Origin of the sequence: Acinetobacter thutiue (genome assembly GCF_030385805.1) — a bacterium.
In the GTDB taxonomy this organism is placed as follows: domain Bacteria; phylum Pseudomonadota; class Gammaproteobacteria; order Pseudomonadales; family Moraxellaceae; genus Acinetobacter; species Acinetobacter corruptisaponis.
Window position 1 is genome coordinate 57672 of record NZ_JAUDZE010000009.1, and the last position, 57671, is coordinate 115342.

Consider the following 57671-nt stretch of genomic DNA (forward strand, 5'->3'; position numbering starts at 1 on the left):
TCAGTTGATACTGTGCACAGTCAAACAGGTCCTGAGGCGAGAAAATTCCCTCCAGCAGTAAAATTGGACCTGTCCAGCCCAAGGCTCGTAAACGCTTTGCCTCATCAATATCGAGCAAGGCAAAACCATCTGCTGTCCTGAATGATTCATAAACGCGTTCAATACCATGCCCGTAGGCATTGGCTTTCACCACAGCAAAAACCTTGCTCTCTGGCACAGACTGCCTGATCACCTCAAGGTTTTGGCCCAGTGCCTGGGTATGGATCACCGCGGTAATTGGACGTGGCATACTAAACTTCCTTGTATGGGGCCATTAAGCCGCGTGTGAATAACGCTGGATTGACAGGCCATCGGTACTGATGTCTGGACGATGATTAAGTACCAGATCGCTCACCAGTTTTCCTGAACCGCATGCCATGGTCCAGCCTAGAGTGCCGTGGCCCGTATTCAGGAACAGATTTTTGTATTTGGTTGCACCAATGATCGGTGTGCTGTCTGGTGTCATTGGACGCAAACCTGTCCAGAATGATGCCTGCTTCAAGTCTCCACCTGGGAACAGGTCCTGGGTGACCATTTCCAACGTCGCCCGACGGTCATCATTCAAGCCCAGATTAAAACCACTTAACTCCGCCATGCCACCAACACGGATCCGCTGGTCAAAACGGGTAATCGCAATCTTGTAGGTCTCATCCAGCACAGTGGACTGTGGGGCAAATTTTGGCTCAATAATTGGAATCGTTAATGAATAGCCTTTAACAGGATAAACAGGCAAATTTAATTCCAGCGGTTTAAGAAAATCACGTGAGTAGCTGCCAAATGCCAGCACAAAATGGTCTGCGGTCAGGATAGCGCCATTGACCATCACCCCTTTGACCTCATCCCCCTCAACGATCAGTTTCTCGACATTTTGATCAAACTTAAACTCAACACCCAGGTCCTGGGCAACTTTTGCCAAAGCATTGGTAAATAGATAACAGTCACCTGTTTCATCATTGGGCAAATGTAAACCACCCACCAGTTTATCGGTGTGGGCCAGTGCAGGTTCAACACTGCCAAGCTCTTCGGCATTGAGTAAATTAAAATCCACACCACATTCTTTCAATACCTGAATGTCGCGCTGTACCGCCTCAAGTTGCGCATCACTACGAAAAACCTGTAGCGTCCCTTTAGAACGGTTTTCATAGTGAATACCCGTTTGTGCCCTTAAATCACGTAGACAGTCACGGCTATACTCCGCAACACGCATCATGCGTTCCTTGTTCACCGCATAGCTGTGTGGATTACAGTTTTTTAGCATCTGTGCCATCCACTGCAACTGCCACATACTGCCATCAACATTGATTGCCAATGGTGCATGATGCTGGAACATCCACTTGACTGCCTTAAATGGGATACCAGGTGCTGCCCATGGAGTTGAATATCCAGGGGAGATTTGGCCCGCATTGCCAAAACTGGTCTCCCTGGCAGGACCTGACTGACGGTCAAGCACTGTCACCTGCGCACCTTGTTGTGCAAGATAATAGGCACTTGCCACACCAATGACGCCACTTCCTAAAACGATTACGCGCATAATGCTTCCCTCGCGCCCACACTAGTTTATTTAACTAGTATATTTTTGCATCAATAGTTTTTTTCACTATTTTTATGACTATAATCCAGGTAATTTCATATTTTCATCACGAAAAAATCAAAATAAAAGGGAATACTCTATGCGTAAACTGGACCGTATTGATCGCCTGATTTTAGACATCCTGCAACGTGAAGGGCGCATCGCGATCAGTGAACTTGCCTCACGTGTTAACCTGTCAACCACTCCCTGTTCAGAACGGGTCAAGCGCCTGGAGCGTGAGCGTATCATCATGGGCTATTATGCCCGACTCAATCCTGCCCACGTTGACCGCAACCTGCTGGTGTTTCTGGAGATCAAGCTTTCCGCCAAATCGGGTGATGTTTTTGATCAGGTGGCACGAGATTTAGTGGATATTCCAGAAGTGCTGGAGTGTCACCTGATCTCAGGCGAGTTTGACTATCTGGTCAAGGCACGCCTTAAAGAAATGAGTGCCTATCGTCGACTGCTTGGAGATTTATTAAAAAAACTCCCTGCTTCAGCTTCATCACATAGCTATGTGGTGATGGAGGAAGTCAAGGAGTCCTTATATTTAGATATGGGAATATAGAGGTTATTTCATCCAGAAGTGCTTGCCGTAATATGCACCATTGAGCTGGGTAGCCTGAATCAGGCTTTCCCGAAACAAATGAAAGTAATCTTCATCTGGCGTGGGAGGTGCCTGCCAAAACTGGTCCAAATCCATCTGGGCCGTAAGTCGAGGTAAATCATATAATGACTGCCCCAAAGTTTTGACTGGGATATGGTGGTAAAGCGCCTGAATACCTGTCGTGCTGTTAATCGTAACCAATCCCAAACTGTGCTTCAGCAAAGTTGGTAAATGCACATCACAAAAATAATGCACACGGTCTTCAATGCCATGCTTTTTTGCCAGCCGCTGAATGAAACGACCATAATGTCGATAACCTCGGTCCATTGGGTGATGTTTAAAAACCAAGTGATGCTCAGGATGTGCATTAACGGCAAAAGAATCAATCACTTCAGTAATACAGTCTCGGATATCCTGATAGTGGCTATGTATGCGAACCTGGGAATCATTATGCACCTGAAGAGTAAAAACAAAATAATTGCGATCTTGTTTAACGATTAGGCTCTCAAAAGATGGAGGTTCGATAAGGGAATTTTTGATTTTACGTATGGCTGAAATTAGCCAGTAATAACATTCCATCACTGGCCCATAACCACGATGATGTAAATAAAAAGGGTATAACCAGAAAAATAGGGTCCAGAATAAATAGTACTGGAAACCACTCCATACCATAAGAGAATATTGATTGTCACTATTCGTTAACTTATTCTTTGGTTTATCGACTACGGACTGACTTAAAAAATCCTGCAAAAAACTGGAATAATTATTGACCCCATTCTTCTCAAAAGTAATGTAATCAGGGCGAATATAGCCTTCTTCAAATACATAAAACTTTTTATTGAGTGACTGGGAAACCAATTTGGCCTGTTTATGATAAAAACGGCAATCACCAAAGCAAACGATTGCATCAATTTGATTTTCTTTAATTTTATCAGTCAACCACTGATCAAACTGGTCCGACTTGGCCCGATAGTGCCAAATATTTGGCCGAGCAGCATAGTAACGCCAATCACCAGCATTAAAATTAACTTTAAAACATTCAACGTCTTTAGAGATTAACCAATCAGCTAAATCAGCAAAAAAAGGACCAACTGGACCTTGTAGCAGCAAAACTCGATGAGCTGCTAATAATTCATCTAAAAATTTAGACAATGCATCTACCTTAAAACTGTATTTTTTAACTGGCGTAACCTTGTAAATAGCCATGACCCCCGATATGTAGGTTGCATAGACCTCACCTGTTGTAGATGAAGCATATGTTGTAATACATGCTCTGGTGTCACCAATGGAATTTGCATTTTTCGCGTATGCGGCAAATTATAGGTTGGATACTCAATCAAGGTGGTATACGCCAACTCCTCTAACATTAACTTACGGTTCCGCCTTGGACAATGATGACGGTCAACGGTCAATCCCCACCCTGCATAAAAAGGAATTCCATAACAGTATACTTTAAGTCCCCTCAAAAGTGCTTCAAATCCCGATAAAGAGGTTATTGTGTGAATTTCATCAATATATTCAAACAGTGTTATAATGGAAAGCTTGGCTTCAATATGATCAATATGTGCATTCATCACGTCCTGACTAACTTTACCCTTACGTAATCCTGTCTCCACATCTGGATGAGGCTTATAAATAATATAAGCATCTGGATTTTTTGCCCTTACCTCTTTAATCAGGGTTTCATTGGTTTTAATATCAATCCCACCAAATTGTACAGATAAATCATCTTCGACCTGTCCAATAACCAATAATACTTTTTTATTCAAAGCAATTTGTGGAAGTTTTGTAGGTACAACTTCACCAACATTATATTTCGTCAACTTCTGTTGCACAATTTCTTGTATCAGCCATTGAATACGTTTTGTCTGCTCCACGGTCAATTGTACCTGGTTCAGCAAAACCTCTAATCGTGAGGGTGCTGTTACATCGTAATAAATTCCTAAGTCATCAAAAACCAATGAAAAAGGGCGAATTAACTTAGCACCCAGACCCAAAGAACGCAAAAAACCATCCTCAACTGTCCATACATGTTGATAACCAGATTGTTTTAATGTTTTTGCTTTTCCTCCCCAAGCAACCACATACTGATTTTTTTTAGGTTTTCGCCACTGCATAAATCTTAAGTTAATCGATGGAAATCCAAGATAATCAGCAATAAATTGACGTTTCCAACGACTAAACCCATAAACCACAATATTCTGGTGCATCAATCGTTGTTGAAATTGTAAATTTGGTGCAAGAATATCCAGTATTTCTTCCAACTCACATAATTGATAGGACACAGGAGAAACATACCTTGCATATTTTAAATAAGCACATGCAAACAAATGTTCCAAGGAACGTGGCTCAACTCTACGATTAAGAACAGCATCAGGAAGTGTTATGTGATCCTGGGTTAATCCCCAGCCTGCATACCAAGGGATACCAAAGCAGTGAACAAGCTTGCCACACAATAGTGCTTCAAAGCCAAGTTGTGAACTGACTACATAGACCTCTGCCATCATCTGACATAATTCGATTGGATTATAATTTTCTGAAATAAAGCGAATTCTATGATTATTATTCAATGATGAGGGAAAATGTCCTTTTGCTTTCCTAGCAATCACATCAGGATGCGTTTTAATCCAAATCGTAGCATCAGGATGATGTGAACAGGCATGTTCCAGCATCTGCTGAAAGGAGTCTTCCGATGCCAAAGCATACTGAATCGATTGGTCCCCAAAAGTTTGGTCTACAATCAGAATATTTTTCCGTGTATTAAATAAAGTAATATTCAAAGGAATAAAGTATTGATTATATTTAGTCACTTTAAGTTCAAGAATCTTTTCAATTAAATGTCTTGCCCGAATATTCTGCTGTACCTGCTCTGATTGATTAATTAGCTTTTCCAGATCAGAACACATAGAAGCGTCAAAGTAGATTCCAGCCTGATCCATCACCAATGATAGAGGCGGTACATTCAGTTTTCCTAAACCCAGTGATCGAATAAATCCATCCTCTAGGCAGATACATGAGGCATTATATTTTTTAGCTAAATTTTGGGCTCGAAAAAAGCTGGGTTTTCTTCCCCACCCTGCAAAGTGTTGACACTTATTTACAAGATAAGGAATAAATACAGATACTTTTTCTCCAACAAATTGTTCTATCGAAAAAATTTCTTTTATTTTTCTTGAACATACTATCATATAGAAAATAACTCTCTGAATATGACCATCTCATACTGGAAGTACATGGCAATTCGCATTGAACAAGGTTGATGTGTACTGAAATTACAGGATACTTCCACTTGAGAGATTCTAGCAGCCAAATTGAGAATTCTCTGCCATTTGATTTGGGGTCTTAAAATTCAATTCTTTCCGAATTATTCACTGATTATAAAATAGCTTAGTATATTTTGTAATATCTGGTTTAACTTCCTCTCTAGTTTTATAGCTACGATGATAAATCAATTCATTCTTTAATGTGTCCCCAAAGCTCACAATCGGTGCATTATCGCAACAGTCACCTTTTTTGTCTATTGAAACTTGATAACCATTTTTGCTAGCATATTTTGATATTCATGATTGCAATACTGACCAACTCTATCCGAGTAAACGATTAAATTTTATTGCAAATAAGCTGTGCTATCATCCAACCACTTGTTTGTTCTTTAGAGCAGGCAAATACAGCCATCTTTCCACAGTCCATACATATGTAAATGTAACTTATCAAAAATCAGAAAGCTACCACGAACAGCTTGAGTATCCTGTTTAAAAAATAATTGGTTGATTATTTCTAAACTGTATTTATATAGAATACTGTATAACCTCAATTAATTATCAATTTGGGCACCACTTTTTTCCCTAGTTATACCTGAAAAGACTAAAGGTTTACTTTTTATAAAAGTATTACCTATAATTTTATTATATTTCGGTTGACCATAATTATCATTCAATATATTAGATAGATTCGGGTACTTACTTTTCCAGATAGCACTATTATAGGGCACAATTTTTAATCCTTTCTTTAGTTGCCAGTTCTCATCAAGAGTTTTATCTTTTTGCCAAGTCACACCACGTGCATCATAAGAAATTGCTATATTATTATTATTAAATATATTATAAATGATTTTATTATCTCTTCCCCCTCCTAATAGTACTCCTTTCTGAACATTTATAAATTTATTATTTTTAATTGTAATACCACTTGCCTGATCATCCAGATATACCCCTATAACACTACCATCCTTTCGAAAAGGTTGAATATTTTCAATAGTATTATTCTCAATAATAGTACCTCTGGCTGTGTAATCCCTTCCTGTATAGATCGCCCCTACATCCGAAGTTTCTAGTGCCACTTTAGAGATCTTGTTACCTGAAATTATGTGATCATTACCTGTAAAAATGATAGCTGCATGAGCACCTTGCGTAATTGTATTTCCCTTAGCAATTTGCCCCACACCATTTAAAGAAATAGCTGGCCTATATGTAGGCACCAACCGATCATAATTATTAAACACTGTATTTTTTACAAAATTATTTGCTGGTTCTAAATTATTTCTATTACCACCATTGATTAATATCCCTCCCTCTCCAGTATATTCAATATGAGAATATATAACACCTGAATTTTTCCCTCCATTAATCACTATACCTCTATTGCCAGTATATTGAATATCAATATTATCAAAGACAATTGAGCTACTATTATTAACAACAATCGCATCCCCTCTTGTTCTATTAAAAATAATATCTTTTACCTGAATATTACTTGATGATTTTATTTTTAATAAGGTATCTACTATACTCCATTCTGCTTGATTAACCCTATCATCAGGTAGCCAAAAATATAGTTTCTTATCTGATATATCTACATACCATTCGCCAGGAGAGTCTAGAAAAGAGATTGAATTCTTTAATAAAACTCTTTGACCATCTTTAGTACCATATTGTATATTTCCATTTTTTATAGAAAATTCTCCATTTCCCAGATAATTAATCTGATAACTTTGATTAGCCCAATCCCAGAACCAATATCCCTGAGCTTGTAAATTAGCTGCTTCTATTTCTTTAAAATCAAAGTTCTTTAGCTTAAATATATTTTTATTTTGGGTATAAAAAGAGTCTATAGTTGAAAATCCATAATTAGGCCATTGTGCTAGTTTTTGAGGTTTACTTTGCCAAAATAATTCACCTTGTATAGGTAAGATTGGCTTAGAAAAACCACTTTCTTTTATTGAAAGGACACTAGAAATATTTGCCATTCTTATATTATGTCTAATATTTACGGGTATCGTTTTTAGTTCAGGACTATCGAAACTTGGTGAACTGAAATTTAACAACTCAGACCCAGTAAAAACTGTAGAATTATTTCCATATTTTTTACCCTGTAGAATAAGCCTAACTCCATTATTCCAATTTATAAAATAAGTTTTAGTTAGCCTATATTCTGTTGGGTTAAATAAAATAGTAATTTCTTTAATTTTATTTTGTTTTATATTTTTTTTAAAAAAATCACTATTTATAATTTCAAAACCATGCTCTATTGTTGCTTTACAACTTACCAATATATCAACTGTACAACTAGGCAAATTAGAATTAACATCAACTTTATTATTACTAAATTGAAAATATACCAAATTGGAACCAGAACTCTCTGAAAATCCGCTAGAAGAAAAAAGTAAGGCTAAAACTATTACTGCAATTTTACTAAAAATAATCTTCATAATGTCTGCATCAAAAGTAAAGTTGTACTGATAGTATAGATTAGCCAACAAATTTTAAATGTCTAATAGATTTACCCTTTATTACTTAATTAAATGATTTGGCAATATCCTAAAAAGCATGCTGTTCGTTCTTCTCTACTAAATATGCCTATTCTAATAAATTATCCTATGACACCTTAATTCAATCATAATTAAGGTGTTTTTCCATTTAATAATAGATTTTTTACAAAAACCCACTTTCACAAGAGGGCTATTGTAGATGATTATATACGACCATACTTATCTTCAAATCTCACAATATCATCTTCACCCAAGTATGCACCAGACTGCACTTCAATCAGTTCAAGTGGAATTTTACCAGGGTTTTCCAAAGCATGTACTTCACCACTTGGAATATAAGTTGATTGGTTTTCTGTAAGCAAGAAAGTCTTTTCACCATTAGTAATACGGGCCGTGCCACTCACAACAATCCAATGTTCAGCGCGATGGTAATGCATCTGTACAGATAATTTTGCACCAGGTTTAACAGTGATACGTTTAACTTGATAACGCTCACCCTGATCTATACTGTCATACATTCCCCAAGGACGCAGTACTTCCCGATGATTAAAATGTTCTGTACGATGATTATTCTTAAGATGTTCGACTACTTTTTTCACATCCTGAACATGGTCTTTATTCACAACCAATACTGCATCTTTGGTTTCCACCACAATCAGGTTTTCTGCTCCTACCACAGAAACAAGACGACTATTGGCATGAACCAAAATATTCTGACTATTTTCAACTAACACATCACCATGTACAACGTTACCCTGTCGATCTTGCTCACTCACATCCCATAATGCAGACCAAGAACCTATATCACTCCATTGGGCATTTAAAGGTACAACCACCGCATCCTGTGTTTTTTCCATTACTGCATAATCAACAGAATCTGATGGGCACTGTAAAAATTCTTCTGTTATAACACGAACAAACACATCATCCATGGATAAGTTTTGTGTTGCTTTGCTGCATGCCTGTAAAATTGTAGGTGAGAACTTTTCTAATTCTTGTAAATAGCGTGATGCTTTAAACATAAACATTCCACTATTCCACAAATATTTTTGACTTTCTAAATACTGTTGTGCAGTTTCGAAATTAGGTTTCTCCACAAAACGTGAAACAATAAATCCACTTTCAATGGCTTGACCCTGTTCGATGTAACCATATCCCGTCTCTGCATGAGTAGGAACAATCCCAAAAGTAACCAGTTTACCTTGTTCCGCCAAAGGAATAGCAGCCTGAATACTTTGATGGAAAATTTCCGTGTCTTTAATTAAATGATCTGCCGAGAGGACCAATAAAATAGGGTCATTATTGTCCTGTGCTGCAATTAACGCGGCCAGCGCAATTGCAGGTGCAGTATTTTTTCCTTCAGGTTCTAACACAATATTAGAATTTTTATACCCAATTTGTCTTAACTGCTCCGCAGCTAAAAAACGATGGTCTTCGCTACAAATCACCATTGGCTCTTGAATTGAACTTCCCTGTAAACGGGTAATGGTCAATTGCAACATGGTTTTTTGATCATTGAGTAATGGCAAAAACTGTTTTGGGTATTGAGTACGAGATAATGGCCATAATCGTGTACCAGAGCCACCAGCCATAATAATTGGTAAAATTGTCATTATTATCTGCCCTCTATGGATCTAAAATAATCTTGAGTATATTGATGAACATTGCAGTCTAATAATAATTGATCTTTATCCCACCATTGAAAACTTTGGTGCTGTTCCATAGGCAAGTGTGTATGATCAATATCATCTATCTGAAGTTGATAGGCTAATACAACATAATGTGTTGACGGGTTATCAACACCTGCACCAAAGACACTATCTGTATAAAAATGTTGATAAACACCAAACCATTGAGCTTGGTGTCGTTGATAACAAAACCCTAGTTCTGTCTGTGTCAGCCGTTTAAAAGCTTCATCCAAAGATTCATTTTTTTGTATTCGCCCACCTGGTACAAACCAATAGCCTTGAGCAGGACGATTCTGACGTTGCCCCAACAAAACCTTTCCATTACGATCACGCACAATCAAATCAATCGAAATTAAAGGTGTAGATGCAACAACTTGCTTAAATGTATCTTCAGACAACCACATATTAACTTAACCGAGCTTCACTTTGATGATCTAAAAACCATTGATAGGCATCTTTTAAGCCATCTTCCAATGAAATAGATGCCGTCCAACCTAAAGATGCCAACCGACTGACATCCATCAATTTTCTTGGTGTACCATCTGGTTTTGTTGCATCAAAAGTCAAATGGCCTGTAAAACCTGTCACTTTTGCAACAGTTTCAGCCAATTCCCGAATGGTACAATCTATGCCTGTACCCACGTTAATATGACTTAACATCGGTTGTGTATTGGCTTTAAATGTTTCATCCCCTAATTGCATCACATGAATACTTGCTGCTGCCATATCATCAACATGCAAAAACTCGCGCATTGGCGTACCGCTGCCCCAAATCACCACTTCTGGTTGCTCTGTTTGTACAGCCTCATGGAAACGACGAATCAAGGCTGGAATCACATGACTATTTTCGGGATGAAAATTATCATTTGGGCCATAAAGATTGGTTGGCATGACACTACGATAATCCCGACCAAACTGGCGATTATAACTTTCGCACAACTTAATCCCTGCAATTTTCGCAATGGCATAAGGTTCATTGGTTGCTTCCAAGACCCCTGTTAACAGTGCAGATTCTTTCATTGGTTGATCTGCAAATTTTGGATAAATACAAGATGATCCCAGAAACAATAGCTTTTGGACACCATTTTGATGTGCCGCATGAATAATATTGGCTTCCATCATCAGATTTTGATAAATAAAATCTGCAGGATAAGTATTATTGGCATGAATCCCCCCGACCTTTGCCGCAGCCAAATAGACTTGTGCGATATCATGTCGAGTAAAAAACTCATTGACTGCTTGCTGATTGGTTAGGTCCAATTCGGCATGGGTTGCAGTGATAATATTTTGATAACCTTGACCTTGCAATTTACGTACAATCGCTGAACCCACCATACCCCGATGCCCAGCCACATAAATTACTTGCTCTAAATCTTGTATCATCAATCAATGCTCCAATGAAACAGGTACATCATGTCCATGTGCTTTAAGTAAAGCAAATCGCTGTGCTTCTTTTAGATCTTCAGAGACCATTTCTGCACACATTTCCTGTACAGTAATTTCAGGCACCCAACCTAACTTTTCTTTTGCTTTTGTTGGGTCACCTAATAAAGTTTCTACTTCAGCAGGACGGAAATAACGTGGGTCAATCGCAACAATAACATCACCTACTTTGACCGCAGGAGCTTTGTCACCTTCAATTTTAACCACAGTACCTTTCTCATCTACACCTTGACCTTGGAATTCAAGGGTAATCCCCAACTCTTGTGCAGACCATTCGATAAACTGACGAACACTATATTGCACACCCGTAGCAATTACAAAATCTTCTGGATGATCTTGTTGCAACATCATCCATTGCATACGCACATAGTCTTTAGCATGTCCCCAATCACGTAAAGAATCAATATTTCCCATATATAGACATTGATCCAAGCCTTGAGCAATATTTGCCAAACCACGTGTAATTTTGCGTGTTACGAAAGTTTCACCACGACGAGGAGATTCATGGTTAAACAAAATACCATTACAGGCATAAATACCATAGGCTTCACGATAGTTCACAGCAATCCAGTACGCATAGAGTTTTGCGACTGCATAAGGGCTACGTGGATAAAAAGGTGTGGTTTCTTTTTGCGGAATTTCTTGTACCAAGCCATAAAGCTCTGATGTTGATGCTTGATAAAACCTAGTTTTTTTCTCTAAACCGAGAAAACGAATCGCCTCAAGTAAACGTAAGGTACCAATAGCATCGACATCTGCTGTATATTCTGGAGCTTCGAAACTCACCGCAACATGACTTTGCGCACCTAAATTATAGACTTCGTCAGGCTGTACTTCTGACAAAATACGAGTCAAGTTTGAAGAGTCTGTCAAATCACCATAATGAAGCTTAAAACGAGCGTTCTCAATGTGTTGATCTTGGTAGATATGATCAACACGCTGTGTATTAAACAATGAAGCACGACGTTTAATACCATGTACTTCATACCCTTTTTCAAGTAAAAACTCTGCCAGATAAGAACCATCCTGACCTGTAATACCTGTAATTAATGCTTTTTTCATAAAACGTTCCTATAATGTCTACAAACTAGAAAAATACTTTACTATTCCAGAGAACATTTTTACATTCTTCAACACAATGCTGAGGACTAATAAAAAATTCAGGGCTCCAATTATACTGCACTATAATGAATTAAAAACATCAAGATATTATCTTAAATCTAATTAAAAAGCACTTAGGCAGTTAATTTAAAAAACTGCATTTAAATTCAAATTAAAACTTTAGGATTATCAAAAATTAAATTAAGCTCATTTAAACTACCTATAATTTCCGAATTAGAACCATTTTCATATTGAATAATTCTAGCAAGATAATCATATCTATTATACCTAAAATACGAGCTTAAATCATACTCAAGCCTTAAAACATTAGCTACCTTATTAGTAATCGGTTTATAATGCCCCCACTCCTTACTAATTTTAATATTATTCATATTAATATCTTGATTTTTTAGTTTTACTCTTGGAAAATTAAAACGAATAATTTCTATAATTTGATAACAAATAAAATTAAAAAAAGGAATTGTCAAATGATAAGAATCCCTAAACAAAGGAATTTTTTGATAAAATTTTAGAAAAAAATCTACAAACTTTATATCCCCAGTGTTTTCAAGATCTCTAAATTTTTCCAAAGCATGATCAAAATTATTTTGTATAATCACATCATGTAAATTTTCTCCTTTAAGATATTTAGGAATTTCTAATACCTTATCAATCTTAGGGTAGAACATAACAGCTGCGCTCTTAAATTTCTCTAAACTTCGAACATCCCCTACTTCCCAAAAACCATCAAATCGAATAAATGGAATTCTAATCATCAAGCATTCTGGTTTTAATATTTTTTTAATATTTTCTACTTTAAATTTTTCATAGTTATGTACAGGTTGAATAATAAGGATATCACACTCTCTAAAAAAACACTCTATTGCATCATAGTTATTTAAATTTTCATAGCTTACAACATGATTAATTTCAAATAATCCTACCACATCAGAAGTTTCGATAGTCTTTTGGTATATTGAACCATGGCAATTTGCAAAAATAAATACTTTCAACTTTTCCATATAATTTCTTCCCGTATATACCATATAATTGACAATAAAATATTTTTCATACTTACCATCCAATTAGCCCACTTATATAATGTTTAACTCATTATACCAATTACCAGTTAATGATATAAAAAGCATCCTATTCATTAAGTTTTTAAAATAAAAACTATCTTACCTCATCATATAAAAATATAAACTTTTACTTATACTTTCGAATTAATTCAGCCATAGGTGTTTTTTCAAAACAGAAATAACCAATGCCACCTAATCTAGGTCCCTCATTTTTATCACCTTTCTGCAATTTTATGTTAGGTATTTCTGTATCTAATAAAACACTCAAGGTGCCATGTCCTAGTCTTGACAATCTTCTTACCAATAATCTGTCATAATAGCAATATTCATCATAAAAACTTAAATATTGTTTACCTGTTCCATCATATACCCATAGTCCACTCGTACGAGGACCAGCTAATCCTGCAACACGAACAAGGGGATGGCCAACATCATAATCTAATCTAACAACTCCATCTTTAGATTCTATTTGTACTATTTCACACGATAAACCTGATCGCTGGAAATTTTGCTTATTTTTTCCACTTATTAATTTCTCTGCTGGAATAGAGTATAAATTACTTACCAGATTTAGCCGTTTAAAATCCAGATTCTGAGTAAAAATACGATCGTTCATATGCTCCAATAAAAACTTATAAACTTTATCAACATAAAAATCAGTACCTTTTTCTGTTGGATGTACAACATCTTTAAAGAAAAGAGCATGATCCTGTTTCTTTATTAATTTTGCAATATTAATTACAGGAAATCCCATCTGTTTTCCCAATCTATCAATCGCTTTCAATGAAAAATCTTTCACAGCATCTACATCTTCTTTCCACAAATTAATAAATAAAGGTAAAGCACCATGTAATAAGGTTTTAGCTGCAAGGGCAAAGAAAGTAAAGGTAATATCCTTTTTATCTTTCACAAAATCTCGAAAAGCGCTGGTAGAAACATCCAAAACAATAAAATCATATTCTTTGATTACAATCGAATTATATAAATAGACTAAATCAATAGGGTGAATTCCACCTAAACCAATTACATCAACTTCAGCGATTTGCTCACTTTCAAGCCTTGACTTAATGAAAGTAGCATAGCCTTTTTTATCTGCTGTGACACTAAAACCAAGTATTAATATTTTTTTCATTTGAAATCCCATCCCTATTACAATAGTAAAATCATCTATAAACATTTAAACTTTCAAAATAAGATTTCGACAAACTCAACCCATTCTTTATCAAACTGACTAGAAAGAGAATTTTCACAGAGATCTAATCTTGTGCAGATATTGACAAAATTGCATCATTAAATTTATCAGAGAATTCCATACGTGAATAAATAAATTCATCATACCTTTCAAAATGCTTTGCAAGTAGTTGCTGTGTTTCCAGATAGATTTCACCCAATTCACGTGTTGGTTGAACCGATAATATCTTATCTATTGCCTGTTGTTCGTTTAACCCGCTCACGTTTATTAAAGCAGAATCTTTATTAATAATCTTAAACAAAGAATGCTGCTGATCAGCCCAATAGATAGGCACGCCTAAAGTTGCATAACTATCAAATATCTTCTCAGAAATATAATTCTTTTGAACAGTATTTTCTATTGCTGAAACAATAAAGGAATTATAAGTTAAAAGTGCTAACTTATCTAAATGCCAATCTACTAATTGTTGTCTAGCACTATCTTCTTTTTGCCATCCTTTACCAACACATAAACATTCAGCAGTTTTTTTATCTTTAATATTTTTTGCAATATTTGTTCTGTATACAGACAGCCCATATACATTAATATCAGGATGGCTAATACTATATTTTTTAACCAACTGACGATTTTCAGCAAAAAATGCATATTTATATCCTGCATCTTTCCAAATATTTAATACATTTTCTACTTTTAAATCTGCATTTCTTTTGAAAGCCTGAAGATAACGTAAATAATAATCATCACTTGTTGTAATAAAGTAAGGAAATTTATTAAATGAATATATATCGCTTGTAACATGATTTATAACAGTGCATTTAAAAGCAAAATTTTCTACCAAACGTTCAACAATCTTTACCTTAAAATTACCACTATTAGTCGTATCCCATAAAGGTTCTTCTGAAAAGACAACTAAACGTACATGTTTTCTTTTTGCAAGTACCTTTTTCAAGACGTCAACATTCTCATCAATATTGATAATATAGCCAAATAAAATAATATCCGCCTCAAAAGGATCTGTTACATACTCAAAAGATTTTTTTAAAATTGATCTATAAACTTCATAAGCAAAAGGAATTCGATGTGCATGTCTCCCCATAAGATGGATTTTCATTAGTGTTTGCTCCATGACTCAAAAAAGCCTTTAAGTGTTAATGCCTTTTCAAATAACTCGACCTGTAAAGGTGAAGCATTCTGTAATGATCTTTTAATCAATTCTTTATCTTTCTTCATACGAACTACAAATTTTTCTGTATCTAGTAGAATTTCATTTGTTAACAAGGTAATTTCTAAAGATGTTGAATTGCCAAATTTGAGTTGACTCTCATTCAATAATGCAGATTGTGTATATGTCAGTAATAACTGAACAATATCATAAACAAAATAAGGTGCACCATATAAATCCCATATTTGCTGCATTGCATGTCTCATTTCTTTCAATTTCGCAGCATTTGCATGAATCTCTTTAAGCATAGCTGGTAGATTTAATATACTTTCTTTATCTTCCTTACAAAATACTACTGCTTGTTGCCATAATGCCTGATTACCTGGCAACTGTAAGGTATCAGCAAGGATAACAGGAATAGCACCTAAGCCAATGGACTCCCACAAACGGATTGAGTTCGGCCCTGTTCCAGATGGGCATAAAGAAAAAACACTCTGCTCTAACACTTGTTTAAACTTATTGCTAGAAGCATCATCCACCAGGCCTTCTTTATTTTTAGCTTTACTTTGAATTTGATAATCATATACAATTTTATTGTAATGCCAAGTATCATTACCTATAACCAATCCTGTTTTATTTTTTGACAGTTCATCAATAATAATATTACGTGTATTTGTTAGATAATACTGATTTGCTTTTGCACCCATAAATGAATAAACATATTTTTTCTTTTCATTCTTTATTTTAACAGCATCAAAAGCCTGAACAGGATATAAAGGGAATGGATGTACTTTGATATGAGGATGATCTGGCAAATATTGCATCCCTTTTACAGCATGTGACCAAAATATATCTGTAACACCCATTTCCTTAAAAATACTCTGGAATTTCAACATATGAATATGCTGACAAGTAGTAATAATTCTTTTCTTACCATTTAATCTTGATTTAAATGAGGTAAGCTTATTTTTTAAATAATGCGTCCTCTCTAGATTTTTTTTATTATGTAGTAAATTATCAAATAATGTCGCCCAAGGAAAAGCAAAGTAAATAACGGAATCTATACCCGAACTACCTTTTGTCCATTTTTTCAACATTTCATAAGCATGCTGCTCAGTGATTGCAGGAAATTGCCATTCATTATCGTAAGATAAAATAAAAGGTGGATCTTTTTCAATCTGATTTTTTTGTTCCTCGTTCATCAGTTTCTTATTATTTTCTTTTTGTAGAATTGTGTCATTCATCTTAATTTTTTCAACATTTCCAGTAGGGCTTAATGACCATACATCAAATACTAATTTCGCCTTATCCGTTAATGTTTCTGAAGCATATACCCACGCAGTTCCACCCAAAATCCTTTTATCGACATGAGCACTATAAGACCTAATTTGCGTTTCATGTAAATGATACGTTTTGACAAATTTACACGGGTTAAAAACATCAAACCCATGAACAGAAAACAAATAAGCAATTTTATTATCACAACGAGGTACACCCAAAGAAATATCTAGATCCTTTTTCAGGATTTTAGTAATCTCAGCAGAACTATCAATACACCAAACATCTTGTGACCAATGAGGATTTGGATGTAATGTATTTGTCTCACCAATCACTTCATAACGACTAATGGCTACAAAACTTTTTGTGTTTTGATCAAATATAAAGTTTAGATTACTAACACTCTCATCAAAATAAATATCTGAATTTGCTAAAACTGATATTCCATCTTTGACATATTTTTCAGTATATTCAATCCAATCCCTATAGGTTGGACGTTTATCAATATACAGTACCTCTATCTTAGGATTTTGGATGACTGGAATCGAGTCATCATCAATTAACAAAAATATTTTTTTAATATTTATAACATCTACATTTCTTTTTAGACATTTGTCTATTTCCTGCTGACGTTCATAGTTTTCCGACATATAATAAGGGGAGAATAAGTAAATATCACGTAACTTAGTCATAATTAAAAAATTCCAAAATATTACAAAAATTGAGAATATTCAGCTTTAGAAAATACCTATTTCTTTCGCTTTTCCAATCTAAACGAAACAATCTCCCTTGAAAGCTCAAAAGGCAGTTTTAGCAAATTTTTTTTGGTTTCCCCATAAATGTTCTGTTCAATGATTTTACCCAATCTATATGATAAATGTTTCTTCACTTTCTCAGCCTCTAGAACATCTTCATACATTTCTATTGGGGGCATATTTTGCGCTTCTAAGGTTTTAAACTCAGAAATCTCATGATAGACTGCCAATGGCATCATTATAAATCCTTTAAGATTATGAGAATGTAAAATCATAACCTGCCCTAATCTATAAGGAAGCTCATTTTTCACTCTCGCCATAGCACCTTTTAACTTTGGTTTCTGAATCTTAACATCTTGATTCTGCTGAGACACACTAATCTCACTAATCTGATTTTGAGAGAAGATATCATTTTGTATAGCTGATAAATACTTTTCAAACTCTTCTTGCAAATTCTGTAGCTGAAGCCACAACAATTCTTTTTCTTGTTCTAATAATGTATTTTTAGCAGAAGTAAGATCATATTTTTTCTTAATTTCTATAATATGATTTTTACGCCAAACTGCTGTACTTTCTAATTGTTTTTTCTCTTTAGCAAGTTCAATACTCTGTTGCTGTATCTGTTTACTTGTCTCTAACAAGATATTATTTTCAGTTGACAGCTCCTTAATACGATTACTACGCCATATAGCAGCACTTTCTATTTTCTTTTTCTCTTTAGCCAACTCAATATTTTCTTTTTTTAATTTTTTATTTTCCCCTAATAGTATATTACTTTCATCTGATAACTCCTTAATACGATTAGTTCGCCATAACGCCGCTCCTTCAAATTTATTTTTTTCTTTTCTTAATTCTTGCAACTGATCCTTTATATCTTGCAACGATTTATAATATTTATTTTTATTTTCAGCCTCTAAATTTTCTAGATATAAAGATATCCAATAAAGGTCTTTTATTGAATATGCAAGACATTCATAAAGCCCACCAGAAAGATTAGCAACAGATTGCAATTCTTCATATTTATTTTTAATTTTTAAATTATCTTTCAAAAACTCTTCGATAAAATACTCTTTTAATTGAAAATAAGTAGGTTGTTCTGCCTCAATTAAAGCAGATTCATTATCAAACCTTGATATTTTGTTTTCAGTCAAATGTTCTATATTATTTAAAAAATTAAAACATTTATCTAGATTTCTTATTTTATCTTCATGTACTAAAACACATTTTCCTGTATTATTTAAAAAGAAATCTAATAAAATAGTATTATATAAACACCACTCTTCAAGTTTATTTTCTATATTTGAAATCAAACTATTTAAATCTTCATTATATGAAATTGCTTTTAAAATAGATTTTGGTGAATTATATACTAATATAAAATAATAATTTTCATCCAAATTTTTCCAAAAATCTAGTAAGGGTAAAACATCTGAATCAATCCATCCCCATAATGGACTCTCAAGATTTGCTAACTCTAAATCCAAAGCTAAACTTTGCCAAATTGGTTGTACATTTGGAAAACTAAAATTATTTAAGTATTTTAAATTGGTTATGTCAATCCCACATCCATGACAAATGAGTTGGTTTATCTCTGTAACAGATAATCCTTCTCTTCGGGATGGATTTGCCATTTTTACATCAAATTGCAGTAACACATCTTCTATTAGTGACATTTGACAACTTGGATGTCCAACAACTATAACTTTTTTATTACCCATAATCACCTAAGCCTTAATTTAAAGAACAAAATAAGTTTTTCAAATATTTCCAATCATGATCTATCTCATATAGAATCACAATAAGTCATGTTTTAATTAAAAATCAATTAAAAACAATAACTTAAATCCTAACAATCCATTTCCTCCGCAAGAGTAACATAGAATAATTGCATATTCCATACCAATTCTCACATCAAACAAGAGAGAGAAATACAACAAACCGCTTTAACTATATGATCCTAAAAATAATTCTTAAGATAAAGAAATGATGAAACATTTCATTCCTGGACTTAAATATCAAGCAATTCACTATGTACTTTTAAATTCGCATAAACCATTGTCAGCAATTTGCACCAAAATTAGCTGAGACAAAAGCTGCCTTGTTTGAATATTTTTTAAATTTTCCACAATCGAATCAAACGGCGCCCTGTAAATGGTTGATTAAGCCCTGAAATCTTTAAACAGAAATATTTTAAAAATTTAAAAGAATAGACTAGCCACACTATTGTCCATTATCAATTTAAAAACATAACCGCCCATATATCATTGAAATTTATTACTTTATTTAATTAAAACATAAAGCAAAATCATCTTGAATTTTATGAAATAATTATATATTTTCATCTTTTCTCAATTAGTTTTTAAATATGTTATAATTTTTTCTAAACTCTAGATTAAGTTTAAAAAATCACATACTTATCATAGAAGCTATTGTAATTTCGATATTTTTGATGTTTGAAAATTTTCGAAGTGTTGGACAATCAAGTCTATTTTAAGCGAATTCTAGGTCACGTGAATTGTAAACAGTCCATTGCATAAAAGGAAAAATTGTATACTCTGTTTTAAAAAATTTAATTTTGTTTATTATCTTTGGTTGTATTATGAAAAATATTGTTGTTGCTGGCACAGGCTATGTTGGGCTTTCCAATGCTATTTTGTTGGCTCAAAACCATCAAGTCACCGCTCTAGATATCAATGCAGATAAGGTTGCCCTTATCAATAACAAACAATCTCCTATCGATGATAAAGAGATCCAGCACTATCTAACTCATGTAACACTCAACCTCACTGCAACTACTGATACGTCCGTATATAAAAATGCAGATATTATCATTGTGGCTACTCCTACAAATTATAATGAAATTACGCACCATTTTGACACATCTAGTGTTGAAAATGTTATTGAATCTGTTCTAATTCTAAATTCAGAAGCATTAATTATCATTAAATCAACGATTCCTGTAGGGTATACCGAGCGAATCAAACAAAAATATCAAACTAATAATATTATTTTTTCACCAGAATTCTTACGGGAAGGTTATGCTTTATATGACAACTTACATCCCTCCCGAATCGTTGTAGGTGAGCAGTCAGAAAGAGCTAAAGACTTTGCCCAACTTTTAATGGAGGGTGCGTTAAAACAGGATATTTCAGTTTTATTTACTGATAGTACAGAAGCAGAAGCAATTAAACTCTTTGCCAATACCTACCTTGCTATGCGAGTTGCCTATTTTAATGAGTTAGATACTTACGCTGCTACTCATAAACTCAATGCTGCTCAAATTGTAAAAGGGGTTAGTTTAGATCCAAGAATTGGTGATCATTATAATAATCCCTCATTTGGTTATGGAGGGTATTGCTTACCAAAAGATACCAAACAACTTCTTGCCAATTACAAGAATGTACCACAAAATTTAATCCAAGCTATTGTACAATCTAATGCAACACGCATGAATTTTATTGCCGATTCTATTCTTGAGAAAAAGCCTAAAGTGGTTGGTATTTATCGCCTTATAATGAAGCAAGGTTCTGATAATTTTAGAGCTTCTTCTATTCAGGGTGTGATGCAGCGTCTGCAAAATAATGGTGTTAATCTTATCATTTACGAACCATCTCTTATTAAATCAACATTTAATCATCTTCCCATAGTTAATGATATTGAATCTTTTAAAGCACAGTCTGATCTTATTATTGCCAATCGATTATCAAGTGAACTGGCTGATTGCTTAGAAAAGATTTATACTCGTGATTTATTTGGTAAAGACTCCTAATAAATGTTATCTAAACTTTTCCAAGATATTAAGGCATTTTATTTATATCGCAAAAAAAGATTTGCTCATTTTTTATCTTTCGAATCATTAGATGATCATAATACCACTCAAATCACATGGGCTTTTTATAAGCTAGGAATGTATAAAACAGTTAGATCCTTAACTATAGATAAGAACTCTCCTCTTAGTCTCATTGCTTTTGCTGTAGCATATGCAGCATGTGGTGAGACTGATAAATCTAAAAAAATTATCACAATTATAGAACGAAAGTTTCCTCAACACCTTCAACTTCTAGTTGAAGAATTAACAGCATTTGATATTGATTCTACTCTGAACTTAGTACAAAAGTATAATCTCGTTTCCTTACTCAGCATAGCAATCTTAGTACAGCATCAAAAGCTAGATTTAGCTGAAAAATTTATTTCCACATTAAAAAAAAATAATATAAAAAACACGGCAAATCTTTTTCTAATTCAGGCACAAATAAATTTTCATAAAGATATTTCCTATATTGAATATATTAATCAAATTTTCAAGCTTTACAAATTAACTGAGATAAAAAAAATAGATCAGTATTCCTGTTTAAATATTCAAAATATTACACCCATAAACTCTCCAAAAAATTTCCATCAGCCTTATCTAATTAGTATTTTAATCACCTGTTATAATAGTGAAAAATATATACACTCCACCTTAAATAGTATATTACAACAATCTTATCAAAACATTGAAATTATTATCATAGATGATTGTAGCACAGATCAAACATGGGAAATTATTCAACGATATGCAAAAAATGATACAAGAATTCAAGTTCACCAGCTTCCATTTAATACAAGCACATATGTGGCTAAGAATCTAGCATTGTTATTTGCCAAAGGAGAGTTTGTCACATGTCATGATGCCGATGACTGGTCACATCCACAAAAGTTAGAATTACAATTACAACCTCTATTACGAAATCCTAAAATTATCGCAACAACATCTAATTGGTTTAGACTTTCTAATTTTGGTGAAATTTATTCACGAAAAATTTATCCGATTGCTCGACTCAATCTTTCTTCCTTACTCTTTAGACGAAAAATTGTAATGGATAAAATTGGTTTTTGGGATTGTGTTAAGACAGGAGCAGATTCAGAGTTCTTAAATCGTCTAAAATTACAATTTGGCGATCAGGCTGTTTTAAAAGTTGATATTCCTTTGTCAATAGGTGCACATCACCCAGCATCTCTAATGAATGCCCCGGAAACTGGTTTCATAGACCAAAAGATACCAGCATCAAGATTAGATTATTGGGAAGCATGGAACACATGGCATATTCAGGCTTTAAAAAACAAAACATCTTTATATGTTCCCCTATTTAATACATCTGATTCTCGGAATTTTGATATTCCTTATAGTTTAAAAATTGAAGATAAGAATTTAAAATATTATCAAAATTTCATTAAACATCAATATCCTCATTTGGAGTAAATATGAACATAACATGCGTTAAAGCATATGATATACGTGGCGAACTTAATAGCCAACTCAATGAAGATATTGCTTATCGTATCGGCCGAGCCTATGGTGATCTTTATCAAGCAAAAACAGTTGCTGTTGGTTGTGATATTCGATTATCTAGTGAAAGTTTAAAGCAAGCCACAATCAAAGGATTAAATGATGCAGGTGTAGATGTACTCGATCTAGGAATGACAGGTACTGAACAAGTTTATTTCGCAGCATTTTATCTTGATGTACAAGGGGGCATTGAAATCACTGCAAGTCATAATCCAATGAATTATAATGGGATGAAACTTGTTCGTGAAAATGCAAAACCTATTAGTATTGAGACAGGTTTAAAAGATATTCAACATATCGCAGAACGGGGCAATTTTAAGTCACCATCTCGGCTAGGTACAACAAAGTTCTATAATATTCTTCCTGAATTTATTAATCATTTAATGACCTATATCGATCTTAATCAATTAAAACCATTAAGACTTGTAGTTAATGCAGGAAATGGGGCGGCTGGACCCGTTATTGATGCCATTGAACAACGTTTTATTGAGGCAAAAGTTCCTGTTGAATTTATTAAGATTAATCATCAACCCGATGGTAGCTTCCCAAATGGTATTCCCAATCCAATCTTATTGGAAAATCAGGGGGTGACTAGTCAAGCTGTCATTGAACATCATGCCGATTTAGGTATTGCATGGGATGGTGACTTTGATCGTTGTTTCTTATTTGATGAAAATGGGCAATTTATAGAAGGGTACTATATCGTTGGTTTGCTTTCTGAAGCATTTTTAAGCAAAACAACAAATGAAAGAATTATCCATGACCCTCGTTTAACGTGGAATACACTGGATATTGTTCAACAATATGGTGGAATAACTGTTCAATCCAAGTCTGGTCATGCCTTTATTAAAGAAGTGATGCGTGCAGAAAATGCAATTTATGGCGGGGAAATGTCTGCTCACCATTATTTTAGGGATTTTGGGTATTGTGATAGCGGAATGATTCCTTGGCTATTGGTTATTGATCTGCTTTCTCGCAAGCAAACTTCTCTTTCTTCATTAGTCAATGGGATGATTCATAAATACCCATGTAGTGGTGAGATTAATTTTAAAGTGAGTGATGCTCAATATGTCATTCAGCAAATTTTATCGAAGTATCAAGAATTAAATCCCAAATTAGATAAAATGGATGGTGTTTCCTGTGATTTTGGTACTTGGCGTTTTAATATTCGTAGTTCTAATACAGAACCATTATTACGCTTAAATGTAGAAACTCAAGGCGATAATGCCAAAGCTCAATTAATGCAATATATAGAGGAATTAAGCCAACTTATTCGCAAGTTCTCTTAAATATTTGGTACATTACCGAAATATGATGTTTTTCTCATATTTCGGTTCTTATTTGAATTAGAATTATTATCCTACAAATCCAACGCAACTTTAGCCACAATTGCCATTTGATAGAGAATCTGAGTGATGCCCCGTGTAAGCTCAACACCCTTAGTTTGCACTTTAGGTAAAACCAAAACCTCATCACCTTGCTGAATCTTATAGCGACCACTTACTAGCTCAGATTCTCCATTTTGATGAATCACCACCAGTTTGGACTTATTCGATTTCTGCGTATAACCGCCAACTTGCTCGATATATGAATTGGCTGACATATTAGGTTGCCAAATTACACCATTGGGAAAAGTAACCTCACCATGAATCATAATAACGGAAGTTTTTTCAGGAATATTTAAAATGTCTCCATTTTCCAGAATAACATCATCAAAGTCTTTGGCATTTAAGACCACTTGTCCTTTTGGCTCAATTAAACGTGCTTTAGCAATGAACTGTTTAACCAGCTCTGCATCTTTAACCCGTAAATTTGCTTCTTCCTGAGTGGTGGAACGTACTGAAAAAGTTGCTTCTTCAAGTTTGTCTAAAGAAACATTCAACATCTCTTTCTGTCGTTTGGCCACAGAGGGACGAAAAAGTTGTAAAGCATTTATCTCAGAAAGAACGTTTGGCTGGATTTGCCTTAACACCTCAGAAAGTTTTGAACCATAAGGTAGCACAACGGCATGTGCACCATTATGTGCACCCTCAATCCGCACCTGAATCGTTCCCGCATAACGATCAGCCGTAACCGTTAGCACATCACCATCTTCAATCACCACATTATTTGCAGCAGAAAGCGGATAGTATTCACTACGGTACTCACTTCCCTGACGGCGCATAATACTCACATTGGTTGCTCCTGGTTTCAGTTTCGCTACAGACAAAGCCTGTGCAACAGTCACCTCTGGAACATTAAACTCAAAATCATAGGCATTAAAGACTTCTCCCCCAACTGAAAAGGTATGGCTTCGTGGCGCAACCACAATCACATCTCCATCTTTAAAACTAAATGACTGTAATTTCCCTGCAATTAAGAAGTCATATAGATTCACATACTGCTTAAGTTGACCATTTCGCATAACTCGAATATCAACATAACTTCCACGTTGGGCATCAACACCACCAGCGCGGTCCAAATAAGCCAATACACTGTCGTTGGCGACACCGCCGTATGAACCTGGCTGATTTACGAAACCTGTGACCATCACTTTTACAGGTTGTGCCTGTACTAATGCAGCATAGACCCCGACATTTGCCACATAGATTTTACGCACATAACGCTCAATTAATGACTGCAAACTACCATTGGTTGTACCTACAACTTTTACTGGTCCCACATTTGGAATAAAAATATTCCCTTGAGGGTCAACCGTTAATGTTCCAGCAAACTGGTACGCCCCCCAAAGTCTTAAATTGATATTGTCACCTGGATTGAGCACATAACTATCATTAAATGTTGAACCCGCAGTACTGGCAAATGCACCTTTGAATAGTTGCTCGCCAAACATTTTTATTGGGGTTGAATACTTTTGGGAATTACTTGGTGAAAGACCAACAACAGATTGGCTAGGCAAAATTGTATTGTCAGTATTTGTCTCAGTTGGGTTGAGGTTAGTAGTTAAATTCTGAGGTAATAAACTGTTAGTCTCTATTGCGAAACTGTTGATTGAATAGAACGCAAGCATACTGGTTAATACTATTTTTTTCATTTTCTTACTCCTTATGCTCACGGATAATTGAATAAATCAACATAGTGATTCCAAATAAAATATTTAATACAAGGAAATAGGTAGCAATTAAATACAATGTACGCGGATAAAGCGCATCCTGTGCCAACTCAGGTGTTGAAACCACAACCAGTTTCTTTAATTTACGAGAAGCTTCCAAACGAGCTTTCTCAAGTGAAGCCAAAGACAGTTTATAAAGATCAGTCGAAAATTCAACATTTGCTTTCAATGCTTCAAAATCAGCCACACTCTTATTCAGCTTACTAGTATTAGGTGAAGTCAGTTTCGCCTTTTCATCATTAACCTGTTTTTGTACCGATTCTATTTGGCTACGAATTGCTACCACTTGCGGAGCTTCTGGGTTTAAATAGCTCAGCAGGGTTCGCTCCTCCGTCCGCAACTGTGCTAGATTTGATTCTAAACCAGCCACTAATGTCGCAATTGCCTGTGCCTGTGCTTGTGGATCAAACATCTGATTACGATTTTGATACTCAAGCAAGGCATCACGAGAAGTATTTAATTGTTCTTTTGCTTCATTTAATTGCTTTTCTGCAAACTTAAGCTGTTCTTCTGCAATTTGTTGGGAAAGACCATTAATAAAAGCTTCACTGCTTTTTAGGATTTCCTGATTCAGCAGTAAGGCAAAATTTGAGGTAAAACCCTGTGATGATATGGTCATCATCATGGTTTTTTCATCTAAATCAACTGTAACTCTTTGATTAAAATAATCAACCAGATCCTCAACCGAGGCATCTGAACTCAAACCAAAAATAGGATCATTCTGCGCAATAAAGGCTTTACGTAAATTTAGCTTTTTATCAAGTTGTTCAACCATGTTTCGTGAGTTGATATAGGCAGTTAAAATATGGGCATCTTCACTACTGGTATTACTTACTCCTAACAGGGTACTTAATCCACTTGAAGCCGAAACATTGGAAACTTCACCCACCTGCTTGACCAGTAAAGTCGATTTTGAAACAAAGCGTTGTTGGGCAAAGAAACATAGATACCCAACTATCAGCAATAGAGGTAAAATGACAATGGCACTGTAACTTATGCCTAAGCCTTTATTTGTTATTGACCGCATACGCTTTATAAACCTCTATTGCCTGTACAACATCTTCAAAGAATTCAGCCTGACCATCACGCATCAGAAAGGCCACGTCACAATTCTGTGTCAGATCATTTAAATCATGAGATACCATAATGATGTTTGATTTCTGCTTAAGCTCATCCAGCAAAACCTGACTCTTTCGCTTAAAATTGGCATCCCCCACTGCTCCAGCCTCATCCAGCAAGTAATAGTCAAAATTAAATGCCATACTTAATCCAAAACCAATTCGCCCCCGCATACCAGATGAATAACTTTTAATCGGCATATCAAAATATTTACCAATTTCAGCAAAGGACTCGACAAAGTCAATCACTTGATCGACTTCATCCTCATTGCTAAGATAAAGCCTCGCAACAAAACGTACATTTTGCCGAGCTGTTAAACTACCCTGAAAACCACCTGATAATGCCACTGGCCAAGAAATGGTTTTATTAGTGATGACTTTGCCACTGTCAGCAAAATCTATACCCCCAATGATTCTTAACAAGGTGCTTTTACCTGCACCATTTTTACCAAGAATCGCAACACTTTTATTTTCAGGCAAAACTGCGTTTAAATTTTTAAAGACATAATGTCGTCCTTTCGGCGTGACATAGGATTTGGTCAAATCATGTAGTTCAATCATTTAGATTTCACCATTTTCTGTTCAAATCGAGTGTAAAGCAGTAATCCTAAAAAAAATGTTCCCAAAATCCATACAAAAACATAGGATAAAGAGACTCCATTCGCCAATGGATAAGTAGGCGCAACAGCATGACGCATCAATTCCATAATATGAACTAATGGATTCCACAATAAATAAGGCTGATAAGCAGGTGGGATGATATGAATGGTATAAATAACACCTGAAAATAAATATAAGATAAAGAAAAATGTAGCAATAAATTTATTGATTTCTGGAGAAATATCACCCAGCACCAAAAAAATTAGACCAAAACCTAAAGTCAGAATAAATAAAATGATCCAACATCCTAATAACTGTGGAATTGCATCCGCACTCATTGGCAAACCAAACCAAAGTAAAATCGCCATAAAGAAAATATAAGCTACAAAATGCAAAAAAAGCTCTAAAAAACTACGGGCTAGTAAAGTATCAATCGGTTTTACAGGTCTATAACTAAACAGTCCTTTATTGGCAGATACCGCATTTAATGCTTGTGTTGAAATTTGCTTAAACATGAAAAAAGGCAAAATACCATTGACCAAAAATACCTCATAATCCATTCCAAGAACCGTTCGGCCAAGACTACTAAACAAGATCAGCATAAAACCAATATGTAAAGCAGGTTCTAGGATAATCCACAAATACCCTAAACGATACTCACCAAAACGGGTCTGTAGTTCGCGCAAAAAGAGTGCGCGAATTGCAGCATACATTACCTTTAGCCCACCACGGGGTTTAAGCCGTGGTAGTACTTTTAAACTAACCGATTGCTCATCCATCTTCCCCCCCTGAGACGCATACTTTGTTCAATATGCCTTATAATATTTGCAAGCGAAGCTTAAAGTATTTTTTTAATAATTTAAAGTTTCAAAATGTTCAATATCACACATTACAAGAAAGTTCATCTATTAAAAAATGATACGAATACAACACGCATTGAATTAGAATAGACTATCTGATCACAAAAAAAACTTAAACAAATACATTTCAATGGGTTATAAATCATGAAGTTAATTCTCCATCTCATAGCAGGGAATGAAAAGAATGTATTTATTTGTTAATTCAGCAACAATTCACATAATTAATTTTACTCATCTTCGTCATAAATATAACTCATACACCCCCAACCATCATATTCACCATCAAACTCCTGGGCAATACGTGTGATCCACTCTTCCAAGTCTTCAATATCTGCATATTCTGGGATCATATTAACATGGATGTTCAGTACCCACAGGTCTGAACCATCTGAGTGCTGTTCTTCCTGATAGAGTGAAATTTTTTGCTCTTGGTGTAAAAGATGCAAGGCACATTTTTCAGCTTGTTCCTGCTTTTCAAAAACAATCGAGAATTCAACCTCATGTGGTTCACTCAGGTCATTACCATCCTCAACCATTTGCCACAGTACATTGCCATTATCATTGTCTGGAAATTGGTCATAGTCACGTGTCATATCAGTATCCTTTGTTATGTTTTAAATTGATAATTTGGCTATAGATTAACCTATTTTTATGTCAGTTTTTAGACACGTTAATATAATTATTGTAGTTAAGAAATTACCCCTAGGTATAACTCAACCAAAGACAATATAAAGCACCACTTGGTCAAGACAGCGAATCCCATTTTCACAGAGTGGTTTAGGGTAATCTTTAAAGGCATCACGCTCGATATGTGACATGCGAAAACCACATTTCTGGTAAAGTGCCAACTGATCAAGACTGGAGTTGCCTGTTTTCACCCACAAATTTTTGATTTTAAGGTGTTTGGCATTCTCAATAACCTGCTGAATTAATACTTTAGCAAAGCCTTGCTTTTGATGTTTTTGATTTACAGCCAGATTCTTAATCTCGGCCCGATCGTTATTTTGCAATAGGCAGAGTTGAGCAATGATATTGTTTTGGTGATCCAAGAGAATAAAGATATTTGCCTGTGATAGATAAGTGGAAACCTGTTCCCAACTTGGGTCTGCCTCCAGTAAAAGTAGCTTTAACTGGTCTTGTTGTGATTTTTATAATGCCATCCATTTTACTTGCTGGATCGAATATATTTTTTTTACATTCATATGCTTAAAATTTCACATCTGAATATAGTTCAATATCATGCATTTTCAAGGGATGCTGAAATGCCAAATATGCCGCATGTAAAGCCATGCGTTTTAAATGAAACCTGGCTGGCTCAGGATGGTAGAGTTTATCTCCCATAATGGGATGACCAATATGCATCATATGGACGCGGAGTTGATGTGACCGTCCTGTAACAGGTTGCAAACGGACTCGACTTTGATCTGTTTCCACATCATATTCCATCAGCTGAAACAGGGTTTTGGCCTGTTTACCCAGTTCAAAATGTACCATTTGACGCGGACGATTTTCCCAGTCAGTGATCAAGGGAACTTCAACACTTCCCTCAGCCTGAATCTGCCCCTGTACCAAAGCAACATAATATTTTTTAACTGTACGTGCCTGAAACATCTTACTGACCGCAACCTCGGCATCGCGGTGTTTGGCAAACATCAACAAGCCAGAGGTGGCCATATCTAGCCGATGAGTGACTTTAGCTGTTGGAAATTTTTCCAAAATCCGCAAGTAGGCACTGTCCTGATGTTCAGGTAAACGTCCCATTACTGACAATAATCCAGCAGGCTTATTGACCACCACCAGATATTCATCTTCATATATGATTTCAAGCGGTTCCTGTGGTGGCATATAGATAAAGTCGTTATTTAAGGGCATGGCAACAAGCAACCTAGATAAACGCAAATTGACAACGATTATAGTTCTGCCAAGGGGTTTAGCAAGAGTCCTTAAATTTGATGGTTTAAGAACAATTAGGAATTTTTAATGCTCTTGGCTAAATTCTCTTTATACATCTCTTCCAGTGTCGCAACTTCACGATTAAGAAAAGCAATCAGGTAGTCTTTTGCCCGTGCCAAACTCAGTTGCCTGAATGAAACCATATCCTTGGTTTTGCGTGTTACCAGTCCAAATACATCTTTTTTAGGAATAATTACGGGAATATCACTCTCCAGCTTAAATTCAAGCTGTTGTGACTTGGCAAAGGCATCCAGCGTAATCGAGAGCGTTTGTCCCGAATAGCCATCAGTGACAATAAAGCTGGTATCTGATCCATTGAGCTGTAGTTGACGAATAAGTTGCTGACGCCATGCCATTTCGTCAAATTTCGTTAAAATAGTCGCTAAATCAAATGCACCCAAATGATCGATTTCATTTCGGTTGACATGATGTGGATAGCGTATTTTAAGCTCAAACTCATTCATTATTGTTCTGACCTATTTCCTGTGATCATCTTTTGGTTTTACCTATTGTTCCAATTATATCATTTTGTTTTTTAATATAAAAACATCGACTTATATTCAAAATAGTAAAACTTTACGGATTAACCTCACATTTATATTAGATTTTATTGATGTGGTTTTTATTATTTAAGTCTGATTGGTCATATTCTATTTCATTAAATTTTTCAGGGTATCAAGGGAAAACATGTTGTTTACTTCAACACCTATAACTTTGTAAGTTATAACCTCTGCCTATAAACTTTTGATCTATAGCGTCCTAAGCCGAATCGAGACCTTTTGGGTAAGTACACACTTGCTTTATAAGCTTCGGTGCATGCTACTCTTTTCGATCCCTTTCACACCCTTGAGACATAGTTTAGGCAGATTGCTGTGGGATTGTTTTCCTAAAAATTACTATTTTTAGCCAGTCATGAAATAATTTTGCAGATCCAGTTTTATAATTGGAATTATTTTCCAAATAGAGTATAGATTTACCACTTATCTTCCGATATATCCTATTTTATCTGTGTATTTTTTCATTTAAAAAACAGATTAGGCCCAAATCACCATAATTGCGGCCACAATCACCAACCACAAACCCAAATGATCGGTTTTGGCGAGCTTCTCTTTAAAGAAAAATGCTGAGATCAGTAGGCTAAATAATATTTCGACCTGTCCCAAGGTTTTAACAATTGCCACAGTTTGCATACTCATGGCACTAAACCAACCAACTGAGGCGAGAAAACTACAGATGCTCACGCGCAGGGTTAGGCCAAGGCGCTGCCACATTTTATAAAGTGTTTTTCGGCTAAAAATCCCTAGGTAGAGTAAAAGTACAATACACTGAAAGCTGATCAGGCTGCAAAGTACCCACCCTGCACGATGCAGGAACGGCAACATGCTCAGTTCCAGACTGGCTTCGCGTACCAGTAATGAAGTGATGGCAAAGCATAATCCACTCCCCAGACCAATCATTAGGGTTTTAAATGATAGTTCAGTGTGTTGACGACCTTTACTTAATAGAAAGACTGCCACGGCACCAATTAATACACCCACCCAGCCCCAAGTGGTTAAATGTTCCTGTAGGAATAAAACACCGACTAAAGCCGCCAAAATGGCTTCACTTTTAGCCAGTCCGACACCAATCGCATAGTTCTTCTGCTGAAATAGTTTGACCATTAATGCTGTGGCATAAATCTGGCTAATGCCTGCAATTACCACATAGAACCAGAATTTATTGGAGAAATGAACCTGCGCTGTGACAGGTTGGTGCAGATAGAGAAACGCCAGATAACTAAATGCAAAGATGGGCGAAAATAGAAATCGAGCCAGCGTCGTTCCATAGACATCAACCGTGGTACTGAGTTGTTTTTGAAATGCATTACGCCACGCCTGCATGAAAGCAGCCATGAGGGTGAATAGAATCCAAGTGATTGCCATAGGCTGAAACGCAAAATCAAAAAGTGATGGTAATTTACTCTGTTTTAAACAGTTTTTCGATGGTCAATATATCCATTCATGATATTGAACCCTAAAAATATGTTTCACTTATGGACTAAACTGGACAATTTAACTTCACTACATAAAACTGTTAAATTTCAATATCTCTGTTTCAAATCACTTGAGGCAATATCTCCGTACCCTGGTCAACCTTATTGGTCTTTTTCTCTTTTATATAAGGGATTTCAAATACTTCAACTTTATTGTGTTGTTTGCCCCAATCACAAGGATGCGGTATCCGTGCCAGAAAAATCTTCGCATCATCATCTTTTGAAAGCGCATTAAAGGTTTCAATTGCCCAATCCTGGGTTTCACTTTCATCCTGACTCATAATAAACAGCTTATGCTCAGCCCGCCCTAAAACCAGCTTGTTCATATCAAGCAATAACGCTCTTGAATCTTTACGCTGAAACTCACATTCTACAATCCAGACTGCTTTTCGAATTGCCTGAAGCTTTGCATATTTTGACTTGATATTCCTCTTTTTACTGGCTGTATCAAACTCGGTCATTTCCGCAATCACAACGTCAAACAGAAATTCAGTTAAGCCGAACATCTGCGCATTGTTATCAACCTGATGATCATTTTTTCGATTCTTGCGATAAAACGCTTGATATTTTTCTGCTGAAGTTTCTAATTTTTGCGAGGCTTTCAACAATGATTTTGCCAAGGTTTCAATCCATACCCGACTGCGATTTGCATTACGCAATCGTTCTTCACAGTCAAGTTTTTGCAACTCAGAGGCATCACAATATTGAACAGCTTGATTAAATGAATTCTGTATGATGTTTCTTAGGTTATCTGAGTCCATGTTCAACCTTTTTCTTTAGTAAGCTGACTGATCAAGATTATTTTTTCTTTTTTTCTGTACCCAACGTGCGACCACAATCACTAAAACAATCACCAACACCGTAATCAGCACAGGCATAATAAATGCCAAAATCGACAACAAGACCGAGCCAATCAACTCACCTGTTGCGATTACAAAATTACCGAGTCCACCTGTGGTTGCAGTTGAGACACCACGTGCCGCAACGGTACTCATTTGCACCACACCTGCCGTTCCACCACCCACGATCAACGCGGCTGCCCAAGTCGCAAACTGAGACATTTCCCCGCTACTGACTGCCATTGTGGTCAGTGTTCCAGCAACCACTGCCGCAGGCGTGGCGATGGTATCCAAAAGATTATCAACCCAAGGCACATAATAAGCAGCGATTTCACAGATGGTTGCAAATCCAAGTGCAGCACATACGGCAGGGATCGCTAACCATTCAAAACCTTTTGCAGGTTCATACCATCCCATGAGAGTTGCAATACTCATCACCAATAAAGGAACAAAGACACGAAAACCACAGGCTGCACTTAATCCTACGCCGATACAAAGTCCTAATATTGTTTCCATCTGGGTTTTCCTTATTTTTGCTTGAGGCGTATTTCTTGTTATTTCATATTTTAAGGTAACAAAAAAGCCCTATCGAGTGACAGGGCTTTCATCAAAACAGTGGATAACTGTTTGGTGTTTGCGGCTTAGGCATTCTTACTGTTGAATTGATTGCCAAGGCATTTGGTACACGGAGGTAGACGATCAGTACCAATTTCTAAATAGGTGCGGTGTCCGCATTGGACACAAAAATAAAAGCCGATACCAGGTTTTTCGCCAGCTATGACCATTTTTGTTCTCCATAGATTTTAGAAATGGTACATATACTATAGCGTGATAGTCTTGATTATTTATTGACATTCCTGACAAATGGTAGTGTCGGAAAGGTTAAATAACTTTCTATCTATGGCTTACTTTCGCAATAATTTCATACCATTTAAATATGAAATCTTTATAATCCCTCAACATACTCAATAATTTCATCAATTTCATCTTTGCTAGCTTGAATTGTCATTTTGTCTTGGATATCAGATAGAATGCCCAATGCTATAGCTTTAGGTCTATGCTGAAATAACTCTTCCGTAACCCTAGTATTATTTTCAAACATTCTCGCCACAGTCATGAGTTGGGTGCTATTAAGTTTTTCGAATAAAACTTTAAGAATTGTATATGCTTCTGAACGCCCCCAATAATTTCCGCATATTACAGCTAATACTTCTTGATAAACGTCCTCAAAAGCAATTGAAGGAATTGCTGTTCCAAATTGTACTAAAGCTTTTGCTGCTTTAACCTCATCATTCCACCCATAAGCTGTGTTTTTCGCCTGAGCTAACTTTTTTACAGCCCTTCTAAATAATGTTGCTCGAGCTGCATCTGGAATATATTTTATTCCTTCTACTTTCAGTAATGTCTCTAAAACACGAACTTTAGCACCTTTATCTGAACTAGTATCAGCTTCTTGATCTAAAAGATATGTATGATAACGCTGACCCGCTGAACATTTTAGATCTTCATTCGCACGCTGCCAGACGGCTGAGAATAATGCTTTCGCATTTTCAGAGGCTGGGGCTTCTCCTTTGCAAATCATATCAAGTAAGAAGCCAAAGGTAATACGAATATCACTTAATTTAAACGCATTAATTTGATCTCTTAGTAAAGCTAAATTTTCGTCATCTAAAATTGATTTTTTTATAGGATCAAATAAACCTGAAGGTGAATGTCCTGGATCTGGCATTTCTGCTTCAAATAAATTTTTCTGTAAAATCAAAGCAATTCCGAAAACATCCTCTTGCTCAACAGTATTATCACTTGCATGGGCTGGAGACGCATGATTTCTCATCCAATTAATCATTTCCAAAGCTTTTCCAGCTTTTTTATTCAAAACACCTAGTTTTATTGATCCATTAATAAGCACTAGATCATCAACACCCGCCCATCTCTCAGTAAGTGTTTCTCCATTATTTTCATATTTCTTCCTTCCAGATTCATCTTTAATCGCCGAGTTAAAAAGTTCAACTCCATATAGCTCAACCCTCCGACGTAAATTATGTACAGAAGCATTCCAAATATTTAATAGTGCATGATCAGGAAAACCAATATCTAATAATTTTCTAGCATCACTTAAAAAATTAATTTCCACCTTAGTAACAGCGGGAAATTGAGAAACGGTTGTATTGGTTAAAATAGCTGGTAACGTTGAAGACATAACTCCACCTAAATAATTAAAAAATAATCAGTTTTTAGATTTAAAGTTTAAAATAAAAACATATATAACATTTTCATAATATCATTAGTATTTATCTCTTTTAAATTAAAAACCCCACTCTAAAGTAGGGTTTTTATTAAACAATATCAATTACTTTTAGCTAAAGTGTTAAGCCACTTGGCCTTCTAAAAAGTCTTGCGCAAAACGCTGTAATACACCGCCCGCTTCATATACAGAAACTTCTTCTTCTGTATCTAAACGGCAAGTCACAGGTACTTCAACAATCTCTTCTTTACCATCAGCAGTTGAACGCTCAATTACTAAAGTTAAAGTTGAACGCGGTGAGATATTACCAATCACGCTATATAGCTCAGTACCATCTAACTTCAACGTCTTACGGTTGACACCTGGTTTAAACTCAAGCGGTAATACGCCCATACCTACAAGGTTAGTACGGTGAATACGCTCAAAACCTTCAGCCACAATTGCTTCAACACCTGCAAGACGAACACCTTTCGCTGCCCAGTCACGGCTTGAACCTTGACCATAATCCGCACCCGCAACAATAATCAACGGTTGCTTACGGTTCATGTAAGTTTCAATCGCTTCCCACATACGCATCACTTCGCCTTCAGGCTCTACACGCGCTTTTGAACCCTGCTTAATGGTACCGTCTGAACGAACCACCATTTCATTAAACAATTTCGGGTTGGCAAAGGTTGCACGCTGTGCTGTCAAATGGTCACCACGGTGCGTCGCGTATGAATTGAAGTCTTCCTCAGGTACGCCCATTTTATGTAGATATTCACCCGCAGCCGAATCCATCATAATCGCATTGGATGGCGATAAATGGTCTGTGGTGATGTTGTCACCCAAGATCGCAAGCGGACGCATATTCGACAAAGTACGTGGTGCAGCCAACGCCCCTTCCCAATATGGCGGACGGCGGATATAGGTACTCATTGGTCGCCAATCATACAATGGGCTTTCTGCTTGCTCAACTTCACCCAAGTCAAACATTGGGATATAAACTTTACGGAATTGTTCAGGCTTCACTGCTTCTTTTACTAGCGCATCAATTTCCGCATCAGATGGCCAGATGTCTTTCAGGTAAATTGGATGGCCGTCTTTGTCTGTACCGAGTGCATCTTTCTCGATGTCAAAACGGATCGTTCCTGCAATCGCATAAGCAACTACAAGTGGCGGAGATGCCAAGAACGCCTGTTTTGCATATGGATGGATACGGCCATCGAAGTTACGGTTACCTGAAAGTACTGCAGTCGCATACAAGTCACGATCAATAATTTCTTGTTGAATCACTGGATCAAGCGCACCTGACATACCGTTACAGGTAGTACATGCATACGCCACGATACCAAAACCAAGTTTCTCTAGGTCTTTCAGTACGCCAGCTTCTTCAAGATACAATGCAGCCGCTTTAGAACCAGGTGCAAAAGACGATTTCACCCAAGGTTTACGCACTAAACCAAGTTCATTGGCTTTACGTGCCAATAAACCTGCCGCAACGGTATTACGTGGGTTTGAGGTATTGGTACAAGACGTAATCGCCGCGATAATGATCGCACCATCAGGCATTAAGCCTTCTGCTTCTTGTGCTTTAGCCGCTTCTAAATTTCCTGCAATACCTTTTGCCGCCAAATCAGCCGTAGATACACGTGCATGTGGGTTTGATGGGCCAGCAATATTACGGGTTACAGTTGAAAGATCGAAACGTAGTACACGTGGGTACTCAGCCTTGATCATATCAGATGCCCAAAGACCGATTTCTTTCGCGTATTGCTCAACCAATGCCACTTGTGCATCTTCACGACCTGTCAGGCGTAAATAATCAATGGTGTTTTGGTCGATATAGAACATGGCAGCGGTTGCGCCATATTCAGGGGTCATATTGGAAATCGTAGCACGATCACCAATCGACATGGTATCTGCACCTTCACCAAAGAACTCCAGATATGCACCGACCACACGTTCTTTACGCAAAAATTCAGTTAAGGCTAACACGATGTCAGTTGCGGTAATGCCTGCTTGACGCTGACCCACTAGCTCAACACCAATAATGTCAGGTAAACGCATCCACGATGCACGACCCAACATCACATTTTCAGCTTCTAAACCACCAACACCCACCGAAATCACGCCTAAAGCGTCAGTGTGTGGGGTATGTGAATCTGTGCCGACACAGGTATCAGGAAATGCCAAACCATCACGGTTTTGAATCACTGGAGACATTTTCTCCAAGTTGATTTGGTGCATGATGCCGTTGCCCGCAGGAATCACATCAACATTCTTAAAAGCGGTCTTGGTCCATTCAATGAAATGGAAACGGTCTTCGTTACGACGGTCTTCCACTGCACGGTTTTTCTCAAACGCGTCAGGATCAAAACCGCCATATTCCACTGCCAATGAGTGGTCTACGATCAACTGTGTTGGAACCACTGGGTTGACTTTAGATGGATCACCGCCTTTATCGGCAATCGCATCACGTAGGCCAGCAAGGTCAACCAATGCGGTTTGACCCAAGATGTCGTGACACACCACACGTGCAGGATACCAAGGAAAATCCATGTCCTGACGGCGTTCGATCAGTTGTTTTAAATAATCAGTTAAGTTTTCTGCATCAGCTTTACGCACAAGCTGCTCAGCCAACACTTTAGAGGTGTATGGCAAAGTTGCATATGCGCCTGGCTGAATATCTTCAACAGCTTGACGCACGTCATAGTATTCGAGCTGGGTATTGCCATTATAATTTGGCAGCGGTTTACGGTATTGATTTGTCATTAACCACGCTCCGCCAATGGTTTGAATTCCAGGTTTTCAGGACCTGTGTAGTTCGCGCTTGGACGAATGATCTTACCGTCTTGACGTTGTTCAATCACGTGTGCTGACCAACCTGCTGTACGTGCAATCACGAACAATGGCGTGAACATTGCTGTTGGAACACCCATCAAGTGATAGCTCACCGCACTGAACCAATCGAGGTTCGGGAACATGTTTTTCACTTCTTTCATCACCGCTTCTAAACGCTCAGCGATCAAGTACATTTTGGTATTCTCTTGTGCTTGAGCAAGATCATAAGCCACTTTCTTGATCACTTCGTTACGTGGATCAGAGATGGTATAAACAGGGTGACCAAAACCGATAATCACTTCTTTCTTCTCTACACGGCTACGAATGTCTGCTTCTGCTTCGTCAGCATTGTCATAACGTTGTTGAATCACAAACGCCACTTCGTTTGCGCCACCATGCTTTGGACCACGCAGTGCACCGATACCGCCAGTGATGGCTGAGTACATATCTGAACCTGTACCTGCCACAACACGAGAAGTAAATGTAGACGCGTTAAACTCATGCTCTGCATAGAGAATCAAAGAGGTATGCATTGCTTGAATCCATTCTTCAGATGGTGCTTCACCATGAAGTAAATGGAGGAAATGTGCAGCAATCGAATCATCATTGGTTTCAACTTCGATACGACGACCATTGTTGCTAAAGTGATACCAATACAACAACATTGAACCTAAGCTTGCCATCAATTTATCAGCGATGTCTTTAGCGCCCGCTTCATTGTGGTCTTCATGTTCTGGGGTTAAACAACCGAGAACTGAAACACCTGTACGCATCACATCCATTGGATGTGCAGATGGAGGAAGTTGTTCAAGTGCAGTTTTCAATGCTGCGGGTAAGCCACGAAGTGCTTTTAATTTTGCTTTATAGGCTTTGAGTTCAGCTTTATTTGGTAATTTACCATGTACCAATAAGTGTGCAACTTCTTCAAATTCGCTGCCAACTGCAAGGTCAAGAATGTCATAACCACGATAATGTAAGTCATTACCGCTACGACCCACTGTACATAGCGCAGTGTTCCCTGCAACTTGACCACTGAGTGCAACTGATTTCTTTGGCTTAAAGCCTACTGGTGTTTCATTAGAGCTCATAAGATTGTCCTTTTATTGTGTTTACTGGTTTATCCTAGAAACCCCTCCTAACCTCCCCTTAAAAAGGTGAGGGATTTCACGCACCAAATAACATCTTGATTTCGTAGAAGTCTCCCCCTGACAAGGGGGAGATTTAGAGGGGGTTAAAAAATCATTTATTCTTTGCAAAAGTTCCATCAAGATATTGTTCAAACGCATGATAATTAATGCGCTCATACAATTCCTGACGGGTTTGCATGGTATCGACCACATTCTTTTGCGTACCTTCCTGACGTAAAGTCACATAGACATTTTCCGCTGCCTTATTCATGGCACGGAATGCAGACAGTGGATATAAGGCAATGCTCACGTCAGCAGAAGCCAGCTCTTCTGTGGTAAATAATGGCGTAGAACCAAATTCTGTGATGTTGGCTAAAACTGGAACTTTGGTCAGGTCAGCAAATTGCTTATACATTGCCAATTCAGTGATGGCTTCAGGGAATAGCATATCTGCACCTGCTTCAATGTATGCACCCGCACGGTCAATCGCAGCTTGTAAGCCTTCAACCGCAAGTGCATCGGTACGCGCCATGATCACAAAGTTTTCATCGGTACGCGCATCGACCGCAGCCTTGATACGATCCACCATTTCTTGCTGCGTCACGATGGCTTTATTCGGACGGTGACCACAACGTTTTGCACCAACCTGATCTTCAATGTGCATCGCTGCTGCACCGAACTTAATCATCGACTTCGTGGTACGTGCAATGTTAAATGCAGATGCACCAAAACCTGTGTCTACATCGACCAATAAGGGTAAGTCACAGACATCTGTAATACGGCGTACATCAGTCAACACATCATCAAGATTACTGATGCCCAAATCAGGTAAACCCAAAGACCCCGCGGCAACCCCACCACCTGACAAATAGATCGCTTTATAGCCTGCACGTTTTGCCAATAAGGCATGGTTGGCATTGATCGCCCCCACCACCTGTAATGGTTTTTCATTTGCGACCGCGTCGCGGAATAGCTGACCAGCAGATTTAGCCATGTTGTTGTTCTCCTTGAGTTTGCAGCAATGTTTGCTCAACAATTTTGTAGGATGCATTGATATGACGATGCATCAGCATTTCGGCGAGTTCACCGTCACCTTCTGCGATCGCATCTAAAATGCGGATATGTTCGTCCCAAGCCTTGCTTGGTCGATCTGGGGTATTTGAAAACTGGATTCGATACATACGGATGAGGTGATACAACTCATCACATAACATTTTTTCGAGAGTTTTATTGCCACTGCTTTTGATAATGCAGTAATGAAAATCGTCTTGACCTTCTTGTAGGTAATAGCCTTTACCTGCTTTAAAATTCTCATCTTCGGCATGCATCCGCAATACATCACGCAAAGCCAAAATTTGTTTTTTATCAATATGCTGAGCTGCAAGTTTACAGGCCAAGCCCTCTAAAGAGGCTCGAACTTGATAGAGTTCTTTAAATTGTTGTAAAGAGAGAGAAACAACACGTGCACCGATATGTGCCGTTCGCTCCACCAGTTTCTGCCCCTCTAAGCGGTGAATCGCCTCACGTAAAGGTCCGCGGCTAATGCCATAAATACGTGCCAGCTCTGGCTCGGAAATTTTGCTTCCTGCGGGAATTTGCCCCAGTACAATCGCAGACTGAATTTGCTTAAATACGTGTTCCGTCAGTGTTCTTCCCTGACTTGTGCTGATGGCTTGTTGAACAAGGGTATCTTGCATATTGTCGACAATCTCTACCATTTTGATGATTTTATAACGAGATATAAGAAAAATTGCAATAGGATTGTCGACAATAAATAAGACTCATCCTGCCAATCCTATCTGCTTGACATCCAATATCAAGCCACCAAAAAACAAATTCAAACCCACATAAATTTAATTAAAACAATAGTTTAAAAACAAAATATTGGTTTTATCTTTTAACACATCATCTTTTTTGTGCTGTTTATGCTACGACTATGGTATGACAGCATGATTGTAGACAATCCTTATCATCGACGAGTTCACTACAAATTTTGTAAGTAAATACTGCTTCAAGAATGCAAATAACAGCGTGCTTCATGCTGGCTTTATTGGTACATTATTGGGCATCTGGAGCAGTGCTCCACAAGACACATCCATGCCCCTTGTTGAATAAAAGGACATTGTTAATGTTTCAACATATCCCACCTTATGCAGGCGATCCAATCCTCTCATTAATGGAACAGTTCAATGCTGATCCACGCGCTGAAAAGATTAATTTAAGTATTGGTTTATACTATAACGAAGATAGTATCGTTCCTCAGCTTGATACCATTATCGAAGCACAGAAACGTATTGCGCCAAAAAATGATAAAACCAAGCTTTATCTGCCAATGGAGGGTTTCAAACCTTACCGTGAGGCGATTCAGGCGTTGTTGTTTGGTGCAAATAGTCCAGCAGTTCAGCAGGGTCGTGCTGTAACAATCCAGACATTGGGTGGTTCAGGTGCATTAAAGGTCGGTGCTGACTTCTTAAAAACCTATTTTCCAAATTCAGAAGTTTGGGTCAGTCAGCCAACTTGGGATAACCACATTGCCATTTTTAATGGCGCTGGTATCAAAAGTCACTTCTACCCATACTTCGATGCTGAAACACGTGGTGTAGATTTTGAGGGTATGTTGTCGACCCTGAAAACATTGCCAGAACAAAGCATTGTGTTATTGCATCCTTGCTGCCATAACCCAACAGGTGCAGATCTCAATCCAGCCCAATGGGATCAGGTGATTGCAGTATTAAAAGAACGTAATCTGATTCCATTCCTCGACATTGCCTATCAAGGTTTTGGTGATAGTATGGAGCAGGATACCTATGCAATCCGTGCTTTAGATCAGGCAGGCTTAAACTTTATTGTCAGCAACTCATTCTCTAAAATCTTCTCACTTTACGGTGAGCGTGTCGGTGGCTTAACTTTTGTGTGTGATGACGCTGAAGCAGCACAGTGCACATTTGGTCAGTTAAAGGCAACCGTACGCCGCAACTACTCTAGCCCACCAACTACAGGTGCATGGCTGGTTGATCAGGTGCTCAATGACGCTGATTTGAACCAACAATGGCAAGGCGAAGTCAAAGAGATGCGTGAACGTATTATTAAAATGCGTAGTATCTTGAAAGATGAACTCACCAAGGCATTACCAGATCGCGACTTTAGCTACCTTGTCAATCAAAAAGGTATGTTCAGCTACACAGGTTTAACTGGTGAACAAGTGGATATACTACGTGAAGAATATGCAATCTATCTTGTACGTAGTGGTCGTATCTGCGTTGCAGGCTTAAACATGAACAATATTTATAAAGTTGCGAAAGCTATGGCAGAAGTGTTATCAAAATCTGCTTAACCCATCCATCACTTATAAAACTCGAAATGGTTGTTTCACGTGAAACAACCATTTTTTATTACGCATAAGATGAGATTGCCTGAACTGATTGACAGCGATACATCTGACTTACTCAATTATAAAGGATTCAATCTGTATCTATGGTTGTTCAAGCCAGTCGAGTCTTTGTATACTGCAAGGCATTTAAAACCACTGTGTAAATAAAAAATGACTCAACTCACCTGCTTTAAAGCCTACGATATTCGCGGAAAATTAGGTACAGAACTCAACGAAGACATCGCCTATAAAATTGGTCGTGCCTATGGACAAATCTATCAACCTAAAAAGGTCGTGATTGGCTGTGATATCCGTTTGAGTAGTGAGGGCTTAAAACAGGCGACGATTCGTGGTTTAAATGATGCAGGTGTCAATGTGCTGGATTTGGGTATGACTGGCACTGAAGAAGTCTATTTCGGAGCGTTCCATCTCGATGTACAAGGTGGGATTGAAGTGACTGCGAGCCATAATCCGATGGATTACAATGGTATGAAATTGGTACGTGAAAATGCTCGTCCAATTAGTGCTGATACAGGCCTAAAAGAAATACAGGCACTCGCTGAATCTGGTGAGTTTGCAGAGGTTGAGCAAAAAGGCTCAACTGAAAACTATAATATCTTACCTGAGTTTGTTGAACACCTACTGACTTATATTGATCCGCAAAGAATTAAGCCCCTTAAACTGGTGGTCAATGCTGGTAATGGTGCAGCAGGTCATGTCATTGATGCGATTGAACACAAGTTCCAACAACTGAATATCCCTGTTGAGTTTATTAAAATTCATCACGAAGCAGATGGAACTTTCCCAAATGGTATTCCGAACCCAATCTTGATCGAAAACCGTGATAGTACTCGTAAGGCTGTGCTTGAGCATAACGCGGATATGGGCATTGCTTGGGATGGGGACTTCGACCGTTGCTTCCTGTTTGATGAAAAAGGACAATTCATTGAAGGTTATTACATTGTAGGTTTATTGGCACAGGCATTCTTGATCAAGCAATCAGGTGAAAAGATTGTGCATGATCCACGCCTAGTCTGGAATACCATTGATATTGTGGATCAATATCAAGGTATTACAGTTCAATCCAAGTGTGGTCATGCCTTTATTAAGGATGTGATGCGTGAACATAATGCCGTTTACGGTGGTGAGATGAGCGCACATCACTATTTCCGCGACTTTGCTTACTGTGATAGCGGTATGATTCCTTGGCTACTCACTATTGCCCTGCTCTCTGAAACAGGTCAAACACTTTCAACATTGGTTAAGAATATGATTGCCAAATTCCCATGTAGTGGTGAAATCAATTTTAAAGTAGAGAATACCCAAGCAACTGTACAAAAGATTTTTGATCATTATACAGACCAGAATCCACAGATTGATCGTACTGATGGGGTCAGTCTTGATTTTGGTGCATGGCGTTTAAATGTACGCGCCTCGAATACTGAGCCTTTATTGCGTTTAAATATTGAAAGCCGCGCTGATCAGAATCCACAACCAATACAACATTATGTAGGTGAATTAACCAATTTAATCCAAGCTTAATCTGAATCAGCTAAAAAGTGATTCCTGTAAATTATAGGAATCGCTTTTTTAAAACACACCTTTCAGTGTTGAATAATATCAATTGGCTTGCTAACTCTTATAGCCATTTGGATTTTGCTTTTGCCAATTCCAGCTGTCTGCCAACATATCCTCTAAGGTATATTGAGGTCGCCAACCTAGTTCATTTTTTGCTCGAGAAGCGTCAGCATAAAAGGCTGCTAAATCTCCAACTCTTCGATGAACAAACTCTGTCGGAATCACAATTCTATTTACTTTTTCAAAGGTTTCTTTTATTTGTAAAACTGAAATTGGAATGCCAGTTCCAATATTCCACGCCCGCCATCCCTGCTGATCCAAGCGATTGGTTACTGCTAAAACATGCGCCTTGGCTAAATCAACAACATGGATAAAATCTCGTTCACATGTTCCATCCGCAGTTGGATAGTCACTTCCAAAAATTGAAAGCTTTTCACGTCGCCCAATAGCAACCTGAGTGACATAAGGCATCAAATTATTTGGTGTTCCTTGTGGATCCTCCCCAATTTGACCACTTTGATGAGCCCCTACTGGATTAAAATAGCGCAATAACGCAATCGACCACCGCATTTCAGCTAACGCGATTTTTTGTAACATTTGCTCAATCATCAATTTTGTATAGCCATAATTATTATTTGGTAAACTCAATGGCATATCTTCTTGATATGGCGATGGGTTTAATTCACCATAAACCGTTGCCGATGAACTAAATACCAGTGTAAATACACCTGCTTTTTCCATCGACTTCATTAACTGAATACTGCCAGCAATATTATGATCAAAATAGGTCAATGGAATCTTTTGACTCTCACCGACTGCTTTTAAACCCGAAAAATGAATTACCGCATCAATCTTATGTTCCTGAAAAACTTGATCAAGTTCCTTTTCAAAGCGAATATCACCTTGTACAAAAACCAAAGTTTTGTTGGTTAATTGCTGGACACGATTTAATGACTCTTCAGAACTATTCGATAAATTATCAAATACAATGACTTCGTGTCCTGCATTCAGTAATTCAACACAAGTATGAGAACCAATATAGCCAGCACCACCTGTCACTAAAATCTTAGCCATCTGTTTTTCCTAATAATATTCTAAGCAGACCTTGCGTTGAGGTATCAAATGCAGATAAATCACCCTGTTCACCATTTAAAATTGGTAATAGTTGATTGGCGATTTCTTTACCTTTTTCAACGCCCCATTGGTCAAAGGGATTGATATTCCATAAAACAGATTGCACAAACACTTTATGTTCATATAATGCAATTAACATTCCCAAGCTATAGGGATTCAACTCTTTTAATAGAATGGTTGAACTCGGTTGATTACCCTCATATTGCTTATAACTAGGCAAATCTTTCAGTTCATCGGCTGAGAGTGCCTGATTGCCAAATGCGAGCAAACGCGATTGTGCTAAACAATTTGATAATGCCAAATGATGTTGCTCAACTAAAGCCTCTGCATTTTCAGCATAGGTAAATTGGTTGGCATTATAACGTTTCACTGGCGCAATAAAATCACAACTGACTTTATGTGTTCCCTGATGCAGTAACTGATAAAAGGCATGCTGAGCATTTGGACCCACCTCTCCCCAAACAATAGGACAAGTTGCTGCATTGACCTTTTCCCCATTTCGCTGAATAGATTTACCGTTCGACTCCATTTCAAGCTGCTGTAAATAAGCAGCAAAGTACTTCAGTCGACCATCGTATGGCAACACTGCATGTGTCTGAAGCTTAAGAAAGTTATTATTCCAGATACCCAATAATCCCATGAGTACAGGAATATTTTGAGCAAATGGAGCAATTTGAAAATGCTCATCCACAGTATGGGCCCCTGCCAAGAGCTGCTTAAATCCATCCACCCCGATAGTTAATGCAATCGGCAAACCAATACACGACCATAAAGAATAACGACCACCAACCCAATCCCATAATAATAATTGGTTTTCAACTGCAATACCCCATTCTGTCATTTTCTCTGGTTTGGTCGAAATCCCAATAAAATGGCTTTTTAATACAGCACTATCTCTACCTAACGATTTCTCTATCCATTTTCTTGCCGTATGAGCATTGGAAAGAGTATCAATCGTACCAAAAGATTTAGAAGAAATGATAAATAAGGTTGTCTCTGGGCGTAACTGATGCAGAATATCTGATAACTGGCTTCCATCCATCGTCGATACAAAACGAACATTCAATGGTTTTATCGTTTTGACTTTAAAGTCAGATAATGCACAACTTACCATGAGTGGTCCTAAATCAGACCCCCCTACACCAATATTGACTACATCTTGGATTACTTCTCCTGTAACTCCCCGATATTGCCCAGCGTGAACTTTATTAACTAGACGATACATGTTATGAAGTTGTTCAGAGACCTGATGAGCCAGTTCAGGAAATTTTATATTATCTTCAGGCAAACGTAGTGCCCAATGCATTGCTTCTCGTTGCTCAGTATAATTAATTTTATGCTTAGAAAATAAAGTATTAATCCACTGATCTAAAGCTTTATCTTTAGCAAGTTCAACTAATACTTCCCAAATGGTACCATTGATACGCTGCTTACTAAAATCAAAGACTAAATCTTTACATTCAACGCGATATTTATCAAAACGATTCTGCTCTTTCTCAAAAAGTTCATTTAAATGAACTTTCTCATACTGCTCTATCAATTTAGTAAGCTTTTGTTCAGATGTGAGCACCATTTTCTTTGGAAACTTTTCAATCTTTTCATTCATAATCGCCCTACTCCCTCATAAGCAAACCCTTGTTGTTTTACATAGATGGGATCATACACATTACGACCATCTAAAATTAAAGGGTGAGCCATTAATTGTTGAAGCTTCTTATAATCTAAGCTTAAATATTGCTTCCAGACGGTCACCAAACATAACGCGTGTGCTCCCTCGGTTGCTTTATATTGTTCTCGGCATAAAATTAAATCTTCTCTTTTACCATAATATGCTTGAATTTCATCTAACGCCTGTGGGTCATGGAGTTTGACAATAGCCCCCTGTGCCCATAAAGCGGATAACATACTATGAATAGGAGAATTATGAATATTTGAAGTATTTTCCTTAAATGAAGCCCCCCAAATTGCAATTACCTTACCATTTAAATCACAATGATAGTAATTCCAGAGTTTACGAAATAATACTTCTTTTTGCTGTTCATTGATTTCCCAAACCTGCTCAAGCAAGCGGCTACGTGTACCTGCGTCAGAAATGACATTTGATAAGGTTAAAATATCATGGGAGAAGTTTTCCCCACCAAATCCAACACCAGCCGACAGGTAAGCGGCCCCAATACGAGTATCGGCTGCCATACCATTTTTTACATTAGCAATATCTACGCCAAGCTTCTCGACTACAAGTGCCAAATCATTTATATAACTAATACGTGTTGCTAACATGCCAGAAATACTCAGTTTAGTAAATTCTGCATCCAAAATCGGCATAAACAAATATTGGTGAGTAAAACGGAAGAATGGTCGCAATATTTCATACATTATGGTTTTAGTATACTCTGTCTCAATACCTACAATGACATGCTGAACATTTAAAACACTATTTAGTGCATTGCCTTCCTGGATCATATCTGGGAAATAAACCCAATAATCCTTAGGTAAATTTTGTGATAATTTTTTTGTAGAATGTAAACCAAAAGTTGAACCATTAATCATTAACCGAGGATGAATGATTGTTCGTATACTCAAGTACTTGGTTATTTCTTCTGCTACCTGAAATTCAGTAGGACTAAAACAAAAAAAGTAAGCCTCTATATCTAAAGGAATAGAAGAAAAACAGCAGTCTTTTAGGAAACCTAATTGACGCTGTTTAAGCAGCAATCGGTTTACATCCTGTTCCTGATATGTCACACAAGCAATCTGCTTATCATTACCTATATAATTATGATCTACACACCAAAAAACTTCATTACCTCGTTCTGCCAGTAAAGCAGACATGACACCAGCATGAAGTGTGCTTCCAAAAACTGCTATCTTCATTCTATTCTTTTCCAGAAATTTTATAAATTCAGTTCTATAATTAGCTTTTTAAAATCTTCTCCTAATTTAGAATGCTCTATCCCATAATGCAGTACTGCTTTGAGATAACCAATTTTGCTACCACAATCAAAGGTTTGTCCTTTCATACGATACGCTTCAACTGTTTCAGTTTGCTGTAAAGCTGCAATTGCATCGGTTAACTGAATTTCATTTCCTGCACCACGAGGCGTATTCTCCAATAAGCTCATAATCTCAGCAGGTAGAATATAACGTCCTACTACAGATAAATTCGAAGGTGTAGTTCCAACAGTTGGCTTTTCCACAATACCCTGCATCGCAATACTTTCACCCTCTTGTGGTGAAATGGTTACGTCAACAATACCATATTGATCGACTAAATGATCAGGCACAGCTTCCACCATAATTTGTGCAGCTTGAGACTGTTCAAAACGCTGGATCATAAGGGATAAGTCGTTTTCACTAGATCGATTTTTTACTAGAACATCAGGGAGTAACACCGCAAATGCTTCATTACCAACAATATCTTTAGCACATAACACTGCATGACCTAAGCCTAAAGGTTGAGGTTGGCGTACACTCACCACACTCACATGCTTCGGTAAAATATCAGTAATTTCCTTAAGCAAATCAAATTTCTTTTTTTGTTCTAAAGTTGTTTCCAACTCAAAATTACGATCAAAATAATTCTCAATCGATGCTTTAGATGAGTGCGTCACCAAGATAATTTGTTCGATACCAGCTTCAACCGCTTCACGTACCACATATTCAATTGCAGGGCGATCCACAACAGTGACCATTTCTTTTGGGATCGATTTACTGGCAGGTAAAAAACGAGTCCCTAACCCTGCAACAGGTAAAATTGCTTTTTTGATCATATTTAAAACCTTTACTTTACAATAGAACTAGATTGAGACTCTGAACCAGTAAAACGGCTTGAACCAACTGTTTGATTTGGCGCATTAATCCCCTCTCTTTTCAGCATAACATCAACGGTTTTAACCATAATTTTAAAATCCAGTAATATATTATGATTTTCTACATACTGAACATCTAAGTCAAACTTCTCTTCCCACGATAAATTATTCCGTCCACTTACTTGGGCAAGTCCAGTCATACCTGGCTTGACCTCATGACGTCGCATTTGATCAACAGTATAATGCTCCAAAAACTCAGTCATTTGTGGACGAGGACCAACAATACTCATATCACCTTTAAGTACATTGAATAGTTGTGGCATTTCATCTAAGCTGGTTGAACGTAATTTTTGCCCAAAAGGAGTAATTCTTAATTCATCAGGTAAGGGATTTCCACATTGGTCAACTCCATTTTTCATTGACCTAAATTTAATCATTTTAAATAACTTACCATTCTCCCCAGGTCTTTCTTGATAAAAAAAGATTGGTGCGCCTAAGTTTTTTCTAACTTTATAAGCCACTAAAATAAATATTGGTGAAAGTAATAGAATTGCTACAGAGGCAACAACAATATCCACGAACCTTTTCATCGTTTGAAAACCCATATATCAAAATAATTTAGACTTTCTTCCTAAGAAAATTATTATAAATTTTCCCCAACATCGTGGATGGTAGTAGTCGAAACATTGACCGTATTAAAAAGATTATATTAGCATGAATCGGATGCTGTAACTTCAATTCTTTTTTTAAATCAAGTAATTTTTTTTCACTTTTAATATATTCCAAGCCCTTACGTCTTGTGTGCATACCATTCCCTACACGTGCATATAAAATTACATCAGGTAGATTTGCAACCTCATACCCAGCAGCTATTACACGCAACCATAAATTATAATCTTCCATAAATAAATGATGCTGATAACCACCAAGCTTGATAATTGCATCTCGCTGATAAGCAACAGTCATGTGATTAAAAGGGCAACGCTTTTGTGCAAAAACCTTAATATGATTATGATTTTCAGGTACAGCTTTTAATACATGGGCATCTGAAATATCTTGATTAAATTCTAAAATTTGTCCACCAAATAAAACAATGTTAGGATAACTTTCTATAAAACCAACTTGTTTAGCAAAACGATCTTCTATACAGATATCATCAGTATCCATACGAAAAACCCATTCATTTGTACAATATTTCAAACCTTCATTTAGGGCCTTGCCTAAGCCAAGATTTTCAGGTAGTGCCACTACTTTTAAAGTGTTACCGATTTTTTTCTGCCAATATTCTACACACTCCGTAAGCTCTCCTCCAATAGGACCATCAAGAACTAATACAATTTCATCAGGTTTAATAGTCTGAGAATCCCAAATACTTACAAGAGATTGTTCAAAATATTGTGGAGATTCTTTAAAATATAATGATAATAATACAGAAAACATCATTATTTAAATCCTTTACTATTAAAATTATTTAAATAGAACCATCTTTATCCTTAAATCCATCAGAGATACCTCTATTCATGTATTCCACATATTTTTTTCCATTATTAACAAATACTGGATAGTAAAAATACTTAATAAAGTATTTAATTCCATTAGAAAACTTCCAATAGAAAGGTACATAACTCCTATCCAACAGCTTTATATAGTTTCTAAATTGGTAATAAGTTCTAATTGGTGCTGGAATATGAATCTTCATTCCTAAAAAATTCTTATCTCCCTCCCCAAGTTGATGACTCAAGAGTACATCTTCTATAATAAAAAACCTATAATTACCAACTGCTTTAGCACGCCAACACCATTCATGATCAACTGCATCAATAAATAAACCATCCTCCAATAATCCAACTTTATTGAAAGTTTCTACGGCTATTAGAGAAGATGAACTAATTAATTCCCCTACTTCTGTGATATTATTATATAACTTTTTTCCTTTTTTAATAATACCTTCATATTTTTTATTTTCACCACGGTTAAAAGGGCGTGGACCAACTGCTCCAACATCAATATTTTTATTCAACAAAAATAGGTAATTTTCCAACAAAGTAGAAACTAAATTTCTAGGTGGAATACTATCTTGATCCAAAAATAAGATATGTTCATAATCTTTGAAAAAATTTAAACCCATATTCTGAGCTGATGCAATCCCTATGTTATTACCTAATTTCTCAAAAACCACATTACTATAGCTGGAAAAATCTAAAAAATGGTCTACAGTAGAATTATCCACGATATAAATTTTTGAGACTTGATTAGATATCTCATTTAATATTGTAAACAACATAGACATGTTAGGATTATATAGAACTATTATACAACCTATTTTCTTTCCTACATTCATAAATTAACCTTAAAACGATAATTAACACAACATGATTTGTATCCAGAAAATATGGATTACTTATAGCATATGAAACATATACAGCATAGATAAAAAGCAAGTCTTTATAATAAATTTTCTTTAAGGCAAAATAACACATTAGACCAAAAAAAATAATAGAATTTAGAATACCCAGTTGAAATATATAATATATGCCTTGCAATTCAAAATAAATATCTCCAGTATAATCTCGAAATGATGTTCTAACTGATAATGTGCTACCTAACCCACTGCCAAAAATAAAGTTAGAAATATTGTTAGTTAAACTACTTATCAATACATTATACTGATCGCCTCTTGTACCCAGAGAGTCACTTTTTCTTGAAAGGACCTCAGACACATAATCAAGTAAGAACCCAGACATCAAAACAACTGCACTAACAATAATGACTGATTTTAATGTTTTACTTTTGCCAAAGAACAACGAATAACCAACGATAAACAATGCTGTTGAAATCCAAAAAGCAAAATTACCTGCAATACATATACCTATAAAAGCAAGAATCCTATAAATTTTAACATATTTAATGTATTCTTGCACTTCTTTGATAAAAGCTAAACAAAATGCGATTGGAATAAGTGCATTACCTTTCACCTGTACCCTATAAAAGTATCCATTATAAGTATACAAGTCCCCCCACCCTTTATCTAAAAAATACTCTCTTAAAATCAAATAAGAATTTTGCGTATAAAACATATTAAGCATTATTTCCATAAAAATCAAAAAAATAGATTGAAAGGAAATTAAAATATAGAATATCTTCAAAATTACTCTTGGAATTTTTTCAACAAAATTACTAGCCAACAATAATAAAATAGCCAACATAAAATGTATAATCAGTAAAAACTCATTCCCCTGAAACAAAGAATATTCAGCCAAAATACACAACCACAAAGAAACAAAAGATATATTAAGAATATTCAATCGATTGTATGCAATCATTCCAAATACTAAAAGCAGCACTGCAATATTAGCAATTAAAGAATAATCTGAAAATGGAATCTGCCTAGTAATAACAAAAAATACGGTAAAAAATAAAAAACTGTATATAATTTGCTTTCCATTAATGTGCATTTTATCTAAACCTTAGCAAATATAATCTCAGTTAATATTTAAAATTAAAATAACTATAAAATAAATTCAATTCCAAAAATTTATCTATATACATTCAATTCCAATAAATCTCTACCTAAGCTAAACTCATTAAAACTTTTGTTTTTCAAAGCTCTATTTAATTTAGAAAATCATTTTTAACTAGTTTTTCGTAAACTTTAAAAGTTTGATAACCAGTATTGGTCCAATTAAATTTTAGCAATACATTTGTGCTAGGTGTATCTAACTCATAAGCAGCCTGCATAGCTTTATGCATTGATTTTTTACTATATGGATCACAAACAAAAACATGTTTATTAATTAAGCTCTTAAAGTATGTGTCTATTGGACAATAATCACTATCACATACCACCACATTCATACCACTACCTAATGCCTCTAAAGAACTAAGTCCTGGAGACTCCCTAAAAGATGCTAGTATATGAACTTTATGAGTGTTAAATAGATATCCAAGTTCATTTTGATCTAAGTTTTGGGCATTAATCTTTATTCTACTGGAACCCATAGCATGTTTCTTAACAGCTTCTAAATATCTAAAATTATTCGGTGCTACTCCACCTACTAATGTTAAATCCCAATTGGATGTCCTACAAATATCAACAAGTTGAAGTTGATTTTTTACTGGCTCTATTCGTGCTGCTGATATAAAACCTTTTCTTTGCTTATTTGAAAAATAAGGAAATTTATTAAAATCAACGCTATTAGGAATCACAGAATAGTTTTTATAATTTGTACCAAAAGTGTCATTTACAATTTGCATTTCTTCTTCAGAATTTGGTAAATACCAATCAAACTCCTGAAGAAAGCTTCTTACTTTATCTTTATAATTTTTGGTTACGGATTTGGGTTTTCCAAACATAGATGCCATATAAACTTCTGTATTTTTGTAAATTTTATACATCCTTTTATAATTTTCACTATTACAGAAAAATCCTAGTTTTGCGAAATTATCAATAAATCTCGCATGGCTCATTTCCCAATAAATCGTCGAAAGTACTACTTTAGCACCTAACAATTTAGCCTCTTGAACATATTCACTACTCTCTTCAAGCGTCTGCATATTGAATATATGCGCAATATCTGGTGAAAAAGCATTTAAATCTTTAATATTATCTATAATTCTGATTTCAACATTATATGCTTTTTCAATTTCTGCTTTCGTATTAACCATCTGAACAACGTCACCACCATGTGCAACTTTCCAGTTTTTACGGATACAATATGCAATTTTCATTATAACTCCTGAATCACCTGAACAATTCGCTCACAGGCTTTGCCATCGCCATATGGATTATGGGCGCGAGACATAGCTTCATATTTATCATGATCACGAAGCAATGTCTCAGCTTCTTTGACCAGTGCTTGTCGATTGCACCCAATCAATTTTACAGTCCCAGCAATTACAGCTTCTGGTCTTTCGGTCGTATCACGCATTACTAGAACTGGCTTACCTAAAGAAGGTGCTTCTTCTTGAATACCACCACTATCGGTAATAATGAAATAAGATTGATTCATCAGATAAATAAACTCCTCATACTGAAGTGGATCTATCAAATACACGTTTTCAATACCAGAAAGAATTTCACTTGCAGGTTTCTGTACGTTCGGATTTAAATGTACAGGGTAGACAATATCAACATCAGGATTCTTCTGGGCTATTTCTTTCAGGCCTTCACAAATATTAATGAACCCTTGTCCAAAGTTCTCACGTCTATGTCCAGTAACTAAAATAACTCTTCTTGTCTCATCCAATTGATACTGGCTACTAATTTTCGCTTTTATTTTTACTTTTAATTCTGGCTGACTATCAATTCTTTGTAAAACGTGCATTAAGGCATCGATAACTGTATTTCCAGTTACATATATATCACTTAAGTTTTTGCCTTCTTTTAAGAGATTTTCTTCACTTTGTTGAGTAGGTGCAAAATGATAATTTGCTAAGACTCCTGTCAGTTGGCGATTTCCTTCCTCTGGCCAAGGTGAGTAAATATCATAAGTTCTAAGACCTGCTTCAATATGACCAACTTTAATTTTAGAATAAAATGCAGCTAAACTTGCAGAGAATGTTGTTGATGTATCTCCATGTACAAACACAATGTCAGGCTTAAAATCCCCTAATACATCTCTTATACCAATTAAAACATTCGCTGTAATATCATATAGATCCTGCCCAGTCTTCATAATATTTAAATCATATTCTGGAACGATATCAAATATTTCTAAAACTTGATCCAACATCTGTCTATGTTGTGCAGTTACACAAACACGAGTTTCAAAGTTCTTACAATCCCTTTTAAACTCTTTAACTAATGGTGCCATTTTAATAGCTTCTGGACGTGTACCAAAGATAATAAGTACTTTTTTCATAATTTAAACCTAAAAATTAGCGCCAACATGCAAATAGATAGAAGTATTTCACCTACAATCATTGAAATAAGTACGCCATTGATAAATAAATGTGGGATTAATACTAAATTTAATATCATTGTAACTAAACCAGCGACAACGAAAGAAGAAGTATAAAATTTGTCTTTTCTAGATGCTGATAAATATTGTATACCGATGATGTTATTCACTACACCAAAGAATAGCCAAATCATCATAATAGCTAAAATATAGCTATATGATTGAAATGCTACTCCATAAACTAAAGTAATAATTTTTTCAGAAAAGATTGTTACCAACATTCCAACGAGCAAGGCCATCCCACCAATTATTATTGCCAGTTTTTTAATATATAGTTTAGCATTGCTTTCTTGATTCACCTTTCTACAACTTATCGGATAAAGTGCTTGAGTGATCGGTGTAAATAATCCAACAATCGCTCTGAATAGTTTTTCTGCTGCAGAATAGTATCCTACGACCGTATTTGTTGATACAAAAGATAAAATTACAGTTCCAGAAGATGTTAGTAAATTACTCAACACAGATGTGAAAAATAAATTCAACCCACCCTTTAAATAACTCAAAATTACATTAGTTTTTGGGATTTCAAACTTTATCTTAAAATTTTTCCTAATTAAAATTAATGAATACACCCCAGCAAAGATCGTACCTAATGAGGTCAAGAATGGAACTAGCAAATAATCTGAACTATTTTTAACGAGTATAAAAATAGCAATAGTAAAAAAAACTTTAGATATAATATTTATAATTGTAATATAACGCATTTGTTCCATCCCCTGAAAAAACCATACAGGAAATAGGATTTGCCCCAGCACGCTCCCAAAGGTTAAATAATACAACCAAGGGTTTACATTAAATTTATGAAAAAAAATAATTAAAAGTGTTAATATAATAAGAGAAACAAAAAATAATACAGATTTAATAATCATTACTGAACTAAAAATCTCATTAAGCTTTTCTTTATTCTCTTTATTTAATGAAATTTCTCGAGTAGCCGTAAAATTAAAACCATAATCCGTTAAAACTATAAAATAGCCCACAATTGCTGTTGCAAAAGCTAATAAACCAAATTTTTCAGCACCCAAAACTCTTACAAGATAAGGTAGTGTTAATAATGGTAGAATATAATTAAGGCCCTGAAGTGTTGCTAAAGAAAAAAAGTTTGTAATAAACCTTTTTTTCTCTTCGGTATCTATAAGCTTACTAAATAGTGTGATCAAGGTACATAACTCATATCATTCTGATTAGTTCAAATCAATCATGTGCACAAAGCGATCGAACCATCAAATATCACTTATTTAAATAACTTAGCGTCTTTAATTTTTAAAGCAACCTCATCCTTATCACTCACGAGGACTTCTTCAATTTCTGACAAAGGCCATTCAATTGCAATTTTTGGGTCATTCCATAATATTGCCCCCTCACTTTCTTTATCATAATAATTTGTGGTTTTATATAAAAACTGAGTATTATCTTCAAGTGCAATAAACCCATGAGCAAAACCAGCTGGAATCCAGAATTGCTTATGATTTTCACCTGTCAGTTCCACACCCACCCACTGCCCAAATGTCGGTGATTCTTCTCGAATATCGACTGCCACATCCCAGGCCCGTCCTTGAACAACGCGAACAAGTTTACCTTGGGCATATGGATTTAATTGATAATGCAACCCCCTTAATACACCTTTCTGTGAATAAGAATGATTATCCTGAACAAAGTCTGGAACTTCAAGACCACGCTCAACTAAAACCTGCTCAAAGTTTTTCTGGTTAAAACTCTCCATAAACCAACCACGCTCATCGCCAAATACACGAGGTTCAAGGATGAGTAGACCTTTAATCTTTGTTTCAATAATATTCATTCATTCAACTCAAATAATTTGTATTTACGCTTTAATAGAGGTTTACTGTTCCTGATATAATTTCAGTAAATATTGACCATAACCTGTTTTCTTGAAAAAATTAGCTCTAACCAATAACCGTTCTTTATTAATCCAGCCATTGTTAAATGCAATTTCTTCTAAACACGCAACTTTCAACCCTTGGCGATGCTCAATCGTCTGAACAAACTGACTTGCTTCCAACAAAGAATCATGCGTACCCGTATCCAACCAGGCAAAACCACGTCCCAACAATTCAACATTTAACTCTTGCTGTTG

The 57671-nt window shown here is 36.2% G+C and carries 49 protein-coding genes and 2 pseudogenes (2 of these 51 cut by a window edge); 6 read left to right on the forward strand and 45 right to left on the reverse strand.

Annotated elements, in window-relative coordinates:
* Together alr and QTA56_RS15120 are read right to left on the reverse strand one after the other, a co-directional pair.
* On the reverse strand, positions 1-289 hold the start of the coding sequence (gene alr, locus QTA56_RS15115) for an alanine racemase (protein WP_267981819.1). The gene continues 815 nt to the left of window position 1, outside the view; the window shows 289 of its 1104 coding nt (coding positions 1-289); its start codon is at positions 287-289; the stop codon falls past the left edge of the window.
* A 24-nt stretch (positions 290-313) separates the two neighbouring features.
* Positions 314-1570 (reverse strand): D-amino acid dehydrogenase, encoded by a 1257-nt coding sequence (locus QTA56_RS15120; protein ID WP_267981820.1) that lies wholly within the window; start codon positions 1568-1570, stop codon positions 314-316.
* 139 nt (positions 1571-1709) lie between these two features.
* Here QTA56_RS15120 and QTA56_RS15125 point away from each other — a divergent pair, with 139 nt between their 5' ends.
* On the forward strand, positions 1710-2177 hold the full coding sequence (locus QTA56_RS15125; RefSeq protein ID WP_267981821.1) for an Lrp/AsnC ligand binding domain-containing protein: 468 nt from the start codon (positions 1710-1712) through the stop codon (positions 2175-2177).
* A 3-nt stretch (positions 2178-2180) separates the two neighbouring features.
* Here the strand turns inward: QTA56_RS15125 and QTA56_RS15130 are convergent, their stop codons facing one another.
* The 13 genes and pseudogenes from QTA56_RS15130 to QTA56_RS15190 all read right to left on the reverse strand — a co-directional run bounded on the left by QTA56_RS15130 (position 2181) and on the right by QTA56_RS15190 (position 19402).
* On the reverse strand, positions 2181-3422 hold the full coding sequence (locus QTA56_RS15130; RefSeq protein WP_411956107.1) for a capsule polysaccharide biogenesis protein: 1242 nt from the start codon (positions 3420-3422) through the stop codon (positions 2181-2183).
* Positions 3374-5404, reverse strand: a complete 2031-nt coding sequence (locus QTA56_RS15135; RefSeq protein ID WP_267981823.1) for a capsule polysaccharide biogenesis protein — start codon at positions 5402-5404, stop codon at positions 3374-3376. Before QTA56_RS15135 ends, QTA56_RS15130 begins: the two co-directional genes overlap by 49 nt.
* A 183-nt stretch (positions 5405-5587) precedes the next feature.
* A pseudogene (locus QTA56_RS15140) lies at positions 5588-5914 on the reverse strand (transposase family protein); the annotation flags it as partial.
* A 116-nt stretch (positions 5915-6030) separates the two neighbouring features.
* Positions 6031-7923, reverse strand: a complete 1893-nt coding sequence (locus QTA56_RS15145) for a right-handed parallel beta-helix repeat-containing protein (protein ID WP_267981824.1) — start codon at positions 7921-7923, stop codon at positions 6031-6033.
* Positions 7924-8186: 263 nt separating this feature from the next.
* Positions 8187-9596 carry a mannose-1-phosphate guanylyltransferase/mannose-6-phosphate isomerase gene (locus QTA56_RS15150; RefSeq protein ID WP_267981825.1) on the reverse strand — a complete coding sequence of 470 codons (1410 nt, stop codon included), beginning with the start codon at positions 9594-9596 and terminating at the stop codon, positions 8187-8189.
* 2 nt (positions 9597-9598) lie between these two features.
* Entirely contained in the window at positions 9599-10075 is a 477-nt protein-coding gene (locus QTA56_RS15155; protein ID WP_267981826.1) for a GDP-mannose mannosyl hydrolase, read from the reverse strand.
* Between the two features lies 1 nt (position 10076).
* Entirely contained in the window at positions 10077-11054 is a 978-nt protein-coding gene (gene fcl / locus QTA56_RS15160) for a GDP-L-fucose synthase (protein WP_267981827.1), read from the reverse strand.
* 3 nt (positions 11055-11057) lie between these two features.
* The gene (gene gmd / locus QTA56_RS15165; protein ID WP_267981828.1) at positions 11058-12176 is read right to left on the reverse strand and encodes a GDP-mannose 4,6-dehydratase; all 1119 of its coding nucleotides are present in this window, start codon (positions 12174-12176) and stop codon (positions 11058-11060) included.
* Positions 12177-12382: 206 nt separating this feature from the next.
* Positions 12383-13237, reverse strand: coding sequence for a WcbI family polysaccharide biosynthesis putative acetyltransferase (locus QTA56_RS15170; RefSeq protein WP_267981829.1), 855 nt, complete (start codon positions 13235-13237; stop codon positions 12383-12385).
* 187 nt (positions 13238-13424) lie between these two features.
* Positions 13425-14474 carry an SGNH/GDSL hydrolase family protein gene (locus QTA56_RS15175; protein ID WP_267981830.1) on the reverse strand — a complete coding sequence of 350 codons (1050 nt, stop codon included), beginning with the start codon at positions 14472-14474 and terminating at the stop codon, positions 13425-13427.
* Between the two features lie 79 nt (positions 14475-14553).
* Positions 14554-15600: a hypothetical protein gene (locus tag QTA56_RS15180; protein ID WP_267981831.1), complete on the reverse strand. Its 1047-nt coding sequence runs from the start codon at positions 15598-15600 to the stop codon at positions 14554-14556.
* On the reverse strand, positions 15600-17621 hold the full coding sequence (locus QTA56_RS15185; RefSeq protein WP_267981832.1) for an exostosin domain-containing protein: 2022 nt from the start codon (positions 17619-17621) through the stop codon (positions 15600-15602). The genes QTA56_RS15180 and QTA56_RS15185 overlap by 1 nt, the downstream gene beginning before the upstream one ends.
* 56 nt (positions 17622-17677) lie before the next feature.
* On the reverse strand, positions 17678-19402 hold the full coding sequence (locus tag QTA56_RS15190) for a DUF8374 domain-containing protein (protein ID WP_267981833.1): 1725 nt from the start codon (positions 19400-19402) through the stop codon (positions 17678-17680).
* A gap of 881 nt (positions 19403-20283) precedes the next feature.
* Here QTA56_RS15190 and QTA56_RS15195 point away from each other — a divergent pair.
* From QTA56_RS15195 to QTA56_RS15205, 3 genes are read left to right on the forward strand one after another with little or no spacing between them, the layout of a single operon-like run.
* Positions 20284-21453, forward strand: a complete 1170-nt coding sequence (locus QTA56_RS15195) for a nucleotide sugar dehydrogenase (RefSeq protein WP_267981834.1) — start codon at positions 20284-20286, stop codon at positions 21451-21453.
* Between the two features lie 3 nt (positions 21454-21456).
* Positions 21457-22926: a glycosyltransferase family 2 protein gene (locus tag QTA56_RS15200; RefSeq protein WP_267981835.1), complete on the forward strand. Its 1470-nt coding sequence runs from the start codon at positions 21457-21459 to the stop codon at positions 22924-22926.
* 2 nt (positions 22927-22928) lie between these two features.
* A complete protein-coding gene (locus QTA56_RS15205) occupies positions 22929-24302 on the forward strand; it encodes a phosphohexomutase domain-containing protein (protein WP_267981836.1) in 1374 nt (457 codons plus the stop codon).
* A gap of 71 nt (positions 24303-24373) precedes the next feature.
* Here the strand turns inward: QTA56_RS15205 and QTA56_RS15210 are convergent, their stop codons facing one another.
* From QTA56_RS15210 to QTA56_RS15290, 17 genes and pseudogenes are all read right to left on the reverse strand, one after another.
* On the reverse strand, positions 24374-26047 hold the full coding sequence (locus QTA56_RS15210) for a polysaccharide biosynthesis/export family protein (protein ID WP_267981837.1): 1674 nt from the start codon (positions 26045-26047) through the stop codon (positions 24374-24376).
* Between the two features lie 4 nt (positions 26048-26051).
* The gene (locus QTA56_RS15215) at positions 26052-27152 is read right to left on the reverse strand and encodes a KpsE/RkpR family capsule polysaccharide export protein (RefSeq protein WP_267981838.1); all 1101 of its coding nucleotides are present in this window, start codon (positions 27150-27152) and stop codon (positions 26052-26054) included.
* The gene (locus tag QTA56_RS15220) at positions 27133-27804 is read right to left on the reverse strand and encodes an ABC transporter ATP-binding protein (RefSeq protein ID WP_267981839.1); all 672 of its coding nucleotides are present in this window, start codon (positions 27802-27804) and stop codon (positions 27133-27135) included. The genes QTA56_RS15215 and QTA56_RS15220 overlap by 20 nt, the downstream gene beginning before the upstream one ends.
* On the reverse strand, positions 27801-28622 hold the full coding sequence (locus tag QTA56_RS15225; RefSeq protein WP_267981840.1) for an ABC transporter permease: 822 nt from the start codon (positions 28620-28622) through the stop codon (positions 27801-27803). Before QTA56_RS15225 ends, QTA56_RS15220 begins: the two co-directional genes overlap by 4 nt.
* Before the next feature lie 308 nt (positions 28623-28930).
* On the reverse strand, positions 28931-29296 hold the full coding sequence (locus QTA56_RS15230; RefSeq protein WP_267981841.1) for a ribonuclease E inhibitor RraB: 366 nt from the start codon (positions 29294-29296) through the stop codon (positions 28931-28933).
* A 120-nt stretch (positions 29297-29416) separates the two neighbouring features.
* A pseudogene (locus QTA56_RS15235) lies at positions 29417-29890 on the reverse strand (GNAT family N-acetyltransferase).
* 19 nt (positions 29891-29909) lie between these two features.
* Positions 29910-30575, reverse strand: a complete 666-nt coding sequence (locus tag QTA56_RS15240; RefSeq protein ID WP_267981842.1) for a pseudouridine synthase — start codon at positions 30573-30575, stop codon at positions 29910-29912.
* A gap of 95 nt (positions 30576-30670) precedes the next feature.
* Positions 30671-31120, reverse strand: coding sequence for a hypothetical protein (locus tag QTA56_RS15245; RefSeq protein ID WP_267981843.1), 450 nt, complete (start codon positions 31118-31120; stop codon positions 30671-30673).
* Positions 31121-31690: 570 nt separating this feature from the next.
* On the reverse strand, positions 31691-32578 hold the full coding sequence (locus tag QTA56_RS15250) for a DMT family transporter (RefSeq protein ID WP_267981844.1): 888 nt from the start codon (positions 32576-32578) through the stop codon (positions 31691-31693).
* A 172-nt stretch (positions 32579-32750) separates the two neighbouring features.
* A complete protein-coding gene (locus QTA56_RS15255; protein WP_267981845.1) occupies positions 32751-33449 on the reverse strand; it encodes a hypothetical protein in 699 nt (232 codons plus the stop codon).
* 15 nt (positions 33450-33464) lie between these two features.
* Positions 33465-34043, reverse strand: a complete 579-nt coding sequence (locus QTA56_RS15260; protein ID WP_267981846.1) for a DUF4126 domain-containing protein — start codon at positions 34041-34043, stop codon at positions 33465-33467.
* A gap of 125 nt (positions 34044-34168) precedes the next feature.
* Positions 34169-34312: a zinc ribbon-containing protein gene (locus QTA56_RS15265; protein ID WP_267981847.1), complete on the reverse strand. Its 144-nt coding sequence runs from the start codon at positions 34310-34312 to the stop codon at positions 34169-34171.
* A gap of 161 nt (positions 34313-34473) precedes the next feature.
* Complete coding sequence (locus QTA56_RS15270) at positions 34474-35727, reverse strand: hypothetical protein (protein WP_125318384.1); 1254 nt, start codon at positions 35725-35727, stop codon at positions 34474-34476.
* A 168-nt stretch (positions 35728-35895) separates the two neighbouring features.
* The gene (gene acnD / locus QTA56_RS15275; protein ID WP_267981848.1) at positions 35896-38526 is read right to left on the reverse strand and encodes a Fe/S-dependent 2-methylisocitrate dehydratase AcnD; all 2631 of its coding nucleotides are present in this window, start codon (positions 38524-38526) and stop codon (positions 35896-35898) included.
* Positions 38526-39683 (reverse strand): bifunctional 2-methylcitrate synthase/citrate synthase, encoded by a 1158-nt coding sequence (prpC, locus tag QTA56_RS15280; protein WP_267981849.1) that lies wholly within the window; start codon positions 39681-39683, stop codon positions 38526-38528. Before prpC ends, acnD begins: the two co-directional genes overlap by 1 nt.
* Positions 39684-39834: 151 nt before the next feature.
* The gene (prpB, locus tag QTA56_RS15285; RefSeq protein ID WP_004907224.1) at positions 39835-40716 is read right to left on the reverse strand and encodes a methylisocitrate lyase; all 882 of its coding nucleotides are present in this window, start codon (positions 40714-40716) and stop codon (positions 39835-39837) included.
* Positions 40709-41419 (reverse strand): GntR family transcriptional regulator, encoded by a 711-nt coding sequence (locus QTA56_RS15290; RefSeq protein ID WP_267981850.1) that lies wholly within the window; start codon positions 41417-41419, stop codon positions 40709-40711. The genes prpB and QTA56_RS15290 overlap by 8 nt, the downstream gene beginning before the upstream one ends.
* Before the next feature lie 431 nt (positions 41420-41850).
* Here QTA56_RS15290 and QTA56_RS15295 point away from each other — a divergent pair, with 431 nt between their 5' ends.
* Both QTA56_RS15295 and QTA56_RS15300 read left to right on the forward strand, forming a co-directional pair.
* Entirely contained in the window at positions 41851-43056 is a 1206-nt protein-coding gene (locus QTA56_RS15295) for an amino acid aminotransferase (RefSeq protein ID WP_267981851.1), read from the forward strand.
* 207 nt (positions 43057-43263) lie between these two features.
* Positions 43264-44634 carry a phosphohexomutase domain-containing protein gene (locus tag QTA56_RS15300; protein ID WP_267981852.1) on the forward strand — a complete coding sequence of 457 codons (1371 nt, stop codon included), beginning with the start codon at positions 43264-43266 and terminating at the stop codon, positions 44632-44634.
* A gap of 90 nt (positions 44635-44724) precedes the next feature.
* Here the strand turns inward: QTA56_RS15300 and galE are convergent, their stop codons facing one another.
* The 13 genes from galE to rfbA form a co-directional block, all read right to left on the reverse strand.
* Entirely contained in the window at positions 44725-45744 is a 1020-nt protein-coding gene (galE, locus tag QTA56_RS15305) for a UDP-glucose 4-epimerase GalE (RefSeq protein WP_267981853.1), read from the reverse strand.
* Positions 45737-47410: a glucose-6-phosphate isomerase gene (gene pgi / locus QTA56_RS15310; protein ID WP_267981854.1), complete on the reverse strand. Its 1674-nt coding sequence runs from the start codon at positions 47408-47410 to the stop codon at positions 45737-45739. Before pgi ends, galE begins: the two co-directional genes overlap by 8 nt.
* A complete protein-coding gene (locus QTA56_RS15315) occupies positions 47407-48678 on the reverse strand; it encodes a UDP binding domain-containing protein (RefSeq protein ID WP_267981855.1) in 1272 nt (423 codons plus the stop codon). The genes pgi and QTA56_RS15315 overlap by 4 nt, the downstream gene beginning before the upstream one ends.
* Positions 48679-48698: 20 nt before the next feature.
* Complete coding sequence (galU, locus tag QTA56_RS15320) at positions 48699-49574, reverse strand: UTP--glucose-1-phosphate uridylyltransferase GalU (RefSeq protein ID WP_267981856.1); 876 nt, start codon at positions 49572-49574, stop codon at positions 48699-48701.
* 11 nt (positions 49575-49585) lie between these two features.
* Entirely contained in the window at positions 49586-50203 is a 618-nt protein-coding gene (locus QTA56_RS15325) for a sugar transferase (protein ID WP_267981857.1), read from the reverse strand.
* A 28-nt stretch (positions 50204-50231) separates the two neighbouring features.
* Positions 50232-51056: a glycosyltransferase gene (locus QTA56_RS15330; protein ID WP_289821556.1), complete on the reverse strand. Its 825-nt coding sequence runs from the start codon at positions 51054-51056 to the stop codon at positions 50232-50234.
* Between the two features lie 28 nt (positions 51057-51084).
* Entirely contained in the window at positions 51085-51954 is an 870-nt protein-coding gene (locus tag QTA56_RS15335; RefSeq protein WP_267981858.1) for a glycosyltransferase family 2 protein, read from the reverse strand.
* Entirely contained in the window at positions 51911-53068 is a 1158-nt protein-coding gene (locus tag QTA56_RS15340; RefSeq protein WP_267981859.1) for a hypothetical protein, read from the reverse strand. The genes QTA56_RS15335 and QTA56_RS15340 overlap by 44 nt, the downstream gene beginning before the upstream one ends.
* A 157-nt stretch (positions 53069-53225) precedes the next feature.
* The gene (locus QTA56_RS15345) at positions 53226-54341 is read right to left on the reverse strand and encodes a glycosyltransferase (RefSeq protein WP_267981860.1); all 1116 of its coding nucleotides are present in this window, start codon (positions 54339-54341) and stop codon (positions 53226-53228) included.
* Positions 54341-55474 carry a non-hydrolyzing UDP-N-acetylglucosamine 2-epimerase gene (gene wecB, locus QTA56_RS15350; protein WP_267981861.1) on the reverse strand — a complete coding sequence of 378 codons (1134 nt, stop codon included), beginning with the start codon at positions 55472-55474 and terminating at the stop codon, positions 54341-54343. The genes QTA56_RS15345 and wecB overlap by 1 nt, the downstream gene beginning before the upstream one ends.
* Positions 55471-56733: a flippase gene (locus QTA56_RS15355; RefSeq protein ID WP_267981862.1), complete on the reverse strand. Its 1263-nt coding sequence runs from the start codon at positions 56731-56733 to the stop codon at positions 55471-55473. The genes wecB and QTA56_RS15355 overlap by 4 nt, the downstream gene beginning before the upstream one ends.
* A 74-nt stretch (positions 56734-56807) precedes the next feature.
* On the reverse strand, positions 56808-57374 hold the full coding sequence (gene rfbC, locus QTA56_RS15360) for a dTDP-4-dehydrorhamnose 3,5-epimerase (protein ID WP_267981863.1): 567 nt from the start codon (positions 57372-57374) through the stop codon (positions 56808-56810).
* 42 nt (positions 57375-57416) lie between these two features.
* Positions 57417-57671, reverse strand: partial view of a glucose-1-phosphate thymidylyltransferase RfbA gene (gene rfbA, locus QTA56_RS15365; RefSeq protein WP_267981864.1) — the 3' end only. Its footprint extends 633 nt past the window's final position; only the last 255 of its 888 coding nucleotides appear in the window; the start codon falls outside the window, past its right edge — the gene reads right to left on this strand; the stop codon is at positions 57417-57419.

Coding starts and splice junctions, on each gene's coding strand:
- QTA56_RS15120 (WP_267981820.1), bottom strand. CDS start 1,570: ATGCGCGTAATCGTTTTAGGAAGTGGCGTCATTGGTGTGGCAAGTGCC.
- QTA56_RS15125 (WP_267981821.1), top strand. CDS start 1,710: ATGCGTAAACTGGACCGTATTGATCGCCTGATTTTAGACATCCTGCAA.
- QTA56_RS15130 (WP_411956107.1), bottom strand. CDS start 3,422: ATGGCTATTTACAAGGTTACGCCAGTTAAAAAATACAGTTTTAAGGTA.
- QTA56_RS15135 (WP_267981823.1), bottom strand. CDS start 5,404: ATGATAGTATGTTCAAGAAAAATAAAAGAAATTTTTTCGATAGAACAA.
- QTA56_RS15145 (WP_267981824.1), bottom strand. CDS start 7,923: ATGAAGATTATTTTTAGTAAAATTGCAGTAATAGTTTTAGCCTTACTT.
- QTA56_RS15150 (WP_267981825.1), bottom strand. CDS start 9,596: ATGACAATTTTACCAATTATTATGGCTGGTGGCTCTGGTACACGATTA.
- QTA56_RS15155 (WP_267981826.1), bottom strand. CDS start 10,075: ATGTGGTTGTCTGAAGATACATTTAAGCAAGTTGTTGCATCTACACCT.
- fcl (WP_267981827.1), bottom strand. CDS start 11,054: ATGATACAAGATTTAGAGCAAGTAATTTATGTGGCTGGGCATCGGGGT.
- gmd (WP_267981828.1), bottom strand. CDS start 12,176: ATGAAAAAAGCATTAATTACAGGTATTACAGGTCAGGATGGTTCTTAT.
- QTA56_RS15170 (WP_267981829.1), bottom strand. CDS start 13,237: ATGGAAAAGTTGAAAGTATTTATTTTTGCAAATTGCCATGGTTCAATA.
- QTA56_RS15175 (WP_267981830.1), bottom strand. CDS start 14,474: ATGTTTATAGATGATTTTACTATTGTAATAGGGATGGGATTTCAAATG.
- QTA56_RS15180 (WP_267981831.1), bottom strand. CDS start 15,600: ATGAAAATCCATCTTATGGGGAGACATGCACATCGAATTCCTTTTGCT.
- QTA56_RS15185 (WP_267981832.1), bottom strand. CDS start 17,621: ATGACTAAGTTACGTGATATTTACTTATTCTCCCCTTATTATATGTCG.
- QTA56_RS15190 (WP_267981833.1), bottom strand. CDS start 19,402: ATGGGTAATAAAAAAGTTATAGTTGTTGGACATCCAAGTTGTCAAATG.
- QTA56_RS15195 (WP_267981834.1), top strand. CDS start 20,284: ATGAAAAATATTGTTGTTGCTGGCACAGGCTATGTTGGGCTTTCCAAT.
- QTA56_RS15200 (WP_267981835.1), top strand. CDS start 21,457: ATGTTATCTAAACTTTTCCAAGATATTAAGGCATTTTATTTATATCGC.
- QTA56_RS15205 (WP_267981836.1), top strand. CDS start 22,929: ATGAACATAACATGCGTTAAAGCATATGATATACGTGGCGAACTTAAT.
- QTA56_RS15210 (WP_267981837.1), bottom strand. CDS start 26,047: ATGAAAAAAATAGTATTAACCAGTATGCTTGCGTTCTATTCAATCAAC.
- QTA56_RS15215 (WP_267981838.1), bottom strand. CDS start 27,152: ATGCGGTCAATAACAAATAAAGGCTTAGGCATAAGTTACAGTGCCATT.
- QTA56_RS15220 (WP_267981839.1), bottom strand. CDS start 27,804: ATGATTGAACTACATGATTTGACCAAATCCTATGTCACGCCGAAAGGA.
- QTA56_RS15225 (WP_267981840.1), bottom strand. CDS start 28,622: ATGGATGAGCAATCGGTTAGTTTAAAAGTACTACCACGGCTTAAACCC.
- QTA56_RS15230 (WP_267981841.1), bottom strand. CDS start 29,296: ATGACACGTGACTATGACCAATTTCCAGACAATGATAATGGCAATGTA.
- QTA56_RS15240 (WP_267981842.1), bottom strand. CDS start 30,575: ATGCCCTTAAATAACGACTTTATCTATATGCCACCACAGGAACCGCTT.
- QTA56_RS15245 (WP_267981843.1), bottom strand. CDS start 31,120: ATGAATGAGTTTGAGCTTAAAATACGCTATCCACATCATGTCAACCGA.
- QTA56_RS15250 (WP_267981844.1), bottom strand. CDS start 32,578: ATGGCAATCACTTGGATTCTATTCACCCTCATGGCTGCTTTCATGCAG.
- QTA56_RS15255 (WP_267981845.1), bottom strand. CDS start 33,449: ATGGACTCAGATAACCTAAGAAACATCATACAGAATTCATTTAATCAA.
- QTA56_RS15260 (WP_267981846.1), bottom strand. CDS start 34,043: ATGGAAACAATATTAGGACTTTGTATCGGCGTAGGATTAAGTGCAGCC.
- QTA56_RS15265 (WP_267981847.1), bottom strand. CDS start 34,312: ATGGTCATAGCTGGCGAAAAACCTGGTATCGGCTTTTATTTTTGTGTC.
- QTA56_RS15270 (WP_125318384.1), bottom strand. CDS start 35,727: ATGTCTTCAACGTTACCAGCTATTTTAACCAATACAACCGTTTCTCAA.
- acnD (WP_267981848.1), bottom strand. CDS start 38,526: ATGACAAATCAATACCGTAAACCGCTGCCAAATTATAATGGCAATACC.
- prpC (WP_267981849.1), bottom strand. CDS start 39,683: ATGAGCTCTAATGAAACACCAGTAGGCTTTAAGCCAAAGAAATCAGTT.
- prpB (WP_004907224.1), bottom strand. CDS start 40,716: ATGGCTAAATCTGCTGGTCAGCTATTCCGCGACGCGGTCGCAAATGAA.
- QTA56_RS15290 (WP_267981850.1), bottom strand. CDS start 41,419: ATGCAAGATACCCTTGTTCAACAAGCCATCAGCACAAGTCAGGGAAGA.
- QTA56_RS15295 (WP_267981851.1), top strand. CDS start 41,851: ATGTTTCAACATATCCCACCTTATGCAGGCGATCCAATCCTCTCATTA.
- QTA56_RS15300 (WP_267981852.1), top strand. CDS start 43,264: ATGACTCAACTCACCTGCTTTAAAGCCTACGATATTCGCGGAAAATTA.
- galE (WP_267981853.1), bottom strand. CDS start 45,744: ATGGCTAAGATTTTAGTGACAGGTGGTGCTGGCTATATTGGTTCTCAT.
- pgi (WP_267981854.1), bottom strand. CDS start 47,410: ATGAATGAAAAGATTGAAAAGTTTCCAAAGAAAATGGTGCTCACATCT.
- QTA56_RS15315 (WP_267981855.1), bottom strand. CDS start 48,678: ATGAAGATAGCAGTTTTTGGAAGCACACTTCATGCTGGTGTCATGTCT.
- galU (WP_267981856.1), bottom strand. CDS start 49,574: ATGATCAAAAAAGCAATTTTACCTGTTGCAGGGTTAGGGACTCGTTTT.
- QTA56_RS15325 (WP_267981857.1), bottom strand. CDS start 50,203: ATGAAAAGGTTCGTGGATATTGTTGTTGCCTCTGTAGCAATTCTATTA.
- QTA56_RS15330 (WP_289821556.1), bottom strand. CDS start 51,056: ATGATGTTTTCTGTATTATTATCATTATATTTTAAAGAATCTCCACAA.
- QTA56_RS15335 (WP_267981858.1), bottom strand. CDS start 51,954: ATGAATGTAGGAAAGAAAATAGGTTGTATAATAGTTCTATATAATCCT.
- QTA56_RS15340 (WP_267981859.1), bottom strand. CDS start 53,068: ATGCACATTAATGGAAAGCAAATTATATACAGTTTTTTATTTTTTACC.
- QTA56_RS15345 (WP_267981860.1), bottom strand. CDS start 54,341: ATGAAAATTGCATATTGTATCCGTAAAAACTGGAAAGTTGCACATGGT.
- wecB (WP_267981861.1), bottom strand. CDS start 55,474: ATGAAAAAAGTACTTATTATCTTTGGTACACGTCCAGAAGCTATTAAA.
- rfbC (WP_267981863.1), bottom strand. CDS start 57,374: ATGAATATTATTGAAACAAAGATTAAAGGTCTACTCATCCTTGAACCT.